Source organism: Nocardioides sp. P4_G4 (genome assembly GCF_056401085.1).
In genome coordinates, this window is sequence record NZ_JBFUKA010000043.1 from 1 (window position 1) to 42,440 (window position 42,440).

39 protein-coding genes, 1 tRNA gene and 1 pseudogene are annotated in these 42,440 nt (G+C 72.6%); 18 read left to right on the top strand and 23 right to left on the bottom strand.

Annotated elements, in window-relative coordinates:
- Positions 1-247: LLM class flavin-dependent oxidoreductase (locus tag AC1DQF_RS11475; protein ID WP_477525349.1), on the bottom strand; the 247-nt coding region annotated here is incomplete at its 3' end.
- Positions 248-377: 130 nt separating this feature from the next.
- Between AC1DQF_RS11475 and AC1DQF_RS11480 the strand changes: the two genes are divergently transcribed.
- Positions 378-451: transfer RNA gene (locus AC1DQF_RS11480), tRNA-Gly, on the top strand.
- Between the two features lie 13 nt (positions 452-464).
- Here AC1DQF_RS11480 and pepN read toward each other — a convergent pair.
- Entirely contained in the window at positions 465-2,897 is a 2,433-nt protein-coding gene (pepN, locus tag AC1DQF_RS11485) for an aminopeptidase N (protein ID WP_477525350.1), read from the bottom strand.
- Between the two features lie 167 nt (positions 2,898-3,064).
- Positions 3,065-3,775, bottom strand: a complete 711-nt coding sequence (locus AC1DQF_RS11490) for a DinB family protein (protein ID WP_477525351.1) — start codon at positions 3,773-3,775, stop codon at positions 3,065-3,067.
- A gap of 121 nt (positions 3,776-3,896) precedes the next feature.
- Here AC1DQF_RS11490 and AC1DQF_RS11495 point away from each other — a divergent pair, with 121 nt between their 5' ends.
- Entirely contained in the window at positions 3,897-4,334 is a 438-nt protein-coding gene (locus AC1DQF_RS11495) for a VOC family protein (protein WP_477525352.1), read from the top strand.
- A 64-nt stretch (positions 4,335-4,398) separates the two neighbouring features.
- Positions 4,399-5,205: a GTPase domain-containing protein gene (locus tag AC1DQF_RS11500; RefSeq protein ID WP_477525353.1), complete on the top strand. Its 807-nt coding sequence runs from the start codon at positions 4,399-4,401 to the stop codon at positions 5,203-5,205.
- 10 nt (positions 5,206-5,215) lie between these two features.
- Here the strand turns inward: AC1DQF_RS11500 and AC1DQF_RS11505 are convergent, their stop codons facing one another.
- From AC1DQF_RS11505 to AC1DQF_RS11550, 10 genes are all read right to left on the bottom strand, one after another.
- Positions 5,216-6,448 (bottom strand): MFS transporter, encoded by a 1,233-nt coding sequence (locus AC1DQF_RS11505; RefSeq protein ID WP_477525354.1) that lies wholly within the window; start codon positions 6,446-6,448, stop codon positions 5,216-5,218.
- Positions 6,449-6,515: 67 nt separating this feature from the next.
- Positions 6,516-7,205, bottom strand: a complete 690-nt coding sequence (locus AC1DQF_RS11510; protein WP_477525355.1) for a fumarylacetoacetate hydrolase family protein — start codon at positions 7,203-7,205, stop codon at positions 6,516-6,518.
- Complete coding sequence (locus AC1DQF_RS11515) at positions 7,202-7,642, bottom strand: cupin domain-containing protein (protein ID WP_477525356.1); 441 nt, start codon at positions 7,640-7,642, stop codon at positions 7,202-7,204. The genes AC1DQF_RS11510 and AC1DQF_RS11515 overlap by 4 nt, the downstream gene beginning before the upstream one ends.
- Positions 7,639-8,535, bottom strand: a complete 897-nt coding sequence (locus AC1DQF_RS11520) for an NAD(P)-dependent oxidoreductase (RefSeq protein WP_477525357.1) — start codon at positions 8,533-8,535, stop codon at positions 7,639-7,641. The genes AC1DQF_RS11515 and AC1DQF_RS11520 overlap by 4 nt, the downstream gene beginning before the upstream one ends.
- A gap of 29 nt (positions 8,536-8,564) precedes the next feature.
- Positions 8,565-9,491 carry an alpha/beta hydrolase family protein gene (locus AC1DQF_RS11525; RefSeq protein ID WP_477525358.1) on the bottom strand — a complete coding sequence of 309 codons (927 nt, stop codon included), beginning with the start codon at positions 9,489-9,491 and terminating at the stop codon, positions 8,565-8,567.
- Positions 9,488-10,141 carry a carboxymuconolactone decarboxylase family protein gene (locus AC1DQF_RS11530; protein WP_477525359.1) on the bottom strand — a complete coding sequence of 218 codons (654 nt, stop codon included), beginning with the start codon at positions 10,139-10,141 and terminating at the stop codon, positions 9,488-9,490. The genes AC1DQF_RS11525 and AC1DQF_RS11530 overlap by 4 nt, the downstream gene beginning before the upstream one ends.
- Positions 10,142-10,196: 55 nt before the next feature.
- Positions 10,197-12,245, bottom strand: coding sequence for a xanthine dehydrogenase family protein molybdopterin-binding subunit (locus AC1DQF_RS11535; protein WP_477525360.1), 2,049 nt, complete (start codon positions 12,243-12,245; stop codon positions 10,197-10,199).
- A complete protein-coding gene (locus AC1DQF_RS11540; RefSeq protein WP_477525361.1) occupies positions 12,242-12,700 on the bottom strand; it encodes a (2Fe-2S)-binding protein in 459 nt (152 codons plus the stop codon). The genes AC1DQF_RS11535 and AC1DQF_RS11540 overlap by 4 nt, the downstream gene beginning before the upstream one ends.
- Positions 12,697-13,368 carry a GntR family transcriptional regulator gene (locus tag AC1DQF_RS11545; RefSeq protein WP_477525362.1) on the bottom strand — a complete coding sequence of 224 codons (672 nt, stop codon included), beginning with the start codon at positions 13,366-13,368 and terminating at the stop codon, positions 12,697-12,699. The genes AC1DQF_RS11540 and AC1DQF_RS11545 overlap by 4 nt, the downstream gene beginning before the upstream one ends.
- A complete protein-coding gene (locus AC1DQF_RS11550) occupies positions 13,365-13,871 on the bottom strand; it encodes a VOC family protein (protein WP_477525363.1) in 507 nt (168 codons plus the stop codon). Before AC1DQF_RS11550 ends, AC1DQF_RS11545 begins: the two co-directional genes overlap by 4 nt.
- Before the next feature lie 135 nt (positions 13,872-14,006).
- Here AC1DQF_RS11550 and AC1DQF_RS11555 point away from each other — a divergent pair, with 135 nt between their 5' ends.
- From AC1DQF_RS11555 to AC1DQF_RS11565, 3 genes are read left to right on the top strand one after another with little or no spacing between them, the layout of a single operon-like run.
- Positions 14,007-16,187, top strand: a complete 2,181-nt coding sequence (locus tag AC1DQF_RS11555) for an alpha-ketoacid dehydrogenase subunit alpha/beta (RefSeq protein WP_477525364.1) — start codon at positions 14,007-14,009, stop codon at positions 16,185-16,187.
- A gap of 1 nt (position 16,188) precedes the next feature.
- Positions 16,189-17,607: a 2-oxo acid dehydrogenase subunit E2 gene (locus tag AC1DQF_RS11560; protein WP_477525365.1), complete on the top strand. Its 1,419-nt coding sequence runs from the start codon at positions 16,189-16,191 to the stop codon at positions 17,605-17,607.
- Between the two features lie 42 nt (positions 17,608-17,649).
- Complete coding sequence (locus tag AC1DQF_RS11565; protein WP_477525366.1) at positions 17,650-19,083, top strand: amidohydrolase family protein; 1,434 nt, start codon at positions 17,650-17,652, stop codon at positions 19,081-19,083.
- A gap of 236 nt (positions 19,084-19,319) precedes the next feature.
- On the opposite strand, the gene AC1DQF_RS11570 is transcribed toward AC1DQF_RS11565, so the two are convergent.
- Positions 19,320-20,879 (bottom strand): phytoene desaturase family protein, encoded by a 1,560-nt coding sequence (locus tag AC1DQF_RS11570; protein ID WP_477525367.1) that lies wholly within the window; start codon positions 20,877-20,879, stop codon positions 19,320-19,322.
- Positions 20,880-21,126: 247 nt separating this feature from the next.
- Here AC1DQF_RS11570 and AC1DQF_RS11575 point away from each other — a divergent pair, with 247 nt between their 5' ends.
- The 5 genes from AC1DQF_RS11575 (at position 21,127) to AC1DQF_RS11595 (ending at position 27,684) form a co-directional block, all read left to right on the top strand.
- On the top strand, positions 21,127-22,377 hold the full coding sequence (locus AC1DQF_RS11575) for an amino acid ABC transporter substrate-binding protein (RefSeq protein ID WP_477525368.1): 1,251 nt from the start codon (positions 21,127-21,129) through the stop codon (positions 22,375-22,377).
- Complete coding sequence (locus AC1DQF_RS11580; RefSeq protein WP_477525369.1) at positions 22,377-23,261, top strand: branched-chain amino acid ABC transporter permease; 885 nt, start codon at positions 22,377-22,379, stop codon at positions 23,259-23,261. The genes AC1DQF_RS11575 and AC1DQF_RS11580 overlap by 1 nt, the downstream gene beginning before the upstream one ends.
- Entirely contained in the window at positions 23,258-25,165 is a 1,908-nt protein-coding gene (locus tag AC1DQF_RS11585) for a branched-chain amino acid ABC transporter ATP-binding protein/permease (protein WP_477525370.1), read from the top strand. The genes AC1DQF_RS11580 and AC1DQF_RS11585 overlap by 4 nt, the downstream gene beginning before the upstream one ends.
- A complete protein-coding gene (locus AC1DQF_RS11590) occupies positions 25,162-25,974 on the top strand; it encodes an ABC transporter ATP-binding protein (protein ID WP_477525371.1) in 813 nt (270 codons plus the stop codon). Before AC1DQF_RS11585 ends, AC1DQF_RS11590 begins: the two co-directional genes overlap by 4 nt.
- A gap of 90 nt (positions 25,975-26,064) precedes the next feature.
- Positions 26,065-27,684, top strand: coding sequence for a hypothetical protein (locus AC1DQF_RS11595; RefSeq protein WP_477525372.1), 1,620 nt, complete (start codon positions 26,065-26,067; stop codon positions 27,682-27,684).
- 14 nt (positions 27,685-27,698) lie between these two features.
- On the opposite strand, the gene AC1DQF_RS11600 is transcribed toward AC1DQF_RS11595, so the two are convergent.
- From AC1DQF_RS11600 to AC1DQF_RS11610, 3 genes are read right to left on the bottom strand one after another with little or no spacing between them, the layout of a single operon-like run.
- On the bottom strand, positions 27,699-28,688 hold the full coding sequence (locus AC1DQF_RS11600) for a glycerophosphodiester phosphodiesterase family protein (protein ID WP_477525373.1): 990 nt from the start codon (positions 28,686-28,688) through the stop codon (positions 27,699-27,701).
- Between the two features lie 41 nt (positions 28,689-28,729).
- Positions 28,730-29,668 (bottom strand): oxidoreductase, encoded by a 939-nt coding sequence (locus AC1DQF_RS11605; RefSeq protein WP_477525374.1) that lies wholly within the window; start codon positions 29,666-29,668, stop codon positions 28,730-28,732.
- Positions 29,665-30,501 carry a maleylpyruvate isomerase family mycothiol-dependent enzyme gene (locus AC1DQF_RS11610; protein ID WP_477525375.1) on the bottom strand — a complete coding sequence of 279 codons (837 nt, stop codon included), beginning with the start codon at positions 30,499-30,501 and terminating at the stop codon, positions 29,665-29,667. Before AC1DQF_RS11610 ends, AC1DQF_RS11605 begins: the two co-directional genes overlap by 4 nt.
- 53 nt (positions 30,502-30,554) lie before the next feature.
- Here AC1DQF_RS11610 and AC1DQF_RS11615 point away from each other — a divergent pair, with 53 nt between their 5' ends.
- The 3 genes from AC1DQF_RS11615 (at position 30,555) to AC1DQF_RS11625 (ending at position 34,038) form a co-directional block, all read left to right on the top strand.
- Entirely contained in the window at positions 30,555-32,324 is a 1,770-nt protein-coding gene (locus AC1DQF_RS11615; RefSeq protein WP_477525376.1) for an NHL domain-containing thioredoxin family protein, read from the top strand.
- A 189-nt stretch (positions 32,325-32,513) separates the two neighbouring features.
- Positions 32,514-32,723: a DUF6458 family protein gene (locus tag AC1DQF_RS11620; RefSeq protein WP_457206965.1), complete on the top strand. Its 210-nt coding sequence runs from the start codon at positions 32,514-32,516 to the stop codon at positions 32,721-32,723.
- A gap of 112 nt (positions 32,724-32,835) precedes the next feature.
- Positions 32,836-34,038, top strand: coding sequence for an NAD(P)/FAD-dependent oxidoreductase (locus AC1DQF_RS11625; RefSeq protein ID WP_477525377.1), 1,203 nt, complete (start codon positions 32,836-32,838; stop codon positions 34,036-34,038).
- Here the strand turns inward: AC1DQF_RS11625 and AC1DQF_RS11630 are convergent.
- From AC1DQF_RS11630 to AC1DQF_RS11650, 5 genes and pseudogenes are all read right to left on the bottom strand, one after another.
- A complete protein-coding gene (locus tag AC1DQF_RS11630) occupies positions 34,035-34,640 on the bottom strand; it encodes a response regulator (RefSeq protein ID WP_477525378.1) in 606 nt (201 codons plus the stop codon). The two genes, AC1DQF_RS11625 and AC1DQF_RS11630, sit on opposite strands and share 4 nt — an antisense overlap.
- Entirely contained in the window at positions 34,637-35,710 is a 1,074-nt protein-coding gene (locus AC1DQF_RS11635) for a sensor histidine kinase (protein WP_477525379.1), read from the bottom strand. The genes AC1DQF_RS11630 and AC1DQF_RS11635 overlap by 4 nt, the downstream gene beginning before the upstream one ends.
- Positions 35,707-36,507: an ABC transporter permease gene (locus tag AC1DQF_RS11640; protein ID WP_477525380.1), complete on the bottom strand. Its 801-nt coding sequence runs from the start codon at positions 36,505-36,507 to the stop codon at positions 35,707-35,709. Before AC1DQF_RS11640 ends, AC1DQF_RS11635 begins: the two co-directional genes overlap by 4 nt.
- On the bottom strand, positions 36,504-37,385 hold the full coding sequence (locus AC1DQF_RS11645; RefSeq protein ID WP_477525381.1) for an ABC transporter ATP-binding protein: 882 nt from the start codon (positions 37,383-37,385) through the stop codon (positions 36,504-36,506). Before AC1DQF_RS11645 ends, AC1DQF_RS11640 begins: the two co-directional genes overlap by 4 nt.
- Positions 37,386-37,497: 112 nt before the next feature.
- Positions 37,498-39,285: pseudogene (locus tag AC1DQF_RS11650) on the bottom strand (acyl-CoA dehydrogenase); the annotation flags it as partial.
- Between the two features lie 260 nt (positions 39,286-39,545).
- Between AC1DQF_RS11650 and AC1DQF_RS11655 the strand changes: the two are divergent.
- Positions 39,546-40,445: a sulfite exporter TauE/SafE family protein gene (locus tag AC1DQF_RS11655; protein ID WP_477525382.1), complete on the top strand. Its 900-nt coding sequence runs from the start codon at positions 39,546-39,548 to the stop codon at positions 40,443-40,445.
- Between the two features lie 71 nt (positions 40,446-40,516).
- Positions 40,517-40,975 (top strand): RrF2 family transcriptional regulator, encoded by a 459-nt coding sequence (locus AC1DQF_RS11660; RefSeq protein ID WP_477525383.1) that lies wholly within the window; start codon positions 40,517-40,519, stop codon positions 40,973-40,975.
- On the opposite strand, the gene AC1DQF_RS11665 is transcribed toward AC1DQF_RS11660, so the two are convergent.
- Entirely contained in the window at positions 40,972-41,550 is a 579-nt protein-coding gene (locus AC1DQF_RS11665; protein ID WP_477525384.1) for a hypothetical protein, read from the bottom strand. The two genes, AC1DQF_RS11660 and AC1DQF_RS11665, sit on opposite strands and share 4 nt — an antisense overlap.
- A gap of 145 nt (positions 41,551-41,695) precedes the next feature.
- Here AC1DQF_RS11665 and AC1DQF_RS11670 point away from each other — a divergent pair, with 145 nt between their 5' ends.
- Together AC1DQF_RS11670 and AC1DQF_RS11675 are read left to right on the top strand one after the other, a co-directional pair.
- Positions 41,696-42,223, top strand: a complete 528-nt coding sequence (locus AC1DQF_RS11670) for a SigE family RNA polymerase sigma factor (RefSeq protein ID WP_477525385.1) — start codon at positions 41,696-41,698, stop codon at positions 42,221-42,223.
- Positions 42,223-42,440, top strand: a 218-nt coding sequence (locus tag AC1DQF_RS11675) for a hypothetical protein (RefSeq protein ID WP_477525386.1), incomplete at its 3' end; no start/stop codon positions are given. The genes AC1DQF_RS11670 and AC1DQF_RS11675, both read left to right, overlap by 1 nt.

The following is a 42,440-nucleotide window of genomic DNA, read 5'->3' on the forward strand; positions in this document are numbered from 1 at the left end:
GCGGTCGGCGCCGCGCCAGCGGGGTCACCATCGGCCCGAACACCAGCCGCTCGGTCCGTAGCGCGACGGCCGCACAGCACGTCCACACATCGGCGATCCCCTGGACCCGGTCGCCGTACTGCAGGTGGTCCCAGACGAAGAAGCCGTCCCATCCGGCCGCCTCGGCCCGGTGAGCCAGGTCGCCGATGACACGGGGATCGGCCAGGGTGTCGAAGGGGGCGACGAACAGTCCGCGGCGCGTGGTCATGTGCCCATCATGCCGATGCGAACCGTCTCCATCCGCAGCCTGTCGGGCACGGGATCAGCAGCCCGGCGTGCGGACACTCGGGGGAATGGTCCACACTTGGGACCTGTCAGCTTCGTCAGAGGCTGGCTACGCGGACGTGGTGTAGTTGCAGCACGGTTCCCTTCCAGGGAGATGGTCGAGGTTCAAATCCTCGCGTCCGCTCCATTCCTCCGGCGCCTCAGAGCGCCCGGGCGCGCACCATCCGCAGCACCTCCTCGGAGCGCTCGGTGAGCGCGCCGACCACCACGGGCGCGGCCTCGGCGGCAGCCACCTCGCGGACGTGCTGCACCCAGGTCTCGCCGATCGCGAACACCGGGAAGAGGCTGACGGAGAGCGCCAGGCCGGGGATCATCCCGCCCTCGTGCAGGGTGGGCAGCGCCTCGATGTAGCGCTCGGCGTACGGAGCCAGCACGTCGTTCTGGCCTGGGCGCCAGAAGACTGGCGACACGGTGCGGACGCTCTGGATGGGCACGGTGCGGCCCACCATCGCGGTCCACGCCTCCTCCTTCGCCTCGGCGGAGGGAGACGCCGCCCGTACGCAGAGCGCACGGACCCACGCGTCGGGATCGGGGTCGCGCTCCTGCAGGGCCTGCACGGCGGCGGTGTCGACCTCGCCGAGCTCGGCCCGGCGCTCCAGGACGTACCACTGCAGGTCGAGGTCGTCGCCGACCTGCTCGCGCAGCAGGGCGAGGTCCTCCTCACCTGACGCCGTCCGCGCCAGCGTGCGTAGCGCCGAGTGCCGGGACACCCCTGCGTCCACGAGGTGACGGGCCGCGGCGGCGACCTCCGCCTCGAGGCCGGGCCGCTCCGACTCGGAGGCCCACTGCTGGGCGGCGGTGAGCGCGAGCTCGAGGCACGGCTCCGCGACCGTCTCCGCCGTCTCCACCGACAGCACGTCGGTGAGTGCGCCCACAGCCTCGGCGGCGGTCGCCTCGGCGTGGGTCAGCATGTCCCAGACGGTGGCCATCGCCACGGCGCGGGCGAGCGTCGTGGGCAGGCCCGAGGGGCGGCCGATCAGGACCTCCCGCCCCGCGGCGTCGGGTCGGGTGGTGGCGAAGGTGGTGTCGTCGTGGTTCACCAGGTAGAGGTCGGCCTCGGGCAGGCCCTCGACGGCGGTGCGCTCGCCGTCCACATCCACCAGGGTGGAGCCGACCTCCTCGAGGGCTTCGCCGACGCGGCGGTAGGCAGCCACGCCCACCACCTGCGGGTGCGGGGCACCGTGAGCGCCGACGGCGGTGAGCACCGGGCCGTCGTCGGTGTGATCGATGGCCAGCCGGTCGACGCCGGCGGTCTCCAGCCAGGCGGTGCGCCAGGGCTGGAGGTCGCGGCCGCTGGCCTGCTCGAGGGAGCCGACGAGGTCGTCGAGCGTGGTGTTGCCCCAGGCGTGCTCCGCGAAGTAGGCGCTCATGCCGACGCAGAACGTCTCCTCACCCACGAAGTGCATGAGCTGCTTGAGGACCGCCGCGCCCTTGGGGTAGGTGATGGCGTCGAAGATCGACTCGGCGTCCGCCACCGTGGGCACGGGCTGGCGGATGGGGTGGGAGCTGGGTCCCTGGTCGGCGAGGTAGGCGTCCAGCTTGTCGCGCACCAGGTTGTTGGCGGCCGTGTCGCCGTAGGCGGTGGCCCGCTCGGCCGCCCACATGCAGGCGAACTCGGCGAAGGCCTCGTTGAGCCAGAGGTCGTCCCACCAGCGCATGGTGACGATGTTGCCGAACCACATGTGCGCCATCTCGTGCAGCAGCACGGTGGCGAACCGCTGCCACTCGCCGGTGGTGGGCTCGTGGCGGCGCAGCACCGTGTCGGCCCAGGTGACGCAGCCGTAGTTCTCCATCGCCCCGCCGAACTCGGGCAGGAACACCTGGGCGTAGGAGCGCTGTGGGAAAGGCATGCCGAACCGCTCGCCGAAGAAGCCGAGGCCCTGGGCGGTCAACGTGAACAGCTGCTCGGCGTCGCGCTCCAGCGCGGAGGCCAGGGTCCGGCGGGCGTAGAGGCCGAGGTCGTAGCCGCCGGCCTCCCGGCGCACCTCCGCGAACGGGCCGGCCACCACCACGGGGTTGTAGGTGGAGAGCGGCGGCGTGGGCTCGAACGTCCACAGTCGCCGGCCCTCGACGTCCTCGACGACCGGGTCGCCTGAGTTGCTCACCACGGTCCACGCCGCCGGCGCGGTGACCGTGAACGCATGGGGCGCCTTGAGGTCGGGCTGGTCGAAGCAGGCCCAGGCGTAGCGCGCCTCGTCGGGTTCGAAGGTGGTCCACACGTAGACGTTGTCGTCACCGGGGTCGACGGCGCGGTGCACCCCCCGTCCGTGCGTGGTGTCCTCCTGCGTCGTGGCCACCACCAGCTCGTTGTCCATGGCGAGGTCGGCCAGCGCGATCCGTCCGTCCACCGCCGCGGGCAGCGGCTCGCCGTTGAGCGTGGCCGACTCCACCTCGGCGCAGCAGTCGACGAACGTCGACGCCCCGGCGGTGGCCGTGAAGTGCACCGTGCTGACGGCCCGGAAGGCCGGACCGTCGACCAGGTCGGTGAGGTCGACGGCGATGTCGTAGGAGGTGACCGACAGCAGGGCCGCGCGCTCGACGGCCTCCTCCTGTCGAAGACTGCGGAAGGGCACGGGCGTGATCCTCACTCGAGGTCGGCTGCGGACGACGCCCGAGGCGAGCGACGTACGGAGCCTAGGCCAGCTGCACAACGGGGCGAGGGAGGCGATCGCGGCCGCCCGGGCCACCCGACCGGCACCGACGGAGCCATCGGCTACATCGATCAACCGACTGCGAGCGGTCACCCCTCCAGCAGGTCGAGGTCGCGCACGCAGAACCCGAGGTGCGACCACTCCTCGTTCAGGACCACGTGCAGGCACTCGAGCACCGTCTTCCCCGTGGCATACGGCGGCCAGCCCGGTCCCGCAGGCACCGGCGCGACCGCCGACAGCTCATCGGACGTCACGTCCGCCAACCAACGCTCCAGCTCGGCGGCCTGCTCGTCGCGGACCGTCAACACCTGGCCGAGCCCAGGTGCCGCCGATCGGTCCAGGCCCTGCTCCTCCTGGTCCGGCACGAAGTCCGATGCCAACCCGATCGCGGTGAAGGGCTGAGGTGATCCGAGGCAGCAGCGACGAAACCACGAGTCGTGCACGAAGACCAGATGGCGCAAGGTCTCCACCGCCGACCACTCACCGCCCACGCGCTGGTGCTCCGACCCCGGGGGCATGCCACGGAGGCGCGCGACCGTGGCCGCCCAGCTGGCCCTCAGGTGCCCCTCGGCCTCGCGCAGGTCTGTGGGGTCGCTCGATCGGATCAGGACCCGCACCGGATGCCGCCGGTCCAGCTCGGCCTCGACGTACGACATCACTTCGACTCCGTTGACCACCAGGTTGCTGATGAGCCCGTCGATCACGACGTCCTGCATCACCACCCCGATCAGACGGGCCCGAGTCAGGTCGCACTCGCGGAACTCGGCCTCCGTCATGTCCTGGTCCTCGAACCTCACCATGCCTGACAGTCTGCGTCGGCGCACCGACATCCGCCCAGGACCTCTGGTGGACTTCACGCGCCCGGCCAAGGGATCGGACTCGTGGCTGGACGGGTCGCGAGACCTCGATAGCCTGCGGTGCATGCCCATCAAGCTGGAGAACGTCGGGATCGCGGTCCGCGACCTCGAAGCGACGATCGCCTTCTTCACCGACCTCGGGCTCACCGTCCTGGGCCGCGACACGGTCAGCGGGGAGTGGACCGACACGGCCGTCGGTCTCGACGGCAACCACGTCCGGATCGCGATGCTCCAGACCCCGGACGGCAACGGCCGCCTCGAGCTCTTCGAGTACATCCACCCCGACGCGATCGAGACGGAGCCCACCCGGCCCAACGAGATCGGCATGCACCGGGTGGCCTTCTCGGTCGACGACATCGACGAGGCCCTCGAGATCGCCGCGCGGCACGGCTGCCACCCGCTGCGCGGGGTGGCGACGTACGAGGACGTCTACAAGCTCACCTATCTCCGCGGCCCCAGCGGCATCCTGGTCATGCTCGCCGAGGAGCTGCGGAAGCCCTGATCCTGCTCGCCGAACGTAGGCTCGGGGTTGCCAGCCCTCCCTGATGCGCAGCCCGAGGAGTCTCGTGTCCCGCACACCCACCCGATTCCGGACGATCCTGCCCAGCACCGGACGCGCCGCCCTCGGCGCGACCATCGCCGGCGGCGTGCTGTCCGGCCTCACCGCCGCTCCCGAGCGCATGGGTCGACTGTTCCGCGGGCGTTTCCCGACGGTGGCCGTGACCGGCATGACCGGGGTCGGCAAGACCGAGCTGGCGAACCGGCTCACCCGGCGCGCGTCCGGCAACGGCGTCAGCGAGGTGGGCTCCGCGGTCATGGAGCGACGCACCCGCCGGTCCCGCAGGCTGCAGGGCTTCCGGTTCCTCGTGGTGCCCGGGGACAACGCGGCGACGCGGCTCTCGGCCCTCGACGAGGTCTTCCACGACGAGCCGGTGGACGGCGTCATCCACGTGGTCGCCAACGGTCACGCCACGCCCCGACGGGTGGCCGGGACGTCCGGCCAGGCGACGGCCACCCGCGAGGAGCTGCTCGCCGCGGAGCTCGAGGACTGGGCGATCACGGCGCACCGGATCGCCTCGATGGCCGTACGCCGCGACCGGCCCATCTGGCTGGTCATCGCCGTCACGAAGACCGACCTGTACGCCGATCAGCTCGACGACGTCCTCGAGTACTACTCCCCGGGGAGTGGCTCACCCTTCGGCAACCGGGTCGACGAGCTGCGGGCCCTGGCCGGCGGCGCGAAGCTCTCGGTCGACGTGCTGCCGGTGTCGAGCCAGGGCGGCGACCGCTCGTCCGCCGTCTCGGCCAAGAAGGCCGGCGCCATGGTGGACGCCCTCGCTGTGCGGCTCGCCCAGCTCAGCGGTCACGTCTGACCGTTGGACGTCACCCGGCGGCGAGCTCGTCGTCGACGTACACCGGTCGCGAGACGCGGAGCCCGGCCCAGGTGAAGGGGACGACGGTGGCCATCAGCAGCAGGATGGGGATCGTCCAGCTGTCGGTGGCGGCGTGCAGGACCCCGACGAGCACGGGGCCGACGGCCGCGAGCAGGTAGCCGACCGGCTGGACGAAGCCGGAGAGCCGGGCCGTGATGGCGTGGTCGCGGGTCCGGGCGGTGAGCATCGCGATCGTCGTGGGGAACGCGAAGCCGGAGAAGCCGAGCAGCAGCGCCCACAGCCACGGCAGGGTCGCCGGAGCCAGGAGGAGCCCGGAGTAGCCCGCGAGCAGGGCCACGCTGAAGGAGGCCATCCACGGCGTCAGGTTGGGCGAGCGCGCGATCACCGTCGGCATCATGAGCGCACCGACGATGCCGAACGCCGTGAGCATCGCCTGCATGGCGCCCGCCGCCGAGGGGGAGAGGCCGGCGTCGCGGTAGATCTGGGGCAGCCAGCCGAACTGCACGTAGGCGTGCATCGACTGCACGGCGAAGAGGGTCGCCATCGCCACGGCGGTGCGGGAGTGGAAGATCCGCAGGGTCGGGTCGGCGGCGGGCTCCTCCGTCGGCGTCAGGGAGCGCTCCCGGAAGGCCAGCCACGCCCAGATCGGCAGCGCCGTCAGCGCGACCAGTCCCCACATGGCCAGGGCCTTGCTCCAGCCGACCTCCGCGGCCACCGGCGCGGTGAGCGCGGAGCCGAGCGTGCCGCCGACGATGAGGCCGGTGCCGTAGATCGTCGGCAGCAGCACGTTGCCGGAGGAGGGGTGCGCCTTGATCCACGCCGGGACCAGCACGTTGCCCACGGCCATGCCGGACAGCGCGACCGCCGACAGGGCGAGGAACACCCAGGCGGTGTCGGTCTGGCTGCGCAGGAGCAGGCCCGCCGCGGCCAGCGTGATACCGACCGCGATGCCCGTGGTGATGCCGATCCGCCGCGCGATGCCCACTGCGGCCGCGCCGACCAGGCCGAAGCACAGCCCGGGCAGGCCGGTGAGGATCCCGGCCACGCCGGATCCGGTGCCGAGCCCGGCGGTGATCTCCTCCAGGACCGGTCCGACCGAGGAGGCGCCCGGCCTCAGGTTGATGGCGATCAGGACCGTGGCGACGATCGCCACCCCGCGGCCCATCGTCTTCTTGCGGTCCCGGGAGGGCTCCGTCGGGGCCTTCGGGGCGGAAGTGTGCACATCATTGAGCGTAGGTGAGCGCGGGCGGCCGTCCGGAGCCAGCCCGGGTGGGCCCGGTTCCGGCGCCTCAGGCACCGGACCGCAGCTCCACCGACACCTCGCCGAGGTCGGGTGCGACCACGTGCCACGACCCGCCGACRCTCACGTCGATCGGGGCGACCACGGAGCCGGTGATGACCACGTCGCCGGCCGACAGCGCCGCTCCGCACGACGCGAGGGTCGAGGCGGCCGAGGCCAGGACGGTCCCCGGCTCGCCCGTGAGCGCCCAGGGTGTCGAGGTCGCCGCGACCTCCTCGCCGTCGCGGGACACGTCGAAGGACAGGTCGGCGGGCAGCGAGGGGACGACCRGCCCGAGCAGTACGTTCCGGTGGAAGATGTTGCCGGCCAGCACCTGCTCGATGTCGGTGGGCGGCGGGTCGACGTCGGCGAGCTCGATGGCCACCGACCAGCCCGCCACAGCGGCGAGCGCCTCGTCCGGGGTGGCGTCGGCGGCCAGGTCGGCGCCGAGGTGCGCGGCCACCTCCGCCTCCAGCATCGGTGCGGTCCACCCCGTGACGTCCACGTCCGCCCCGGACGCCAGCAGCCGGTCGCGGGTGAGGAAGCCGACCAGCGGGCGGTCGGTGCCGAAGCGGGCCAGCGCGGCGGGCGCCCCGAAGCCGAGCTTCCACCCCAGCGGGGTGGCGCCCGAGGAGAGGGCGGCGGCACGGGCGGCGAGCATGGCCGTCGTACCCGCCGCGATGCGCGGGTCGAGGCTCACGACGGGTCGTCGAACTCGTCGTCGGGACCCGGCATCCCGTAGCCCGCGGCGGCCAGTGACCCCGCGCCGCTCCAGCCCCAGATCAGCAGCACGTCCTCGTCGCCGGTGTTGACGAACCCGTGGTAGTTGCCGCGCGGGGTGAAGATGACGTCCCCCGCCTGCGACGGCTCGCGACCCGCGCTGGTGTGGATCTCCCCGCGGCCCGACATCACCACGAGGAACTCGTCGGCGTCGGTGTGGAAGTGACGGTCGTGGCGGGCGCCGGGGGGCAGCACGGTGCGCCCGACCGTGAGGCCGTCGGAGCCGCCACGCTCGGAGTTGATGAGGTACTGCACCTGCATGTCGACCCACCCCTCCTCCTCGCGCAGGCCCTGCTCGAGCGGCACGTCGGCGATCGTGGTGCGGTACGGCGGCCGGGCCTGGTCGGGGGTCGTCATCGCACCTCCACCCCCGCGGCCCGGCGGTAGACGTCGGCGACGCTGACCAGGAAGTCCCGGTCGGCCAGCTCGCTGCTGCGCGCGGCACTGAGCATCTCGCTCGCCGCCGAGCAGGTCGGCAGCATCACACCGAGCGTGCGACCCAGCTCCTGGGCGAGGACGAGGTCCTTCTGCTGGAGCTCGACATCGGCGAAGACGGTGTCGTCGTCCACCAGCAGCGGCGCGCGGTAGCCGATCACCGGCGACGCGATCACGCTCTTGAGCGCCGCGTCCACCACGGCGGCCCGGTCGACGCCGGCCTTCTCGACCAGCGTCACCGCCTCCGCGAACGCGGTCACCGACACGACCAGGGACAGGTTGATGGCCACCTTGGTGAGGATCGCGTGTCCGTTGGGGCCGATGTAGGTGACTTTGGGGCCGATCGCGTGGAGCAGCGTCTCGACGTGGTCGTACGCCGACCGCTCACCGCCGACCATCACCGACATCTGGCCGGCGGCCAGGGTCGCCGGTGAGCCGGAGACGGGGGTGTCGAGGTAGCGGGCGCCGGTGGCGGCGACCTCCTGCGACAGGGCGACGCTGCGCTCGGGGGCGATGGTGCTCAGGTCGGCCCACACCTTGCCGGCTCCGAGCCCGGCGAGCAGGCCGTCGTCGCCGTGCGCCGCGCCCTCGATCGCAGCGGTGTTGGTGAGCATCGTGAGGACGACCTCGCACTGCTCGGCCACCTCGCGGGGAGTGTCCGCCCAGCCCATGCCGGCCTCGATGAGGTCCTGGGCCTTGCTGCGCGTCCGGTTCCACCCGACCACGGTGTGGCCGGCGTCCATGAGCCGTCGGGCGATCCCGGAGCCCATGGCCCCGAGCCCCACGAACCCCACCCGTTCGATGTGGTCATACATGCCTCGCTCCTCCGGTGCCTGTCGGTCCGTCATGTGTTGTGCCTGTCCAGGAAGTCGACGATCGTGGCCAGCGCCTCGCGCTGGACGTCGTCGACCTGCGCCACCCCGTCGGCGTCGGACTCGGGGTAGATGTAGCCGTGCACGTCGTGCGACCACGACCGCCACTCGGCGTCCCAGCGCTTCTCGGCCAGCAGCTCGTAGGTGAGCCGGAAGATGCCCTGGAGCTCGTCCTCGTCGCGGCCCAGGACCAGCACCGGGATGTCCACGCCGTCCAGCCGTGCCGACACCTCCTCGGGGTCGGCGACCCGGGCGCGGGCCCGCTCGGTGCTGCGGATCTCCATGCTCTCGATGTCGCGCAGGCCACCGTCGGAGGTGACCGTGGGGACGTCGTCGAGTCGCAGCGTGAGCAGCTCGTGCGAGGCGGGCTCCGCCGCGACGCCCGCACGGAGCAGGCCCGGGTACTGCGAGAGCAGCTTGAAGAGCATCTCGCCGGCGTGGCTGACGCCGACGTGGAAGAGCCGTTCGCCGTCGATGGCGGGGTGGGTGGCGACGTGGCGCAGGATCGCGACCTCGTCCTCGTACTCCAGCGGCGCGCGGCTCATCAGTCCCATGCCCTGCCGCACCGTGCTGCGCAGCGGACCACCGGTCTGGTAGCCGAGCTCGACCTCGGTGCGGTAGCGGACCCACGCGCACGCATACCCGGCGTCGAGCAGGACGTCGGTGACGTGGCGGAAGCGATGCACCCGGTCGTGCAGCCACGCCATGCCGCCGCCACCGTTGCCGTAGGCGACCAGCACGAACGGGTGCGGTCCCGGGCCGTCGGGCAGCCGGAGTGCGTACGGCGCGTAGAGGCCGTCGAGGGTCTCCGCCAGCAGGTAGTGCGCCGGCCGGTCGGAGCCGGCCAGCGGCTCGACCAGGACGGGTCTGTCGGGGGAGCCCCAGTCGGCCGCGATCACCGGGAGGCGTTCGGGGTGCCCGGCGCGCCCGCGGCCCAGTAGTCGTCCTTGGCCTTGGACGCCGCCAGCGCCTCGGCGTCCTCGAAGCCCGGTGCCATCGAGGCCGAGGTACCGGCCATGTACTGGTGGTGGTCGACGTCGAGCAGCCGGATCCAGCTCTGCTGGCCGAAGGTCAGCGCGATCACGCAGCCCAGCTCGACGAGCTCGTCCTCGCTGAAGTGGGCGTGCAGCCGGCTCCACAGACCGTCGCGATCGTCCTCGTTCCAGGCGATGGCCTGCGCGTAGGCGAGCGCGGCCTTCTGCCGGTCGTCGAACCGGTCCGACGACTCGAAGTTGAGGAGGTCGTCGTACTGCCCCTCGACCAGGCCCTGCTGACCGCCCTTGACCGAGCGCTGGTTGCCGCAGAACTCGCAGCTCACCGTGCGGGAGATGTAGACCCTGCACAGCTCCTTGATCGCGTGGTCGCAGACGCCGTTGCGGAACATCTTCTCCCACGGCTCGGCGAAGGCCCAGAAGGCCGCCGGCACGTGCGCGCGCACCGCGTTGGTCTCCGGGCGGGGGGTGCCCTCGCGGGCGCTGCGGTCCATCTCGGCCTGCATGCGTGGATCCATGTCGTCGTAGGCGACGTAGGAGATGCGCGGCTGCTTCATGGTGTGCTCCTCTTGTTCGGGACGGATGGGTTTCGAGGCTCGCTGCGCTCGCACCTCAACCATCGAGGGCCTCGATGGCGTGGACGATCGCGTCGCGGGTGAGGGGTAGGTCACGGACGCGGACCCCGAGGGCGCGGTGGACCGCGTTGGCGATGGCGGCCGAGGCCGGGCCCTGCGCGGCCTCGCCGGCCCCGGTCGAGGGGGCGTCGCTGTCCACGAGGTGGACGGTGACCTCGGGCGTCTCGGAGAAGCGCAGCACCGGGTAGGCCTCCCAGTCGGTGCCGAGCAGCCGCCGGGAGTCGAAGGGCATCCGCTCCTTGAGCGTCCAGGACGTCGCTTGGGTCGCCCCGCCCTCGAGCTGGTTGCGGGCGCCGTCGGGGTTCACGACCCGGCCCACGTCGGCGACGACGAGCAGGCGGCGCACGACGACGGCGTCGGTGACCTCGACGTCGGCGACGATCGCGCAGTGCGCGCCGCGGTCCTTGTAGCGGGCGTAGCCCAGGCCCCGACCCGTGTCGTCGGGCAGCTCCTCGTCCCAGCCGGCGAGCCGGGCGGCCTCCGCGACCACGTGCCGGGCGCGCGGGTCGGAGAGGTGCTCGAGCCGGAACGCCAGCGGGTCGGCGCCGGCGGCCCCGGCCAGCTCGTCCATGAACGACTCGATCGCGAAGACGTTGAGGTGCGCCCCGAGCGCGCGCATCGCCGAGGTCCGCAGCGGGGAGTCGGTCTTGCGGTGGCCGATCACGCGCCGCGGCCCCACGTCGTACGCCGGGACCGCGTTGCGGGTCGTCCCGCCGCCCGCGGCCGGGGGCGGGTCGGTCGGCGGCGGGAGCGGCACCCCGGAGGCGAGGTCGGCGCCCGCGAGCAGGCCCGGCTGCCCGGCGTACCCGGGTCGCGCGGCGTGGCCCTGGCTCCAGACGTCGTGGGTCCAGCCGGTGATCCGCCCCTCCTCGAGCCGGGCCCCCAGCGTGGCGGTCATCGCCGACGCCAGCGGACCCCACGTCAGCTCGTCCGGCCGGGTCCAGCGCAGCAGCACCGGCCGGCCGGGGGCCGCCCGAGCCAGGAGGACCGCGTCGAACGCGGCGTCGTCGGCCGCGTTGTGGCCGTAGCAGCCGGCGTTCTCGACGTGCTCGACCACGACGGTGGCCGGGTCGAGGTCGAGGGCGGCGGCGATCGCGTCCCGGAGGCCGTGGATGCCCTGGCTGTGCGAGCGGACGTGGACGCCGTCGTCGGTCCAGGTCGCCAGACCCGCGCTGGGCGCGATGGAGGCGTGGGCGAGGAAGGGGCGTGAGTACGACGCCTCGACGTCGGAGGCCCCGGGGCCGGGCGCGCCCTCCTCGTCGAGGACCGGCACGTCCTTGTGGGTGCCGGACCGCAGCCAGCCGGCCAGGTCGTCGGGGTCGGGCAGCAGGTCGTGCTCCTCCCAGGCGGTGTCCCGGCGCAGCTGCTCGAGCGCCCGGTCGACGTCGGCCTCGCGCTCGCCGACCACGCCGACGAACGAGCCGTCGCGCACCAGGGTCACGCCCGCGGCCTTCCAGTCGTCGGGCACCGACCGGAGCGCCGCGCCCACCGACGGCGGACGCAGCACCCGTCCGTGCAGCAGCCCCTCGGGCCGCAGGTCCGCCAGGAAGCGCGGCCGCCCGAGGACCTTGTCGGGGAGGTCGAGCCGCGGCTCGCTGCGACCGACGGCGCTGGCCGCGACGGGGGCGAGGGGCTCGACGGTGGTCAGGTCGAGCGCGGGGTCGAGGGCGGCGATGCGGGCGACGTACTCCTCGACCGGCGACGTCGAGCCGGCCAGCGCCCGCACCACACCGCCGACGTGGGYGAGCGCCGGACCGGTCTGCAGCACCGACATGCTGCCGGCGGTGAGCCCCTGGTCGGGGCCGAGCGCCGTGTGCGGAGCGACCATCCGGACCCGGTCGAGGGGCAGCGCCAGCGCGTCGGCGGCGAGCTGCGCCAGCGCGGTCGCGATCCCCTGGCCGAGCTCGGCCTTGCCGACTCGCACCTCGACCACGCCGCCGTCCACCCCGTCGCCCACCGCGTCGCCCACCGCCAGCCAGGTGCCCAGCCGGGGGTTGGTGATGACGTGGGGAGGCAGGTCGGTCACGTGGACGGCTCCCGGGCGGCGAGGACCGCGTCGACGATCCGGCGGTGTGTCCCGCAGCGGCACAGGTTCCCGTCGAGCGCCTCCGCCACCCGGGCGGCGTCGGCGTCGGGCTCCTCGTCGAGCAGCGCGACCGCGCGGACGACGATCCCGGAGATGCAGAAGCCGCACTGCGCGGCCTGCCGCTCGAGGATCGCGCGCTGCACCGGGTGCGGGGTGCCGTCGGCGGACAACCCCTCGACGGTGGTGACCGAGCGACCCCCGACCTGCCACAGCGGCGTCTGGCACGACGGCACGACGGTGCCGTCGAGGAGGACGTTGCAGGCGCCGCACAGCCCCTGGCCACAGCCGAAGCGCGTGCCCACCAGGCCGAGGTCGTCGCGCAGCACGGTGAGCAGCGACGTGTCCGGGTCGCCGCCGACCTCGACGGGCGCGCCGTTGACCTCGAAGCCGGTCACCCGAAGACCTCCGGGTGGTGGGAGAGCTCGATGCGCGTGCGCCGGATGTGGCCGCCGAGGAAGCGCTCGCCGTCGTCGGCGTCGCGGCGCACCACGGCGTCCAGGATCAGCCGGTGCTCGGAGTTGACCACCCACATCCGGCTGCGGCCGCCCAGTGCGACGAAGGCGCGCCGGTAGTGCTGGGTGGAGTTCCAGAGCCGGGCCACGTTGGACATCAGCGGGTCGATGTCGCATCCGGAGTAGGTGAGCATGTGGAACTCGCGGTCGAGGTCGAGGAACTTCTCGAGGTCCTCGTTGTCCTCGATCCGCTGCTGCACCTCCTCGAGCCGGGCGTGCTCGTCGGGACCGAGCTGCGGCATGCTCTCGGCGAGGGCCAGCGGCTCGAGGCGCTCGCGCATCCGGTAGACCACGTCCACCTCGTGCGGCGTCAGCCGCGGGACCCGGGCCCCCTTGTGGGCCTCGTGCTCGGTGAGGCCCTCGGCCTCGAGCATCCGCAGCGCCTCGCGCACCGGCAGCCGGCTCGCGCCGAGGCGCTCGGCGACCTCCTCCTGCCGGATCCGGTCGCCGGGCCTGAGGTCGCCGCCCAGGATCGCCTCGCGGAGGTACGCCGCGACGCGGGTGCTGCCGATGCCCGTGGTGCTGGCCGTGCTGCTGCTCGTCTCGCTCATGGTCGGGGATTCTCCCGGTCCCAGCGCTTGCCGTGCGGGGCGGACACCAGCTCGAGCTGCATCCCCCACGGGCTGAGGAAGTAGATCCACCGGTTGCCCTCGGCAGGGCCGCGGCTCGCGGTCGGTCCGTCGAGGACCTCCACCCCCGCCGTACGCAGGTGGTCGACGGCGGCGTCGAGGTCGTCGACGTACAGCGCGACGTGGTGGCCGCCCACGTCGCTGTTGCGCGGCGGCTGCGTCTGCTGGTCGGGCGAGGAGTAGTGGAAGACCTCGAAGAGGGTCTCGCCGCCGAGGCGGAACCAGCGGTTCTCCACCATCACCGCGTCGGGATGCACGCCCAGGTGACGGGTCATCCAGTCGTCGCCGGCGTCGGGGTGGGAGAAGGGCCCCAGGGAGTAGAGGTACTCGCAGCCGAGCACCTCGACGAGGAACCGGTGGGCCTCCTCGAGGTCGGGCACGGTGAAGCCCACGTGGTCGATCCGCCGCAGGCCTGGCAGTGCCATCGACTCCCTTTCTGGATCCGAAACAGGTCGAGCGATCAGCAAAGCACGCCTGAGCGTGTGGCGTCCATCACTCACGACTCTGGATTTTGGATCCAATCCTGTGTCACAGTGTCGACGCCACCGAGGAGGAGATCCATGCCCCAGCACCACCCGCTCACGCCCGCGGCGCCCTGGGTCGAGGTCGTCGTCACCGACGAGGACTGGGATGCCGCCGAGCCGCAGCTCCTGCGCACGGTCTACGCGCAGCTGGTCTGGATCCGTGCCTTCGAGCAGTACGTCCTCGACCTCGCCGGCGCCGGGCTGATCCACGGCCCCGCCCACTCCAGCATCGGCCAGGAGGGCGGCGCCGTCGGCTCCGTGCTCGCCCTGACCAGCGACGACTCCGTCAACGGCTCCCACCGCGGGCACCACCAGTTCCTCGCCAAGGCGCTGCACCACGTCGAGCCCAAGGGCATGGACCCGCTCGCGCCGCCGTCCGACGCGGTCCGCGAGGTGCTGCTGCGCACCCTCGCCGAGATCGCCGGCCTCGACCGTGGGTGGAGCCACGGCCGTGGTGGCTCCATGCACCTGCAGTGGAAGGAGGCCGGCGCGATGGGCACCAACGCCATCGTCGGCGGCGGCGTCCCCCAGGCGGCCGGCTTCGCCTTCRCCCACCAACGCTCCGGCACCGACGCGGTGTCGGTCACCTACTTCGGCGACGGGGCGGTCAACATCGGCTCCACCCTCGAGACGATGAACCTCGCCGGCGCCTGGGCGCTGCCGGTGTGCTTCTTCATCGAGAACAACCGCTACGCCGTCTCCACCTCCGTCGAGGAGGCCACCGCCGAGCCCCGGCTCTCCGCCCGCGGCATGGGTTTCAACCTCGCGTCCTGGAAGGTCGACGGGCAGGACCCGCTCGCCGTCCACCTCGCCATGACCGAGGCCGTCGAGCACATGCGCGCCGGTCGCGGCTCGACCGTGGTGGAGGTCGACACCTACCGCTTCTTCCACCAGAACGGCGGTTTCGCCGGCAGTGCCTTCGGCTACCGCGACAAGGAGGAGGAGAAGGCGTGGCGGCTGCGTGACCCGCTGAGGATCACCTCCGACCACCTCGCGCGGCTCGGCCTGCTCGAGGACGGGGAGGCCGACCGGGCGCTCGCGCAGGCCAGGGCCGTGATGGAGGAGGTCGGCGGCGTGCTGCTCGAGCCGGTCCCCGACGGCAAGCCCGGCCAGCGCCGGATCCGCGCCGACGAGTGGCCCGACCCCGCGTGGGTCGACGTGGGCGTCCGCGGTGACCTCTCCGAGATGGACGACGCCCGGACGGTGGCCGCCGAGGGGCACGCCGTACCCGTCCAGGAGATGAAGCTCGTCGAGTCCATCGCCGCCGTCCTCGGTCGCCGGATGGAGACCGACCCCGGCGTCATCGTCATGGGCGAGGACGTCCACCGCCTCAACGGCGGCACCAACGGAGCGACCCGCGGTCTCGCGGAGCGCTTCCCCGACCGGGTCCTCGGCACCCCCATCAGCGAGAACGCCTTCACCGGCCTCGCCTGCGGCGTCGCGCTCGACGGCCGCTTCACGCCGGTCGTGGAGTTCATGTACGCCGACTTCATGTGGGTCGCGGCCGACCAGCTCTTCAACCAGGTGGCCCGGGCGCGCCACATGTACGGCGGGGACGGTGCCGTGCCCCTCGTGCTGCGCAGCAAGGTCGCCATGGGCACCGGCTACGGCTCCCAGCACTCGATGGACCCCGCCGGCATCTTCGCCACCTCGGCCGGGTGGCGCATCGTCGCGCCCACCACGCCCTACGACTACGTCGGCCTCATGAACGCCGCCCTGCGCTGCCAGGACCCCGTGGTGGTGCTCGAGCACGTCGACCTCTACAACGCCGTCGGGCCGGGCCCGGTCGACGACCTCGACTTCTGCCTGCCCGTCGGCAAGGCGGCGATCCGCCGCGAGGGCAAGGACGCCACGATCCTCACCTACCTCGGGATGGTCCCCTTCGTGCTCGAGGCCGTCGAGGAGTTCGGCGAGGTCGACGCCGAGGTGATCGACCTGCGCTGGCTCGACCGGGCCAGCATCGACTGGGACACCATCGAGGCGTCCCTCACCAAGACCAACCAGGTGATGATCGCCGAGCAGGGCGCGGTCGGCACGTCGTACGGCGGGTGGCTGGCCGACGAGATCCACCGACGGTTCTTCGACCTCCTCGACGCTCCCGTCCGCCGGGTCACCGGCGCCGAGGCCTCGCCCAGCATCAGCAAGGTGCTGGAGCGTGCGGCGATCGCCCAGAAGGACGAGGTCATCGCCGAGCTCACCGAGATCGCGAGGTACTGACGTGGCCCACGTGCTGCGGATGCCGGGCGTCGCGGCCAACGCGACCGAGGCGGTGCTGGCGGAGTGGCTGGTGGCCGAGTCGGCGGAGTTCGCCGCGGCCGACGCGCTGGCGACAGTCGAGACCGACAAGGCCCTCGTCGACGTCGAGGCCGAGGCCGCCGGCGTCGTCCTGAAGACCCTGGTGGCCGCCGGCTCCAACGTCGAGGTGGGCGCCCCGATCGCCGTGCTCGCAGGCGTGGGGGAGCGGGTCGACGACCTGGCCGCGCTGCTGCGCGAGCTGGGCGTCGCCGAGGACTCGGTCCCCGTCCTCACCGAGCCGCTCGACGCGCCGGGCCAGCCCGTCGCGCGGACCGAGCCCGAGGTCGACCCGGGCTCGGGCGCCCCGGTCGTCGAGGCCGCCCCCGAGGCGGGCGTCGAGTCCGCCGAACCGGCATCCGCGGCGGCTCCCGAGGCCGGTCCCGGGGCCGCTGCGCGTCCGCAGGGCCGGATCTTCGCCAGTCCGCTGGCGCGCAAGATCGCTCGCGACGCCGGGCTGGCGATCGAGGAGATCCCCGGCACCGGACCGCGCCACCGGGTGCTGCGTCGCGACGTCGACGCGCTGCTCGCGTCGCGTCGGGCCGCGCCGGCCTCGGCGCCGACCCCTGCGCCGACCCCTGCGCCGACCCCTGCGCCGACCCCTGCGCCGACCCCTGTGCCGACCTCTGTGCCGGCCACCCCCCAGGCATCCCCGGCCGCGGGCTTCGAGGACGTGCCCCACACCCGGCTGCGCCGTGCGGTCGCGGAGCGACTGGCCACCAGCAAGCGCGAGGCGCCGCACTTCTACGTCCGCACCACGGTGCGGGTCGAGCGGCTGCTGGCCCTGCGCGCCGAGCTCAACGAGGCGCTCGACGGCGAGGTGAAGGTCTCGGTCAACGACCTCGTCGTCAAGGCGGTCGCGCTGGCCCACGAGCGGGTCCCCGACCTCAACGTCACCTGGGGCGACGACGCCGTACGCCGCTGGCACGCCGCCGACATCGCGGTCGCCGTCGCCACCGACCGCGGGCTCGTGACCCCCGTGCTCCGCGACGTCGGGCACCGCTCGGTCTCCTCGGTGGCCGCGGGCGTGCGCGAGCTCGCCGGCCGCGCCCGTGAGGGACGGCTCCGCCAGGAGGAGCTCGAGGGTGGCTCGATCACCGTCACCAACCTCGGCATGTACGGCGTGGAGGAGTTCGCCGCGATCATCAACCCGCCGCACGCCGCGATCCTCGCGGTCGGTGCGGTGCGCGAGGAGCCCGTCGTGCAGGACGGGTCCGTCGTGCCCGGCTCCGTGATGAGCCTGACCCTCTCGGTCGACCACCGGCCCGTCGACGGCGTCGTCGCCGCGCGCTGGCTGGCGGAGCTGACCGGGTTGCTGGAGCGCCCGGTGCGGCTGCTCGCCTGACGACGGCGCCGCCCGGCGCCCGGGGTCCGCAGGAGGACACCTATGGAGAACGACCAGAAGACAGGGCTCAACCGGCGCTCGGTGCTCGGGGGCGCCGCGGCGGCCGCGGGTGCGCTGGGGGCGAGCGCGGTGGCGTCTCCGGCAGCGGCCGGTCGCGGCACCGGGCCGGGCCACGACCACGGCCCGGGACCCCGGGAGTACGTCCTCACCGGCGGCCACGTGCTGTCGATGGACCCCGCGGTGGGCGACCTCGACGGCGGTGACGTGCACGTCAAGGACGGCCGGATCGTCGCGGTCGGGAGGGGCCTCCGTGCTGGGGCGGCGCGGATCGACGCCCGCGGCATGATCGTGATGCCCGGCCTGGTCGACACGCACTGGCACCTGTGGACCACCCTGTTCCGCTCGATGGCGAGCTCGTCGCCGGCGACGGCGTACTTCGCGCTCAATGTCACCAACGGCGTCCGCGCTCTGCCCTCCGACCTCTACCAGGGCGCCCGGCTCGCGCTGGTCGACGCCCTCAACAGCGGGGTCACGACCGTCAACGACTGGTCGCACAACCTGCGCTCGCCCGAGCACGCCGACGCCAACCTCCAGGCCCACCGGGAGATCGGGCTTCGGGGCCGCTTCTCCTACGGCACCCCGCAGGGCTATCCGGGCACCTCGGTCATCGACCTCGACGACATCGCCCGGGTCAAGCGCCAGTGGTTCGACAGCGGCCGGTTGCCGCTGATGCACCTGGGCCTGGCCGGGCGTCCGCCGGGTCTGGTGGGCGAGGCCGTCTTCCGTCCCGAGTACGACGCCGCGCGCGACCTCGGGCTGCCGGTGAGCTACCACGCCAACTCCACCCGCGCGCAGGGTGCGCTGGAGATGGTGCGCCAGCTGGGCGAGCAGGACATGCTCGGCCCGGACACCCAGCTGATCCACGCGCTGTACACCACGGAGGCGGAGCGGGCGGCGATCCGGGACACCGGCGCCAGCGTCAGCATCTCGCCGATGTCGGAGCTGCTCATCGGCTACGGCATCTCACCGGTCAAGGCCATGGTCGACAGCGGCGTGCTCCTCACGCTCTCGGTCGACACGCTGTCGTTGGTCGGGTCGGCCGACATGTGGGCGGTGATGCGGCTGACGACCGGCCTGCACCGCGGAGTCTCCGAGCAGGAGCTCTCCATCAACACCCGCCGGGTGCTGCAGATGGCCACCCTCGACGCTGCCACCAGCCTCGGGCTCGGCGACCTAACCGGGTCGCTGACCCCAGGCAAGCGGGCCGACGTCGTGATGGTCCGTCGCCACGACGTGGCCACGGCCCCGGTGATCGACGTGGCCAACACGCTCGCGCTGGCCGCCGGTGCCGAGAACGTCGACACCGTGATCGTCGACGGTCGGTTCCGCAAGCGCGGCGGCCGGCTTCTCGGGATCGACACCGAGCGGGTGGTGCGCAGCACCGAGCAGGCGATCGCGGCGCTGCTCGCTCGCTGACGCCGTCCACCCCGGGGGCCTGTCGCTCCCCCGGGGTGGCAGGGTGCCCCCCGGGGCCTCCCACGGGCGGTGAGTGGGCCACAGTCGAGCAGGGTGGGACGGTGGCTGACGCACCCGTCGTACGGCGTGTCGTGGCGGCGCGCCGGGAGAGCGGTGTCGTGGCCACGTTCTCTCCGCGTGGAACGTGGCTCACTCACCGACCGCGGGCGCGTCCGGGAGGCCCGACCCCAGAAACGTCAGGTGGGCCCCATGACGTCGAGCGGGTCCAGGCCCAGGGCCGTGAGCACGGTGCGGGCGGCGTTGCGACCCGGCCGTCCGGAGACCGACCCGCCGGGATGCGTCGTGGAGCCGGTGAGGAAGAGGCCGGCCAGCCCGGTGTCGTAGCGCGGCCAGCCCGGCAGCACCCGGCCGTCGACCAGGAACTCCCCGCCGTGGCAGGAGCCGCCGAGGTTCTGCGGGTTGTGGGCCGCGACGTCGACCGGCGACTCGGTGCGCACGGACAGGATGTCGAGCTCGCCCAGCCCGCGCGCGCGCTGCCGCACGAGGTCGACCAGCGCGGCGCCGTGCTCGTCCTTGGTGTCCGCCCAGTCGCGTCCGTCGGCTCGCCGCCACGGCGCCACGGTGAGGATCTTGAAGGTGCCCCCGGTCCCGGCCACCCGGCTCGGGTCGACGAGCGTCTGGTTGACGACCAGCAGCCACGGGTCGTCCGCGTCCGCCTCGCCCGCGGCGCAGCGGTCGAGGTGGCGAGCCATGCCGTCGGCCGTGCCGAAACCGGCCGCGGCACCGGCGACGCCGGCGTCGCCGAAGGAGAGGTCCCCGCGGAGGGCCGCATGCACGGCCAGCACGCTGAGGCCCGGACGCCAGGTGTCCCGCGCCTCGAGCAGGTCGGGCGAGGGGGCGCCACCGACGACCTGGTCGGCGACCACGGCGAGGTGCCCGCCGGTCACCACGGCCCGGTCCGCGGCGACGGTGCGATCGCCCACGCGGACGCCCGTCACCCGGTCGCCGTCGGTGACGTAGCCGGACACCGTCGCCGAGCAGACCACCCGGCCACCGTGCCCGGCGACGACGCGCACCAACGCGTCGGGCAGCGCCTGGCTGCCCCCGACCGGGGTCGTCCAGCCGTGGTCGAGGCGCCCGACCGCCAGCGAGGACGGCAGGAAGCCGGTGCCGGGACGCCGTGGGTCCTGGATGGTCGCCATCGCCAGCCAGAGCACGAACGAGCGCACGACCGGGTGCTCGTAGGTCTCGTGGACCACGTCCCAGGCGCTGCGCGCTCGTAGCGCCAGGTAGGTGCGGGTGGTGTCGTCGTCGGGCTGCGGGAGCGCGGAGCTCCACCTCCCGTGGGCCGCGCCGAGGCCGCCGCGCCAGGCCCGCACCATCGCCTCGAAGGCGCGCGCGTCGCGGGAGGACCAGCGGGCCAGCTCGGCGGCGGTGGCCGCAAGGTCCGGGCGCATCACCAGCATGTCGCCGTCCGGCTGCGGCATCACCACCGCCGGGTCGGTGGTGAGGTAGCGCAGGCCCTGCTCGGCGACCAGCCCCAGCTCGTCGTCGCGGACGAGCGGGTTGTTCTGGATGAGCACGTGCGCGCTGCTGCACGAGTCGTGGGCGAAGCCGGGGAGGGTCAGCTCCTCGGTGCGCGTGTTCCCGCCCACGGTCGGCGCGGCCTCGAGCACCAGCACCTCGAGCCCGGACCGGGCCAGGTAGGCCGCTGCCACGAGGGAGTTGTGCCCGGCGCCCACGACCACCACCTCGGCGCGCTCGGGCAGGTCGTCGTGGATCGGCGTACTCGTCATCGCAGGCTCCTCTCGCGGTCAGCGTGGCAGTGGCCACAACCGATTGCAAGGGTGGCGAGGCCATGGCTACCGGGTTCGAGGACGCCCACCGCGCGTGCGCGCAGCCCCCATTGTGGCGACGTGGAGGCGTACGGAGGCGGTACGGACCCGCCTGTCGGCGTAATTGACCGGTATCTCTTGACACCTGTGGCGCAGTTCACAACACTGGCGGTGCCGCAATCGATTGCGGATATACCGAGGAGGAACCATGGTCCGGATTTCCCGAGGCGGAGGACGAAGCCGCGGACTGCTTGCCGCGGCGCTGACCGGCGTCCTGGTCACCAGCCTGGCTGCGTGCGGTGGCGACGACGACAGCGCGGGTGGTGGCAGCGACGACCCGATCGTCATCGGCACCTCGTTGCCGCTGACCGGCGAATTCTCCCAGCCCGGTCAGGCGGCCGAACAGGGGTACAAGGTGTGGCAGGAGATGGTCAACGCCGAAGGCGGCCTGCTGGATCGTGACGTCGAGCTGAAGATCAAGGACGACGCCTCCAACCAGAACACCATCGTCACCGACTACAACGCACTGATCAGCCAGGACAAGGTGGACCTCCTCCTCGGGACCTTCTCCTCGTTGCTCAACCTGCCGGCCTCGGCCGTGGCCGAGAAGAACCAGATGCTCTACGTCGAGCCCGCCGGCGGTTCGCCGGACATGTTCAACCGCGGCTACGAGTACCTGTTCTTCGCCCAGCAGTCGACCGCCGACAAGCAGGGCAAGGTGTTCGCGGAGTGGGTGGCCCAGCTGCCCGAGGGTGAGAAGCCGAAGACCGCGGCCTACCCCACCCTCGACGACCCGTTCGCGGCCCCCAACGTCGCGGGCATCCAGGCGATCCTGGAGGACGCCGGGGTGGAGACGGTGTACGAGGAGACCTACGCGATCGACACCAAGAACTTCGACACCATCGTCAGTGCGATGAAGAACGCCGACCCCGACCTGGTCGTGCACGGCGCACAGTTCGAGGACGGCATCGGCATGACCCGGGCCATGCTCAAGGCCGGCTTCACGCCGGACATGTTCTTCCAGACCAACGCCCCGTCGTTCGGCAGCCAGTTCACCGACGGTATCGGCGAGGAGAACACCGAGGGCATCTTCTACGCCGTCAGCCACTCGCCCGATGCGGACACCCCCGGCAACGCCGAGTTCGTGGCGAAGTACGAGGAGATGTACGGGGAGGGCGAGGTCCCCGAGGACGCAGCAGACGCGTTCGCCGCGGCCGAGGTGATGCAGGCGGCCGTCGAGGCGGTCGGCTCCATCGACGACCAGCAGGCGCTGGCCGACTGGCTGCACGAGAACGAGGTCGAGACGATCCTCGGCCCGCTCTCGTGGGACGAGACCGGTGCCCCGCAGGGTGACTTCCTGATCGGGCAGTGGCAGGACGGCTCCCCGCAGATCGTGCTTCCCGAGGACGCCGCGACGGCCGAGATCGAGCGGGAGTGGCAGCCCGGGGGCGCCGGCTGATGACCGAGTTCCTCCAGAGCCTCGCCCTCGGGCTGCTGCTGGGCGGTGTCTACGCCTTGGCAGCCAGCGGGCTGACCCTGATCTTCGGGGTGATGAAGGTGATCAACATCGCGCACGGGGCCTTCCTGGTCCTGGCGTCGTTCATCACCTACACCCTGTGGGACGTGGTGGGCATCGACCCGCTCCTGGCCATCCTGATCACCACTCCGGTGGTGTTCGTGATCGGCTGGGCGACCTACAAGGTCGTCGTCTCGCCGATCAGGTCCGCCCCCATGGCCTCCACCGTGCTGCTGACCTTCGGGCTGGCGCTGGTGCTGGAGGGCGCGATGGGCGAGATCTGGGGGAACAACTCGACCGCGATCCGGCCGGCGTACGCCGACGAGTCGTTCAACGTCGGCGACATCTTCCTTCCCAAGGCGCAGGTGTACGGCGGGATGATCGCGGTCGCGGTGCTGGTCGTGCTCTGGGTGGTGCTCACCCGCACCTGGCTGGGACGAGCGATCCGGGCGGCGGCGAGCAACCCCTCGTCGGCGCAGCTGGTCGGGATCCGCACCGCCAGCGTCGCGGCCCTGGTGTTCGGCATCGGCATCGCCGCTGCGGGCGCCGGCGGCGCCATCACCGGCGTGCTCTACCCGTTCGTGCCCGGCTCGCACTACCAGTGGATCGCCCGGCTGCTCGCCATCGTGGTCCTCGGCGGTCTGGGCAGCCTCAACGGTGCGGTGCTGGGCGCCGTGCTGTTCGGGTTGGCCGAGACCCTGACCTCGACGTACGTCTCGCCCTCGTGGGCGACCGCCGTCCCCTACGCCATCGTGTTCGCCGTCCTGCTCATCCGGCCGCAGGGCCTGCTCGGGACCCGACTCCGAGAGGACGCCGTCGCCGCATGAGCAGCCGTCCCCCCTCCTCCCCCGAGACCCCCTCCGCCGCCGAGACCCCCGAGACCGCCGACACGGCATCGGTCGCCCCGTCGGGGCGGGCCTGGGCCCAGCCGATCTGGCTGGGCCGGGCCGTCGCTCTGGTCGCCGCGGTGGCGCTCGTCGCCTACCCGCTGCTGACCGAGGACCTCTACTACCAGAACATGATCATCCTCTCGCTGGTCTTCGCGATCGGCGCGAGCGGGCTCAACATCATCTCCGGCTTCGCCGGCTACATCTCACTGGGACAGGGCGCCTTCATCGGCCTCGGCGGCTACACCATCGGGGTGCTGGCCGCCCGCAACCCCGACGTCACCATCTGGTGGTGGGTGCCCGTGGCCGGCGTCGTGGCCGCGCTGGTCGCCCTGGTGCTGGGCCTGGTGTCGCTGCGGTCCTCGGGACCCGCGTTCRTCATCATCACCGTCGCGTTCTTGTTCCTCGTACAGGTCTTCGCCGTCAACTGGACCTCGGTCACCAACGGCACGGCGGGGCTGACCATGCCGCTGCCCGACTGGGACCGCGACATCATCAACCTGCCCTTCTACTACGCCTTGGTCGCGGTGCTCGCGCTGCAGCTGCTGATGACATGGTGGATCCGGCGCAGCAAGCTCGGCATGGGCCTGATCGCCATCCGCGAGGACGAGACCAAGGCGGCCACCATCGGCATCAACCTGCCTGTGGAGAAGATCATCGCCTTCATGGCCAGCGCCGTCTTCGTGGGCATGGCGGGCGCGGTCTACGGCTACTACCTGACCTTCATCGACCCGCGAGGCATGTTCAGCATCCTCATCAGCGTGCAGCTGGTGCTGTCGATGCTCATCGGCGGCAAGGCGACGCTGTGGGGGCCCGTGCTCGGCGCGTTCCTGATCGAGCCGCTCAACGAGATCGCCAACAACAGCTTCGGCGGCGGCAACACCCGCCTCTTCCTGTTCGGCGGGCTGCTGGTGCTGGTCGTCATCTTCCTGCCGCGCGGCATCCTGCCCGCGATCGAGTCAGCGCTGAGCTGGCGGCGTACGCACGGCAAAGCCGGCCTGGTCGGCGCCCGCATCGGCACCGGCGGCAGCCTGGCCTCGCTCACCGACCGGGTCCAGGTCGTCGACCGCTCCGAGGTGCCCGACCGTCCGCTCCTCGAGGTGAAGGGGTTGGTGAAGCACTTCGGCGGCGTGAAAGCCGTCGACGGTGCCAGCCTCGTCGTCCCCGAGGGCTCGATCACCGGACTGATCGGACCCAACGGATCGGGCAAGACCACGCTCTTCAACCTCATCGACGACACCATCCGTGCCGACGCCGGCGAGATCGTGCTGGCCGGCGAGCGCATCGACGGGATGCGGTCCTGGCAGCGGGCGCACCGCGGGCTGGGCCGGACCTTCCAGATCACCCGGCTCTTCCGCGAGATGACGGTGCTGGAGAATGTCGTGGCCGCCCAGTCCTCCTTCTCCCTGCGCGGGCTGGGCCGGATCGCCGTCAGCGGCAGCGAGGCGCGCGCGGCGGAGGAGCTGCTGGAGTTCGTCGGTATGCGCAGCTTTCGCGACCAGCGGGCCCAGGCGCTCTCCTACGGCCAGCAGAAGCTGGTCGAGCTCGCCCAGGTCCTGATGCTCGACCCCAAGCTGATCCTCCTCGACGAGCCCGCCGGCGGCATCAACCCGGTCCTCATCGACCGGATGGGCGAGATGATCCGGGAGCTCAACTCCTACGGGAAGACGTTCCTCATCGTCGAGCACAACATGCCCTTCGTCCTCGGGCTGTGCGACCCGGTCCACGTGCTGGGCCGCGGTCGGACGATGGCCTCGGGCACCGCGGAGGAGATCAAGAACGACCCCGCCGTGATCGACGCCTACCTCGGCGAGGACTTCCACATCGAGGAGGCCCACCGATGAGCGAGACGAGCCGGACCGGTCAGCCGGTGCAGCCCGAGGCGACGGCCGAGCCGATGCTGCGGATGCAGGGCATCGTGGCCGGCTACGGCGGCGGCGACGTCCTCCAGGGCGTCGACATCTCGGTCGCCAAGGGTTCGGTGGCGTGCATCGTCGGCCCCAACGGTGCCGGCAAGTCGACGGTCCTCAAGACGGTCAGCGGGCTTCTCACGCCGCGGCTGGGCGAGGTCCACCTCGACGGCCGGCCGATCCACACCTCCTCCGCGGCCGAGATCCTCGAGCTCGGAATCTCCCAGGTTCCGCAGTCCAACGCGCTCTTCCCCACGATGTCGGTGCGGGAGAACGTCCTGCTCGGGGCCTACATCATCCGGCGCGACAAGGCCCTGGTGAGGCGGCGCTACGAGCAGGTCGCCTCGATGTTCCCGATCGTGGCCGACCGCTCCCACGACAACGCCGGCAACCTCTCCGGTGGTCAGCGACGGATGGTGGAGTTCGCCAGGTCCCTGATGCTCGACCCGGTGCTGCTGCTCCTCGACGAGCCGTCGCTGGGGCTGGACCCCAAGTCGCTGCAGGTGCTCTACGACTCGGTGATGCTGCTGTCCGACAGTGGCAAGACGATCCTCCTCGTCGAGCAGAACGTGCGGTTCGGGATGCGGATGGCCACCGACGGCATCGTCATGGAGAGTGGGCGCGTCATCACCCAGCGCCCTGCTGCGGCCGTCCTCGGCGACCCGGAGCTCGCCCAGATGTACTTCGGCGGCTCGGTGTCCGAGACCTCGACCGAGGCGCCGGTGGCCCCGCCGTCCGCGTGACCTCCGGCCCTCGCGTGGTGCGCGCGGGTACCCGGATCGGGTGAGGTCCCGCCGTACCCTTGCGGCCATGTCTGACGCGGGGGAGGGCCGGTGACCTGGCTGCTCCTCGGCCTCCTCGTCGCGTGGCTGGCCCTGGGCCCGTGGGTGATCGTCGCCGCGGCCGTCGCCCTGTGCGTGCCACGGGTGCGCTGGTGGGTGCTGGACCGCATCTGGGTGACCCGGCGCGGCGTCGCGATCGCCGTCGCCGCGGTCGCCGTGGTCACCGGGGTCGTCGTGGTCGTGCCCGACGGCTGGCTGCCCGTCCCACCCTCCCCGGGGGTCCTCGTCGCGCCGGCCTACGTCGGCCGCCCGGCGCAGGCCCGCCCCCTCCAGCTCGACACGGTGCCCCAGAACCCGCACCTCGCGCGCAACGGGGCCGGATCGGTGCTGGACGACACGTGGAGCACCGGCGCCTCGCCCTGGCCGGGGCCCGTCGGGCTGCAGCCCGAGGTGGACTCCGCGTGGTACGGACTCGAGCACTGCGCCACCCTCACCCTCGACAGCCGTGACCGGCTCGTCGGTCTGTGCGGCGACCACGGCGGCCGCTCCCTGCACGTCATCGATCCCGACTCGATGCGACCGCTGGCGACCAAGCGACTGCCCGCGCCCGAGGACGGCGACGACGACCGGTGCGGCACCCAGAGCTACCTCGACGCCGGCGACCGGGCCGTCGTGGCGACCTCGGACCGCCGGGTCCTGGCGGTCTCCACCGCGGACGCCGACGGTGAGCCCGACCTCACCACCGCCCGCACGTGGGACCTGTCGGCGCAGGTCCCCGACGACGACTGCGTGGTCGCGCTGCTCCCCGACTGGGCGGGCAGGATCTGGTGGGCGACCGCGGACGGACTGGTGGGCACCGTCGCCACCGACTCGGGCCAGGTGCAGGTGCTCGACCTCGGCGAGGAGATCACCCACTCCTTCAGCACCGACGAGACGGGCGGCACCTACGTCATCACCACGCACGCGCTCTACCGGCTGGGCGCGGACGCGACGGGGACCCCGGTCGTGGCCTGGCGCACGGCGTACGACCGCGGCACCGACCGCAAGAGCGGTCAGGTGGCCCGGGGGAGCGGCACCAGCCCGACCCTGCTCGACGGCGGCGTCGTGGCCTTCACCGACAACGCCGAGCCGCGCATGCGGGTCGTGATGGTGGAGCGCTCGACCGGCGCCGAGATCTGCAAGGCGGCCGTCTTCGACGACGGCGCGAGCGCCACCGACTCGTCGTTGGCCAGCGTCGGCGGGGGCGTGGTCGTGGCCAACACCCACGGGTACGCCGGCCCGCTGCGCACCCTGCTGGGCCGAGGCACGACGGGAGGCCTGGCCCGCGTCGACGTGCCCGCCGACCGGTCGACAGGCGACTGCCGGGTGCGCTGGACCAGTGAGCTGGTGGCCCCCTCGGGTGCCCCGCAGGTGTCGCTCGGGACCGGCCTGGTCTACGCCTACACCAAGCGGCCCACGTGGTGGGGCGTCAGCGCGTGGTACCTCACGGGCGTCGACGTGCGGACCGGGCGGGCGATGTTCGGGGTGCGCACCGGCACCGGCCTGCTGATGAACAACGACCGGGCCACCGTCACCCTCGCGCCCGACGGCACGGCGTACGTCGCGACGTTGGCCGGGWTGGTGCGGGTGCAGGACCGCCGGCCGAAGGAGGCCGGCGACGACGCCGAGTGACCCCGCCCTGACGGCTAGGCGCAGGGGTGCACGCCCGGCTCGCCGGGGCGCTCGATGCCGCGCTGGTCGAGGATCCTCTCCAGCAGCGTGGGCCGGGCCGGCATCAGCCCGTCCACACAGGCGTCGATCATCGCGTTGTACGTCGCGGCGTCGTCGGGCGCGGTCCCGCTGAACCACACGTGGACGGCGTAGCCGTCGGTGTGGGCCCGGGCGACGAACTCGGGGGTGAGCACCCGGATGCCGGAGCTCTCGACCGGCACCTGGAGGGCCACCGTGCCCTCGATCGGACGGGTGCCGTAGAGGAAGTAGGCGGTCAGTTGCTGCCGGCCGGGCGAGAGGCCGGTCCCGGGGGAGCGCCGGTGGAAGTCGGCCAGCGCGGTGTCGTCGAAGGACGTCACGATGACGTCGTCTCGACCGGCGTCGTCGACGAAGTCCGCGAGCAGGCGGCCGGTGCGGAGGTAGGAGGCCGTGTCGGAGTCGGCGGTCCCCTTGATCTCGATGTTGATCGGCACGCCCGGGAAGCGGCGGAAGACCTGGGCCAGCGTGGGGACGGCGAAGTCGGTGCGCTTGTACCCACGGGGCGCGGGACGGTCGCCGGTGCGCACGCCGCGGAACCGGTACTTCCGGGCCCGCGCGTCGTGGGTGGTGCCGACGCGCGGGACGAACCAGTGGGCCGCATCGAAGCGCCGGACCTGTCGCAGGGTCAGGTCCTCGACCTTGCCGGTGCCGTCGGTCGTCTCGCCGACGGTGGCGTCGTGCAGCACCACCAGCTGCCTGTCCCGGGTCGACTGGACGTCGAGCTCGATCATGTCCGCGCCGTGCTGCAGGGCCCGCTTGAAGGCGTACATCGTGTTGGTGGGCGCCTCCAGCTCACCGCCGGAGTGGGCCATGTTGAGCACCCGCTGCTGCAGCCACGGGTTGTCGTCGGCGCGGGCCTGCGCGGGCGCGGCGGCGAGCGACGTGATCAGGGCGGAGAGGACGAGAGCGGCGCCGAAGGTCTTCACCCGGCAGACCCTAGGGCGCGGCGCGGACGGCGGACAGCCCCTCACGGGTAGGTGATGCCGGTGGCCTCTTCGCTGATCTCCCACAGCCGCCGCTGGGCGGCGGGGTCCAGGGCGAGGCGTCGCGGGGTGACCACCTGCGGCGCGCCTGACATCTCGCCGGGTCCGCTGGGACCGACGTACGTCGACCCGGGCAGGTCGGCCGTCGCGGCCATCAGCGTGGGCCACGCGCCGGCGGCCGCCGACTGCGACACCGCCCTCACCGCGGCGTCGAGGATGGATGCGGGGACTCCGTGGGTGCGACCCAGCTGGCCGTTGACCACCAGGTGCGTGCCGGCGAAGCCGGGATGGGCGGCGAGTGCGATCACCGGGAGGCCGGCCTCGCGGCAGCGCCGGTCGAGCTCGAAGGTGAACAGCAGGTTGGCCAGCTTGGACTCCCCGTAGACCCGCCAGCGGCGGTAGCGGCCCTCCTGCCGGCGCGGGTCGCCGAGCGGGGCCCGGCGGGCCACCTTGTGCATGCCGGACGAGAGGGTCACCACCCGGCCGCCGGCGGCGGTCACCTGGGGGAGCAGCAGCCCGGTCAGCAGGAACGGGCCGAAGTGGTTGGTCGCCATCTGCGACTCGAGCCCGTCGGCGGTCCGGCGGAGCGGGACGGCCATGATCCCGGCGTTGTTGACGAGCACGTCGAGCGGGCCGAGGGGCGTCGCCTCCTCGCCGGCCCTGCGCACCGAGCCGAGGTCCGCGAGGTCGACCACGAGCCGGTCCAGCCGCGCGCCGGGGACCTCGACCCGGATCGCCTCGTCCGTCGCAGTCAGCCTGTCCGCACCTCGTCCGGCCAGCACGACGCGCGCGCCGGCCCGGGCGAGCTCCAGGGCGGTGTGGTGGCCGAGGCCGCCCCGCGTCGTGCCGGTGACCAGCGCGGTGCGGCCCGTCAGGTCGGGGATGTCGGCGAGCGACCAGGCGGTTGCGGGGCCACTGCTCACGGGGTGACGGCCAGTCCGGCCAGGACCCGACGCGCGAGCTCGGGGTCCCCGAAGACCTCGACCCGCCCCGGCTCCGGCTCCCGGCGGCCGCCGGCCAGCAGGATGAAGGACTCGCGGTCGGTGCGCAGCCCGACGGTGGGGTCCGTGGGGACCTCGTCGAGCAGCCGGCCCCGACCTCCGTCGGCGACGGTCGCGGCCACCGGACGGTGGCCCTCGACCTCGAGCACGACGGTCGTGCCCGGGTCGGCCCCGACGCGCTTGGCCAGCACGTAGCCCAGGCTCTCGCACAGGTAGTCGGTGGAGTGGGCGGCCGCGTCGGCGCCCAGCCCGCCCGGCTGGCCGACCGCGCGGCGTACGTCCTGCTCGTGCATCCACAGGTCCAGCGGACGGTTGCGCAGCAGCGTCAGGGTGGTCCAGCCGATGGCGCCGTAGACGCCGGGCGCCGGTGCGTCCGGGTCGGTCGGCGGGTCGGCCAGCAGTGCGGTGTGGCGCGCCGTCGCGGCGGCCCGGATCTCGTTGATGAGGTCGTCGGGGGTGGCGTCGCGCCGGGCGACCACGCCCTGCTCGGTGAAGCGGCCCATCATCCCGCGGGCGTGCGGGACGTCGCCGATCTCGACGTCGACGTGCTCCCCGCCGGACAGCAGGGACTCGAGGTGCGCGGTGTGCGCGGCCACCGCGTGGACGTCCCAGCCCGGCAGGTCGGTGGGGGTCGACCACTGCTCGGCCGGCACCTTCTCGAGCAGGGCGGTGAAGTCGTTGACGGCCTGCCACCACAGGTCGACGTAGCCGGTCAGTGCGACGTCGCCGCGGCTGTCCGCGGGAGGTGTGCTCATGAGGCGCACCCTAGTGGCACGGGCGGTGCGGGTCGCGGGGGACAATGGGGGACGTGCATGTCCGTGCCCCCGAGCTCACCGGCCGCGGCTGGCTCAACACCGCCGCCCCGCTGTCCGTCCGCGACCTGCGAGGTCGCTTCGTCCTCCTCGACTTCTGGACGTTCTGCTGCATCAACTGCCTGCACGTCCTCGACGAGCTGCGCCCGGTGGAGGAGCAGTACGCCGAGGAGCTGGTCGTCGTCGGCGTCCACTCGCCCAAGTTCGTCCACGAGGCCGACCCCGACGCGCTGGTCGCCGCCGTCGAGCGGTACGCCGTCCAGCACCCGGTGCTCGACGACCCCGAGCTCACGACTTGGCAGGCCTACACGGCGCGGGCCTGGCCGACGCTGGTGCTGATCGACCCGGAGGGCTACATCGTCGCCCAGTACGCCGGGGAGGGGCACGCCCACGCGATCGCCTCGCTGCTCGCGGAGCTCGTCCCCGAGCACCGGGCGCGGGGCACCCTGCAGCCGGGCGACTCGCCGTACGTCGCGCCGGTCGTGGAGCCGAGCGAGCTCCGCTTCCCCGCGAAGGCCGTGCCGGTGCCCGCCTCCTCCGGCACGAGCGGCGGGGTGCTGGTCGCCGACGCCGGGCACGACGAGGTCGTGCTGCTCGACGACGAGGGTGCGGTGGTCCGGCGGTTCGGCGGGTTCCGTGAGCCCAACGGCCTGTGCCTGCTGCCCAGCGGGCTCGCCGCCCGGGTCGGGTACGACGTGGTGGTCGCCGACACGGTCGGCCACCGGCTCGCCGGCCTCTCGCTCGCGACCGGAGAGGTCCGGACCCTCGCCGGCGACGGCACCCAGTGGATGCAGGGCGACGGCACGGAGCGGCTCAGCAGCCCGTGGGACGTCGCCTGGTGGCAGGACCGGGTCTGGATCGCGATGGCGGGCATCCACCAGCTGTGGACGTTCGACCCGCTGACGGCTGAGGTGGAGGTGGCCGCCGGCACCCTCAACGAGGGGCTGCTCGACGGCCCGCCCGACCAGGCGTGGTTCGCCCAGACCAGCGGGCTGGCCGCCGACGGCGATCGGCTGTGGCTCGCCGACGCGGAGACGTCCTCCCTGCGCTGGATCCAGGCGCCGACGCCCGGTGATCCGGCCGAGGTGCACACCGCGGTCGGCACCGGGCTGTTCGACTTCGGCTTCCGCGACGGCCCGGCCGACGGGGCGCTGCTCCAGCACCCTCTCGGCGTGGCCGTCCTGCCCGACGGCTCGATCGCGGTCGCGGACACCTACAACGGCGCCGTACGCCGCTTCGCCGACGGGGAGCTGACCACCCTGGCCGTCGATCTCGCCGAGCCGAGCGGGCTCTACCCGGACGGCGGGGGTCTCGTCGTCGTCGAGTCGGCCGCCCACCGGCTGACCCGGGTGCCGCTGGACGCGAGCGTCGTGGCGACCGACTTCAGCCACACCACCCAGCGGCCGGTGACCGACGTGGGCGCCCGGCTGTCGCTCGAGATCGCCTTCACCCCGCCGCCCGGTCAGAAGGTCGACGACCGCCTCGGCCCGCCGTCGCAGCTGCTCGTCACCGCCACCCCGCCGGCCCTCATCCGCGAGGGCGAGGGCCGGGGCACCGACCTGCGTCGCGAGCTCGTGCTCGATCCCCACGTGGAGGACGGGGTGCTGCACGTGGCGGCCCGCGCCGCCTCGTGCGACGAGGGTGGCGGCGAGGGGGCGGCCTGCCACATGCACCAGCAGGACTGGGGCGTTCCGGTGCGGATCACCGCCGGCGGCGACGCCGTGCTGGCCCTGCCCCTGGGCGGCGCGGCCGGCGCTGCGACCTGAGTCACCGGGTGACTCAGCTTCCAGCGGCCCGGGTGCCGGGGGTGGTGCTGCGACCTGAGTCACCGGGTGACTCAGCTTCCAGCGGCCCGTGAGGTGTCGTCGTACCGCCGGTGCACGGATTCCGGACGTCGCCGTCCTACCCTCGTGGGAGAGGCGGCACACCGGCGCCGTCGTACGAAGGAGCTCCTCATGGGTATTGGTCTCGGCATCGTCCTGCTCGTCCTCGGTCTCATCCTGCTGACCGGAGCAGTCGACCTCAGCGCAATCGACGAGTTCGTCGCCAGCGAGACGCTCGGCTGGATCCTGGTGGCGGCCGGAGTGCTGTCGCTGGTGCTCGCGCTGGTGATGAACCAGCAGCGCTCGCGCACCACGCACGTCGAGGAGCGCCGCGAGATCTGACGTGACCGCCCCTGGGCAGAGTGGGGTCTGTTGACTGTGGCGCCGGTCCCGCGGCGCTTGTAGCGTGCGAAGCGCCGATCCGGCAGGCGCGCGCACTCACCCAGGGGCACTCATGGACATCGTCATCATCGGTGGCGGCATCGCCGCCGCCAACGCCGCACGGGAGCTCCGCGACCGCGGGCACGAGGACGGCATCGTGGTCCTCGCCGCCGAGCGCCACCTGCCGTACGAGCGGCCACCGCTGTCCAAGGGCATCCTGCTCGGCGACGCGACGCCCGAGTCCGCGCACGTGATGGAGCAGCACTGGTACGACGACAACGATGTCGACCTGCGCACCGGCACCGTGGTCACCGGCATCGACCTCGACCGGCGCCAGGTGCACGCCGGCGCCGAGTCGGTGCCCTACGACCGGCTGCTGATCGCCACCGGGGCCACGCCCCGACGCCTGGGGGACCTCGACGACTCCGACGTGTCGGTCACCTACCTGCGCACCATCGACGACTCGGTGGCCCTCAAGGAGGCCTTCCTGGGCCACATCCTGGTCGTCGGTGCCGGCTGGATCGGGCTCGAGGTGGCCGCCGCCGCCAGGCTGGCCGGCGTGGACGTCACCGTTGTCGACCCCGCCGAGCAGCCCCTCCTGGGGGTCCTGGGCCCCGAGCTCGGTGCCCGGTTCGCCGAGCTCCACCGGGGCCACGGCGTCGACCTGCGCCTCGGCACGACCGTCGAGTCCACCGACGGCGGCTCCGTGCGCCTCTCCGACGGCCACGAGGTGACTCCCGACCTGGCGGTCGTGGGGATCGGTGCCATCCCCGATGACCGGCTCGGCCGCGAGGCCGGACTCGCCGTCGACAACGGCATCCTGGTCGACGAGACGCTGCGCTCCAGCGATCCCTACGTCTTCGCCGTCGGGGACGTCGCCAACCACGCCCACCCCGTCCTGGGTCGCCGCATCCGCGTCGAGCACTGGGACACCGCCCAGCACCAGGGCCGGGCCGCCGCGCGCGCCATGCTGGGCGACGACCAGCCCTACACCCGGCAGCCCTACTTCTTCACCGACCAGTACGACATGGGCATGGAGTACGTCGGCAGCGTGGGGCCCGACGGCCACGATGAGATGGTGGTGCGCGGCGACGACCTCGTCGGCGGGCTCACCGTGCTGTGGGCCAAGGACGGCACCGTGGTCGCCGGCATGCAGGCCAACGACTGGGACGCCACAGACACGATCCGGGCGCTCGTCGGCCAGCCGGTGCCCGAGAAGTTCTCCGACACCGACGTCGCGCTCGCCGACCTCGTCGGCGGGGCCGAGGACGACTAGAGCCAGCCGTGCGCCTGCGCGATCCGGGCCGCCTCGCCCCGGGTCGCGGCCCCGGTCTTGCCGATCGCCGCGGACAGGTGGTTGCGGACGGTGCCCTGCGAGAGGTGCGCCGTGCGGGCGATCGTGGCGACCGGTGAGCCGTCGAGCGCCAGCCGCAGGATCTCGGCCTCCCGCGCCGTCAGCGGCGATGGCCCGGCCATCAGGGACTCGGCCGCCAGGGTGGGGTCGACGACGCGCAGACCGGCGTGGACGCGGCGTACGGCGTCCGCGAGCTCGCGCGCCGGGGTGTCCTTGACGACGAAACCGGCCGCGCCGGCGTCCAGCGCGCGGCGCACGTAGCCGGGGCGCCCGAAGGTCGTCACGATGAGCGACCGGGTGCCGGGCAGCGCGCTGCGCAGCTGCTCGGCCACCTCCAGCCCGGTGAGGCCCGGCATCTCGATGTCGAGCAGGCACACGTCGGCCGCGGAGGCCCGCGCCGCCTCGAGCACCTCGTCGCCGCGTCCCACCTGAGCGACCACCGACAGGTCGCTCTCGAGGTCCAGCAGGGCAGCCAGCGCCCCGCGCACCAGGGCCTGGTCGTCGGCCAGCAGCAGCCGGATCACGGGAGCAGCACCTCGACACGCGTGCCCGGGGCGGCATCGCCCACGACCAGGGTGCCGCCCGCGTCCGTGACCCGCTCGCGCATGCCGCGCAGTCCGTTGCCCTCGGGACGAGAGATCCCGGCGCCGTCGTCGGAGACGGTGATGCCCCGTGGTCCGAGCTCGACCACCACGGTGGACGCGCCCGCATGGCGGACCACGTTGGTCACGGCCTCCCGCAGCACCCACGCGAGCAGGGTGCGGTGCCGCGGGTCGGTGTCGGCGACCCCGCCCTGCACGACCGTGCGGACACCCGCGTCCGTCAGCACCAGGGGTGCGGCGGCCAGCTCGGCCGCCAGGTTGCTGGCCCGCAACCCCCCGACCGTGGATCGGACCTCGGCCAGAGCCTGGCGCGCCGTCTCCTGGATCGACACGAGCTCGGCGCGGGCGCGCTCGGGGTCGACGTCGATGAGTCGCTCGGCGAGCTCGGCCTTGATGCTCAGCGCGGTGAGGGAGTGGCCGAGGACGTCGTGGACGTCGCGGGCCACCCGGTCGCGCTCCGCGACCAGGGCCAGCTCGGCGCGGCTCTCCCCGACCCGTCGCTCACCCTCGGTGAAGACCCGCAGCAGCACCATCCCGATGATGATCGGCCACACCATGAGGAAGAAGAAGGCCGGGAACCCGTCCCCCGCGACCAGTGACAGCAGCGGCAGGACCGCCACGACGACGGTGACCCGCGGCCACCACGGCGCCGGGAGGTGCAGGGCTGCGAAGACACCGAGGTACGGCGTGAGCGCGATCACCTCGACCCCGATGATCGGCACCGTGCCCAACGCCAGCGCCACCAGGATCCCGAAGACCAGCCACGGCCGGTCGTCGAGCCATCCGAAGCCGAGCATGTAGAAGACGCCGAACGCCGCCAGGAGGGCGAGCCCGACCACCGTGACCGCGGGCGACTCGGTGGCCTGGAACGTCTCGATCACCGGGTAGACGAGGAAGACCAGCCAGATGCCGGCGAAGATCCAGGCGTACCGCTCCCAGGGGGAGACCGGCTGCGGGACCGGCTGCGTGACCGGGGTCCCGGCAGGCGTCACACCCGCTCCTGGCCACGACGTAGGCCCCAGAGCGCGACTCCCGCGAAGATCACCGTCCACGCGAGCACGTTAGCGACCGGGAGCCACAGCGGGTCGTGGGTGTCGCTCGGTGTCCAGCCGTCGGTGAGCGGGTAGCGGGCCAGCGCGGCGTACCCGTAGAGAGGGGTGAAGCGTCCGATGTCGAGGATCAGCCCCGACATCGGGGTGAACACGTTGCCCAGGAACGCCATGATCACGATGAGTCCCGAGGCGATACCGACCGAGTTGTCGCTGCGGAAGGCCAGGCACACGGCCAGTCCGTAGACCGCAAAGAGCGCCGATCCCGCCCACACGATGACGCCGGACAGCAGCCAGTCGGAGGTGGTGCCGGAAGCGCCCGTGGCGGCGCCGATGGTGTAGATCAGGGCGACCGGGACCGCGGCGACGGCCATGGCCAGGCCGGTCTTGAGGGTGAGGAAGGACAGCGGTCGCAGCGGCGTGAGCGCCAGCTGGCGCCCCCACCCGCTGGTCCGCTCCAGTGCGGCGCTGCCGGCCACCCCCGTGGTCGCCGTGACAGCGCCGTACGCCGCCATCGAGATCATGACGTACATCGCGACGTTGCCGCTGCCCACCGGCTCGTCGGACCCGAGCCCGAAGACGACGTACATGAAGGCGGGCAGAGCGACGACGAAGAACATCTGCACCCGGTCGCGCACCTGACGTCGCAGGTCGAGGACGGCGTAGCCGACGAGTGCGGCCGGGGACCGGGGGGCGGACCGGGTGGCGGACGGCGGGAGGGACTGGACGGTGGTGCTCATCGTGAGGCTCCTGCGAGGTCGTCGGTGCGGGTGAGGGCGAGGAAGGCGGCCTCCAGGCTGGCGCTGGAGACCTCGACGTCGGTGACGCCGAGGGGGGCGAGGGCCTCCCCGACGCGGGCCAGCCACGCGGGGTCGAYGCCGTCGCGGTGGACCGCCCCGGCGGGGGGCCGGAAGGAGACGGTCCGGCCACCGAAGGCCGCGCGCACGTCCGCGGTCGGGCCGTCCTCGACGATGCGCCCGGACTTCATCAGCACGGTGCGGGCCGCGAACTCGTCGGCCTCCGCGAGGTAGTGGGTGGCGAAGACGATGGTGCGCCCGCTGGCGGCGTCGGCGCGCATGGTCTCCCAGAACGCCTGCCGGCTGCCGACGTCCATCCCGGTCGTGGGCTCGTCGAGCACGATCAGGTCCGGGTCCGGCACCAGGGCCAGCGCGAACTTGAGCCGCTGCTGCTCCCCGCCCGAGCACGCCTGGACCCGGCGCCGGGCGATCGGCGCCAGTCCGGCCCGCTCGACGACCTCCTCGACCCGGTCCCGGCGTCCGTGCAGCGCGGCGATGGCCTGCACGGTCTCCACCACGGTGAAGTCACCCAGCAGGCCTCCGGTCTGCATGACGGCGCTGACCCGGCCGGCGGCCACGGCTCGCGCGGGCGCCTCGCCGTACACCTCGACGGTCCCGGCGGTGGGGGAGGTGAGGCCGAGCAGCATGTCGACCGTGGTGGTCTTGCCGGCGCCGTTCGGCCCGAGGAAGGCCACGATCTCGCCGGGCGCGACGGTCAGGTCGATGGCGTCGACGGCGGTGACGCCGGTGCCGTCGGGGAGCCGGAAGGACTTGGTGAGGCCGGTGGCGCGGATGGCCGGGGGCGGGGCTGGGGTGCTCATGCGTCCAGCGTGGACCGGAACGGCGCTCCGTCCCCGGTCCGGCTGTCACGACCTGGGGATGACACCTGTCATGTCCGGGTACGACGACGGGGCCTCGGTGACGACGAAGCGGTGCGTCAGCCACAGTCCCCAGGACGAACGCCTTGTCCTTGCTCGCCACCGGATCAGACTCCGTGCCGGCCAGCTTGCCCAGCGCGACCTCGGCCTGGCGCAGCAGCAGCCACGCACACACGACGTCGCCCAGCGCCATCAGCAGACGGGTCGTGTTGAGGCCCACCTTGTAGATGTTGCGCAGGTCGCCGCCCTCGGCCGAGGCGTCTGCCGACATCAGGTCGTTGATCATGTGCCCGACGATGGCGTTCGCGTCCTCGAGGGCGGTCGCCAGCAGCTGGCGCTCGACCTTGAGGCGACCGTTGCCGGCCTCGCTCGCGATGAACGACTCGATCTCCTTGGCCAGGTGACCCAGCGCGCGGCCCTGGTCCTTGACGATCTTGCGGAAGAAGAAGTCCTGGCCCTGGATCGCCGTGGTGCCCTCGTAGAGGGTGTCGATCTTGGCGTCGCGGACGTACTGCTCGACCGGGTACTCCTGGAGGAACCCGGAGCCACCGAAGGTCTGCAGCGACTCGGTGCCCAGCAGCACCCACGAGCGCTCGGAGCCGTAGCCCTTGACGATGGGCAGCAGCAGGTCGTTGACCGCCGCGGCCAGCTCGTCCTTCTCGCCCGCGTGCTCGGCGAGCATGACCTGGTCCTGCCAGGTGGCGGTGTAGAGCACCAGCGCGCGCATGGCCTCGGCGAACGACTTCTGGGTCATCAGCGAGCGACGCACGTCGGGGTGGTGCGTGATCGTGACCCGCGGCGCCGTCTTGTCGGCCGCCTGGGTCAGGTCGGCACCCTGGACGCGCTCCTTGGCGTACTCGAGGGCGTTGAGGTAGCCCGTCGAGAGCGTGGCGATGGCCTTGGTGCCGACCATCATCCGGGCGTTCTCGATGACGTCGAACATCTGGGCGATGCCGTTGTGCACCTCGCCGAGCAGCCAGCCCCGGGCGGGCTCGCCGCCGCCGACCTGCGGGTCGCCGAAGGTGACCTCGCACGTGTTGGAGACCTTGATGCCCATCTTGTGCTCGACGTTGGTGACGTAGACGCCGTTGCGCTCGCCGGTGAGCTCACCGGTCTGGTGGTCGAAGTGGTACGTCGGCATCCAGAACAGCGACAGGCCCTTGGTGCCCGGGCCGCCGGCACCCTCGACGCCCTCGGGGCGGGCGAGGACGAGGTGCATCGTGTTGTCGCTGAGGTCGCCCTCGGCCGAGGTGATGAAGCGCTTGACCCCGGTGACGTTCCAGGAGCCGTCCTCGTTGGGGGTGGCCTTGGTGCGGCCCGCGCCGACGTCGGAGCCCGCGTCGGGCTCGGTCAGCACCATGGTGCACGGCCACTGGCGCTCGACCATGATCTCGGCGACGCGCTGGTCGCGCTCGTTGCCGTTGGCGTGGACGACGCCGGCGAACGGCGGGCCGGCGGCGTACATCCACACGGGGGCGTTGGCGCCGAGCACCATCTCGCCCATGGCCCACACGAGCGAGGACGGGGCAGGAGTGCCGCCGAGCTCCTCGCGGATCTGGAGGCGCCAGTACTCGGAGTCCATCCAGGCCTGGTAGCTCTTCTTGAAGGACTCGGGCACGGGTGCCGTGTGCGTCTCGGGGTCGAAGACCGGCGGGTTGCGGTCGCTGTCGACGTAGGACGCCGCGAGATCGTCGCGCGAGAGACGGGCCACCTCGGCGAGGATCTCGCGGGCGGTCTCACCGTCGACCTCGGCGAAGGGACCCTGGCCGAGGACCTCGTCCCGGCCGAGCACCTCGAAGAGGTTGAACTCGATGTCGCGCAGGTTGCTCTTGTAGTGGCTCACGATCCACCTATTCCGTTTCGGGGCACCGGTCCTGCGAGGGATCCGGTCCAGTGGTGGCCGGCCCCGCGGAGCGGGTCCGGCGGCGAGCAGCCCGTGCTGCTACTCGCCAGTAACAAAATGATGCCTCGCCGATCGGCCGCGCGCAACACGAACTCACCAGTTGGGGCCATGGGGCGGGTCACAGGTGGGAGAAGTTGACCCACTTGATTACGTATATCTAGTCTTTGCATAGACATACGCAGAAGAAGGGTCGCACCTCCATGCGCAAGCTCATCGTGCTCGGCTTCGTCGGGCTCATCGCACAACTCATCGACGGGTCCCTGGGCATGGCCTACGGGGTCACGTCCTCCACGCTGCTGATCGCCGCCGGTGTCGCCCCGGCCGCCGCCTCGGCCGCCGTCCACTTCTCCGAGATCGGTACGTCGCTCGTCTCGGGCGCCTCGCACCACCGGCTCGGCAACGTCGACTGGCGCACCGTCTCGATCCTCGCCGTGCCCGGCTTCGTCGGTGCGTTCATCGGGGCGACGGCGCTGTCCAACCTCGATGCCGCGATCGCCAAGCCGATCGTCGCGACGATCCTGCTGGGCCTCGGCGTGTACGTCATCTACCGCTTCCTGCGCCTGGGCGGTCGCCGACCGCAGTTCAAGGCGCGGCCCTCGGCCGGTTTCCTGGCTCCCATGGGCCTGGTGGCCGGCGCGCTCGACGCCATCGGTGGCGGCGGGTGGGGCCCGGTCGGCACGACCTCGCTGCTGTCCAGCGGTCGCCTCGAGCCCCGCAAGGTGGTCGGCTCGATCGACACCTCGGAGTTCGTCGTCGCCGTGGGTGGCTCGCTCGGCTTCATCCTCGCCCTGGGCAGCCAGGGCATCAACTGGGGCTACGCCGGCGCCCTGCTGGCCGGTGGCGTCGTCGCCGCGCCGATCGCCGCGTGGCTGGTCAAGCACCTCGCCGCCCGGGTGCTGGGAGTCGCGGCCGGTGGTCTGATCGTGCTCACCAACACCAAGACGGTCCTCGAGTCGCTCGGCGCCACCGGCATCGTGGTGGGCCTGGCCGCGGCCGTCCTCTTCACGCTCTGGGTGACGGGCATCGCCTGGGCCGTCAAGCAGGAGCGCCTCGCCCGCGAGGTCGCCGAGGACCGCCCGCTGGAGCCCGCCCCGGTCTGACGGGTGGGCGCGCGGGACCTCTGGGCCCCACGTGGAGTGTGTGGGGCGACTTTGTCTGACAAACTCCTCCCATGCGCGTCTCCGCCAAGGCTGACTACGCCCTCAGGGCTCTGATCGAGATCGCCGTCCGCACGGACGGGTCTGCGGTGAGCGCCGAGCAGCTCGGCAAGGCGCAGGACATCCCCCACGGGTTCCTGCAGGCCATCCTCGCCGACCTGCGTCGCGCCGACATCGTGGTGTCCCAGCGCGGCCAGTCCGGTGGCTGGCGCTTCGCCCGCGGTCCCGAGACGGTCACCGTCGCCGACGTGATCCGGGCCGTCGACGGCCCGCTCGTGTCCGTCTACGGCCTGCGCCCCGAGGCCGTCGCCTACGGCGAGTCCGCCCAGGTGCTCCAGCACGTCTGGATCGCGGCGCGCAGCTCGCTGCGCGGGGTCTTCGAGCGGGTCTCCATCCAGGACCTCGCCGACGGCACCCTGCCGCCCGAGGTCGCCTCCCTCACGGTCGACGACGACGCCTGGCAGCCGCACTAGGCAGCGACGCCCCGGCGCTGCCGGTTCCGCTTGGCCAGCCGGCGCTCGGCGTCGGCCGCGCGGGCCCGCACCGCGAGTCCGGCGAGCCCCGTCCCGAGGTCCACAGCCGTCGGGGCCGCGCCCACCGGCAGGACGTGGATGCGCGAGGGCTTCGCGCACCCCGCCCACGGACCGACGAGGTCGGCCAGCGCGGCCGGCTCGGGCGCGACGGCGGGCGTGAGCACGATGTGGATCCGCATGCCGACCAGCCCGTCGACCGCCAGCGCGGCCTGCTCGGTCGTGGCACCGACGAACCCCGGCTGGGTGATCAGCACGTCACTCCGCGCCTTGAAGGCCTTGCGACAGACCTTCGCCCACGAGCCCTCGACGTCCTTGCGCCGCAGGCCGAGGGCCTTGTGCCGACGCCGGATCTCGACGTCCGCGCGGTCCATCAGGTCCTGGTCGACCGCCGGGAGGAGGACGCCTGCGCCGGCGAGCGCGGGGTGGTCCTGCAGTGCCTCCTGTAGTGCCTCGTGGAGTGCCTCGACCGCGGGGAGGGCGGGACCGACGTGGAGGTACACGGAGCGCTTGGCCATGGCCCCACCGTGGCGGTCGCGACCGTCGTACGGGTGAACGTGACGCGAACGCCGACCGGGGAGCCGACGACGACGTCCGCCGGATGCAACACGGACGGTGGTTCAGTGCGTCTGAGGGGTGACGCCACCACACCCGAGGAGTGAGATGTCCCGCAGGCACGAGGAGTTCGAGGAGTTCGCCCGCACGCGGACGCCCCAGCTCTACCGGTCTGCCTGGATGCTGTGCGGCGACGCCCACCGCGCCGAGGACCTGGTCCAGGACACCCTGGCCAAGGTCTTCGTCCGGTGGCACCGGCCGCTGGGGGGCGGGATCGACAACCCCGCCGCCTATGCCCACACCGCGCTGGTGCGCACCTACATCAGCGCCCAGCGCCGTCGCAGCAACCACGAACGCCCGACCGAGCACCTGCCGGAGCGGGTCGTGACCGGACCGGAGCACGACGACGGGGCCGCCACCCGGCTCACGCTCGCCGCCGCGCTCGACCGGCTCGCGCCGCTCGATCGCGCCGTGCTGGTGATGCGGTACCTCGACGACATCTCCGTCGCCGACACCGCCGCCGCGCTCGGCGTGACGCCGCAGGCCGTCCGCAACCGCACGTTGCGGGCGCTCGACCGACTGCGTGCCGTGCTGGGCACCTCGCTCGACGACCTCATCGACTCCGGAGGCTCCTGATGACCACCCCTGACCACGGCGTCGACCTGCTCCTGCGGCAGGCCGCCGACCACCTCGCGCTCCCCGACGTCGACCGGCTCGTCGCCGGCGGCGTCTCCCGCGGCCGCACCCGGCAGCGCCGCGCCCGGATCGGTACGGCGGTCGCCTCGGTGGCCGTCGTCGGCGTCGTCGGCGTCGTGGCCGCCGTCGTGCCCCGGCTCGGCGGCGACGTGGACTC

What these genes read in the sequence shown, in the direction of transcription:
- AC1DQF_RS11490 (WP_477525351.1), bottom strand. Translation starts at nt 3,775, where the DNA reads ATGGTGAGGTTCGAGGACCAGGACATGACGGAGGCCGAGTTCCGCGAG.
- AC1DQF_RS11495 (WP_477525352.1), top strand. Translation starts at nt 3,897, where the DNA reads ATGCCCATCAAGCTGGAGAACGTCGGGATCGCGGTCCGCGACCTCGAA.
- AC1DQF_RS11515 (WP_477525356.1), bottom strand. Translation starts at nt 7,642, where the DNA reads ATGACGACCCCCGACCAGGCCCGGCCGCCGTACCGCACCACGATCGCC.
- AC1DQF_RS11520 (WP_477525357.1), bottom strand. Translation starts at nt 8,535, where the DNA reads ATGTATGACCACATCGAACGGGTGGGGTTCGTGGGGCTCGGGGCCATG.
- AC1DQF_RS11530 (WP_477525359.1), bottom strand. Translation starts at nt 10,141, where the DNA reads ATGAAGCAGCCGCGCATCTCCTACGTCGCCTACGACGACATGGATCCA.
- AC1DQF_RS11545 (WP_477525362.1), bottom strand. Translation starts at nt 13,368, where the DNA reads ATGAGCGAGACGAGCAGCAGCACGGCCAGCACCACGGGCATCGGCAGC.
- AC1DQF_RS11550 (WP_477525363.1), bottom strand. Translation starts at nt 13,871, where the DNA reads ATGGCACTGCCAGGCCTGCGGCGGATCGACCACGTGGGCTTCACCGTG.
- AC1DQF_RS11565 (WP_477525366.1), top strand. Translation starts at nt 17,650, where the DNA reads ATGGAGAACGACCAGAAGACAGGGCTCAACCGGCGCTCGGTGCTCGGG.
- AC1DQF_RS11570 (WP_477525367.1), bottom strand. Translation starts at nt 20,879, where the DNA reads ATGACGAGTACGCCGATCCACGACGACCTGCCCGAGCGCGCCGAGGTG.
- AC1DQF_RS11575 (WP_477525368.1), top strand. Translation starts at nt 21,127, where the DNA reads ATGGTCCGGATTTCCCGAGGCGGAGGACGAAGCCGCGGACTGCTTGCC.
- AC1DQF_RS11580 (WP_477525369.1), top strand. Translation starts at nt 22,377, where the DNA reads ATGACCGAGTTCCTCCAGAGCCTCGCCCTCGGGCTGCTGCTGGGCGGT.
- AC1DQF_RS11590 (WP_477525371.1), top strand. Translation starts at nt 25,162, where the DNA reads ATGAGCGAGACGAGCCGGACCGGTCAGCCGGTGCAGCCCGAGGCGACG.
- AC1DQF_RS11610 (WP_477525375.1), bottom strand. Translation starts at nt 30,501, where the DNA reads ATGAGCACACCTCCCGCGGACAGCCGCGGCGACGTCGCACTGACCGGC.
- AC1DQF_RS11620 (WP_457206965.1), top strand. Translation starts at nt 32,514, where the DNA reads ATGGGTATTGGTCTCGGCATCGTCCTGCTCGTCCTCGGTCTCATCCTG.
- AC1DQF_RS11625 (WP_477525377.1), top strand. Translation starts at nt 32,836, where the DNA reads ATGGACATCGTCATCATCGGTGGCGGCATCGCCGCCGCCAACGCCGCA.
- AC1DQF_RS11640 (WP_477525380.1), bottom strand. Translation starts at nt 36,507, where the DNA reads ATGAGCACCACCGTCCAGTCCCTCCCGCCGTCCGCCACCCGGTCCGCC.
- AC1DQF_RS11655 (WP_477525382.1), top strand. Translation starts at nt 39,546, where the DNA reads ATGCGCAAGCTCATCGTGCTCGGCTTCGTCGGGCTCATCGCACAACTC.
- AC1DQF_RS11660 (WP_477525383.1), top strand. Translation starts at nt 40,517, where the DNA reads ATGCGCGTCTCCGCCAAGGCTGACTACGCCCTCAGGGCTCTGATCGAG.
- AC1DQF_RS11665 (WP_477525384.1), bottom strand. Translation starts at nt 41,550, where the DNA reads ATGGCCAAGCGCTCCGTGTACCTCCACGTCGGTCCCGCCCTCCCCGCG.
- AC1DQF_RS11670 (WP_477525385.1), top strand. Translation starts at nt 41,696, where the DNA reads ATGTCCCGCAGGCACGAGGAGTTCGAGGAGTTCGCCCGCACGCGGACG.